This is a genomic window from Agromyces sp. H66, from assembly GCF_004959775.1.
Lineage (GTDB): Bacteria > Actinomycetota > Actinomycetes > Actinomycetales > Microbacteriaceae > Agromyces.
On sequence record NZ_SJZG01000016.1, the window covers coordinates 1 to 57,671 of the forward strand.

At 71.5% G+C, this 57,671-nt stretch carries 49 protein-coding genes; 11 read left to right on the forward strand and 38 right to left on the reverse strand.

Annotated elements, in window-relative coordinates; translation table 11 throughout:
* Positions 1–296 precede the first annotated feature (296 nt).
* Entirely contained in the window at positions 297–1,676 is a 1,380-nt protein-coding gene (locus EZM51_RS18750; protein WP_136709836.1) for a CoA transferase, read from the reverse strand.
* 10 nt (positions 1,677–1,686) lie between these two features.
* A complete protein-coding gene (gene tyrS / locus EZM51_RS18755) occupies positions 1,687–2,988 on the reverse strand; it encodes a tyrosine--tRNA ligase (protein ID WP_136709837.1) in 1,302 nt (433 codons plus the stop codon).
* A 150-nt stretch (positions 2,989–3,138) separates the two neighbouring features.
* Between tyrS and EZM51_RS18760 the strand changes: the two genes are divergently transcribed.
* Together EZM51_RS18760 and EZM51_RS18765 are read left to right on the forward strand one after the other, a co-directional pair.
* Positions 3,139–3,762: a DNA-binding protein gene (locus EZM51_RS18760; protein ID WP_136709838.1), complete on the forward strand. Its 624-nt coding sequence runs from the start codon at positions 3,139–3,141 to the stop codon at positions 3,760–3,762.
* A gap of 72 nt (positions 3,763–3,834) precedes the next feature.
* Positions 3,835–4,434 (forward strand): hypothetical protein, encoded by a 600-nt coding sequence (locus tag EZM51_RS18765; protein WP_136709839.1) that lies wholly within the window; start codon positions 3,835–3,837, stop codon positions 4,432–4,434.
* 23 nt (positions 4,435–4,457) lie between these two features.
* Here the strand turns inward: EZM51_RS18765 and EZM51_RS18770 are convergent, their stop codons facing one another.
* From EZM51_RS18770 to argC, 7 genes are read right to left on the reverse strand one after another with little or no spacing between them, the layout of a single operon-like run.
* Positions 4,458–5,078 (reverse strand): DNA-3-methyladenine glycosylase, encoded by a 621-nt coding sequence (locus EZM51_RS18770; RefSeq protein ID WP_136709840.1) that lies wholly within the window; start codon positions 5,076–5,078, stop codon positions 4,458–4,460.
* A gap of 8 nt (positions 5,079–5,086) precedes the next feature.
* Positions 5,087–6,565, reverse strand: coding sequence for an argininosuccinate lyase (gene argH, locus EZM51_RS18775; protein ID WP_136709841.1), 1,479 nt, complete (start codon positions 6,563–6,565; stop codon positions 5,087–5,089).
* A complete protein-coding gene (argF, locus tag EZM51_RS18780; RefSeq protein WP_136709842.1) occupies positions 6,565–7,494 on the reverse strand; it encodes an ornithine carbamoyltransferase in 930 nt (309 codons plus the stop codon). Before argF ends, argH begins: the two co-directional genes overlap by 1 nt.
* Positions 7,495–7,524: 30 nt before the next feature.
* Positions 7,525–8,742, reverse strand: a complete 1,218-nt coding sequence (locus EZM51_RS18785; protein WP_136709843.1) for an acetylornithine transaminase — start codon at positions 8,740–8,742, stop codon at positions 7,525–7,527.
* Positions 8,739–9,686 (reverse strand): acetylglutamate kinase, encoded by a 948-nt coding sequence (gene argB / locus EZM51_RS18790; RefSeq protein WP_136709844.1) that lies wholly within the window; start codon positions 9,684–9,686, stop codon positions 8,739–8,741. The genes EZM51_RS18785 and argB overlap by 4 nt, the downstream gene beginning before the upstream one ends.
* 1 nt (position 9,687) lies before the next feature.
* Complete coding sequence (gene argJ, locus EZM51_RS18795) at positions 9,688–10,839, reverse strand: bifunctional glutamate N-acetyltransferase/amino-acid acetyltransferase ArgJ (RefSeq protein WP_136709845.1); 1,152 nt, start codon at positions 10,837–10,839, stop codon at positions 9,688–9,690.
* Positions 10,836–11,879 (reverse strand): N-acetyl-gamma-glutamyl-phosphate reductase, encoded by a 1,044-nt coding sequence (argC, locus tag EZM51_RS18800; RefSeq protein WP_136709846.1) that lies wholly within the window; start codon positions 11,877–11,879, stop codon positions 10,836–10,838. Before argC ends, argJ begins: the two co-directional genes overlap by 4 nt.
* Positions 11,880–12,150: 271 nt before the next feature.
* On the opposite strand from argC, the gene EZM51_RS18805 reads away from it, so the two are divergent.
* Positions 12,151–13,137, forward strand: coding sequence for an NAD-dependent epimerase/dehydratase family protein (locus EZM51_RS18805; RefSeq protein WP_136709847.1), 987 nt, complete (start codon positions 12,151–12,153; stop codon positions 13,135–13,137).
* A gap of 94 nt (positions 13,138–13,231) precedes the next feature.
* On the opposite strand, the gene pheT is transcribed toward EZM51_RS18805, so the two are convergent.
* The 10 genes from pheT to infC all read right to left on the reverse strand — a co-directional run bounded on the left by pheT (position 13,232) and on the right by infC (position 22,451).
* Positions 13,232–15,790, reverse strand: a complete 2,559-nt coding sequence (gene pheT, locus EZM51_RS18810) for a phenylalanine--tRNA ligase subunit beta (protein ID WP_136709848.1) — start codon at positions 15,788–15,790, stop codon at positions 13,232–13,234.
* 3 nt (positions 15,791–15,793) lie between these two features.
* Entirely contained in the window at positions 15,794–16,834 is a 1,041-nt protein-coding gene (gene pheS, locus EZM51_RS18815) for a phenylalanine--tRNA ligase subunit alpha (RefSeq protein WP_136709849.1), read from the reverse strand.
* A 38-nt stretch (positions 16,835–16,872) separates the two neighbouring features.
* A complete protein-coding gene (locus EZM51_RS18820) occupies positions 16,873–17,787 on the reverse strand; it encodes an amino acid ABC transporter permease (protein ID WP_136709850.1) in 915 nt (304 codons plus the stop codon).
* On the reverse strand, positions 17,784–18,431 hold the full coding sequence (locus EZM51_RS18825) for an amino acid ABC transporter permease (RefSeq protein ID WP_136709851.1): 648 nt from the start codon (positions 18,429–18,431) through the stop codon (positions 17,784–17,786). Before EZM51_RS18825 ends, EZM51_RS18820 begins: the two co-directional genes overlap by 4 nt.
* A gap of 71 nt (positions 18,432–18,502) precedes the next feature.
* A complete protein-coding gene (locus EZM51_RS18830) occupies positions 18,503–19,369 on the reverse strand; it encodes a glutamate ABC transporter substrate-binding protein (protein WP_136709852.1) in 867 nt (288 codons plus the stop codon).
* A 53-nt stretch (positions 19,370–19,422) separates the two neighbouring features.
* The gene (locus EZM51_RS18835; protein ID WP_211195991.1) at positions 19,423–20,151 is read right to left on the reverse strand and encodes an amino acid ABC transporter ATP-binding protein; all 729 of its coding nucleotides are present in this window, start codon (positions 20,149–20,151) and stop codon (positions 19,423–19,425) included.
* 117 nt (positions 20,152–20,268) lie between these two features.
* The gene (locus EZM51_RS18840) at positions 20,269–21,081 is read right to left on the reverse strand and encodes an RNA methyltransferase (protein ID WP_136709854.1); all 813 of its coding nucleotides are present in this window, start codon (positions 21,079–21,081) and stop codon (positions 20,269–20,271) included.
* A gap of 85 nt (positions 21,082–21,166) precedes the next feature.
* Positions 21,167–21,553, reverse strand: a complete 387-nt coding sequence (rplT, locus tag EZM51_RS18845; RefSeq protein ID WP_136709855.1) for a 50S ribosomal protein L20 — start codon at positions 21,551–21,553, stop codon at positions 21,167–21,169.
* Between the two features lie 31 nt (positions 21,554–21,584).
* Positions 21,585–21,779 carry a 50S ribosomal protein L35 gene (gene rpmI, locus EZM51_RS18850; protein WP_136709856.1) on the reverse strand — a complete coding sequence of 65 codons (195 nt, stop codon included), beginning with the start codon at positions 21,777–21,779 and terminating at the stop codon, positions 21,585–21,587.
* A gap of 54 nt (positions 21,780–21,833) precedes the next feature.
* Positions 21,834–22,451, reverse strand: a complete 618-nt coding sequence (infC, locus tag EZM51_RS18855; protein WP_136709857.1) for a translation initiation factor IF-3 — start codon at positions 22,449–22,451, stop codon at positions 21,834–21,836.
* Positions 22,452–22,725: 274 nt separating this feature from the next.
* Here infC and EZM51_RS18860 point away from each other — a divergent pair, with 274 nt between their 5' ends.
* Positions 22,726–23,076 (forward strand): DUF1844 domain-containing protein, encoded by a 351-nt coding sequence (locus tag EZM51_RS18860; RefSeq protein WP_248305740.1) that lies wholly within the window; start codon positions 22,726–22,728, stop codon positions 23,074–23,076.
* A 66-nt stretch (positions 23,077–23,142) separates the two neighbouring features.
* Here EZM51_RS18860 and EZM51_RS18865 read toward each other — a convergent pair whose 3' ends face one another.
* From EZM51_RS18865 to EZM51_RS18885, 5 genes are all read right to left on the reverse strand, one after another.
* Positions 23,143–23,898 carry a glycosyltransferase family 2 protein gene (locus EZM51_RS18865; protein WP_136709859.1) on the reverse strand — a complete coding sequence of 252 codons (756 nt, stop codon included), beginning with the start codon at positions 23,896–23,898 and terminating at the stop codon, positions 23,143–23,145.
* Positions 23,899–23,938: 40 nt separating this feature from the next.
* On the reverse strand, positions 23,939–24,715 hold the full coding sequence (locus EZM51_RS18870) for a DNA-formamidopyrimidine glycosylase family protein (protein WP_136709860.1): 777 nt from the start codon (positions 24,713–24,715) through the stop codon (positions 23,939–23,941).
* Entirely contained in the window at positions 24,702–29,255 is a 4,554-nt protein-coding gene (locus tag EZM51_RS18875) for an ATP-dependent helicase (RefSeq protein WP_136709861.1), read from the reverse strand. Before EZM51_RS18875 ends, EZM51_RS18870 begins: the two co-directional genes overlap by 14 nt.
* Positions 29,256–29,306: 51 nt before the next feature.
* The gene (locus tag EZM51_RS18880) at positions 29,307–30,710 is read right to left on the reverse strand and encodes a pyridoxal-dependent decarboxylase (protein WP_136709862.1); all 1,404 of its coding nucleotides are present in this window, start codon (positions 30,708–30,710) and stop codon (positions 29,307–29,309) included.
* Positions 30,711–30,792: 82 nt separating this feature from the next.
* The gene (locus EZM51_RS18885; RefSeq protein ID WP_136709863.1) at positions 30,793–32,322 is read right to left on the reverse strand and encodes an alpha/beta hydrolase; all 1,530 of its coding nucleotides are present in this window, start codon (positions 32,320–32,322) and stop codon (positions 30,793–30,795) included.
* A gap of 173 nt (positions 32,323–32,495) precedes the next feature.
* On the opposite strand from EZM51_RS18885, the gene EZM51_RS18890 reads away from it, so the two are divergent.
* The 5 genes from EZM51_RS18890 to EZM51_RS18915 all read left to right on the forward strand — a co-directional run bounded on the left by EZM51_RS18890 (position 32,496) and on the right by EZM51_RS18915 (position 41,544).
* A complete protein-coding gene (locus EZM51_RS18890) occupies positions 32,496–34,256 on the forward strand; it encodes an Hsp70 family protein (RefSeq protein ID WP_211195989.1) in 1,761 nt (586 codons plus the stop codon).
* Entirely contained in the window at positions 34,253–36,793 is a 2,541-nt protein-coding gene (locus tag EZM51_RS18895; RefSeq protein WP_136709864.1) for a helix-turn-helix transcriptional regulator, read from the forward strand. The genes EZM51_RS18890 and EZM51_RS18895 overlap by 4 nt, the downstream gene beginning before the upstream one ends.
* Before the next feature lie 217 nt (positions 36,794–37,010).
* Positions 37,011–37,922, forward strand: coding sequence for an IniB N-terminal domain-containing protein (locus tag EZM51_RS20715; RefSeq protein WP_169053989.1), 912 nt, complete (start codon positions 37,011–37,013; stop codon positions 37,920–37,922).
* A 113-nt stretch (positions 37,923–38,035) separates the two neighbouring features.
* On the forward strand, positions 38,036–39,961 hold the full coding sequence (locus EZM51_RS18910; RefSeq protein ID WP_136709866.1) for a dynamin family protein: 1,926 nt from the start codon (positions 38,036–38,038) through the stop codon (positions 39,959–39,961).
* Complete coding sequence (locus tag EZM51_RS18915; protein WP_248305741.1) at positions 39,958–41,544, forward strand: dynamin family protein; 1,587 nt, start codon at positions 39,958–39,960, stop codon at positions 41,542–41,544. The genes EZM51_RS18910 and EZM51_RS18915 overlap by 4 nt, the downstream gene beginning before the upstream one ends.
* On the opposite strand, the gene EZM51_RS18920 is transcribed toward EZM51_RS18915, so the two are convergent.
* From EZM51_RS18920 to EZM51_RS18950, 7 genes are all read right to left on the reverse strand, one after another.
* Positions 41,428–42,075, reverse strand: coding sequence for a hypothetical protein (locus tag EZM51_RS18920; protein WP_136709867.1), 648 nt, complete (start codon positions 42,073–42,075; stop codon positions 41,428–41,430). The two genes, EZM51_RS18915 and EZM51_RS18920, sit on opposite strands and share 117 nt — an antisense overlap.
* Positions 42,076–42,098: 23 nt before the next feature.
* Positions 42,099–42,959 carry an SseB family protein gene (locus EZM51_RS18925; protein WP_136709868.1) on the reverse strand — a complete coding sequence of 287 codons (861 nt, stop codon included), beginning with the start codon at positions 42,957–42,959 and terminating at the stop codon, positions 42,099–42,101.
* A complete protein-coding gene (gene priA, locus EZM51_RS18930; RefSeq protein WP_136709869.1) occupies positions 42,943–43,689 on the reverse strand; it encodes a bifunctional 1-(5-phosphoribosyl)-5-((5-phosphoribosylamino)methylideneamino)imidazole-4-carboxamide isomerase/phosphoribosylanthranilate isomerase PriA in 747 nt (248 codons plus the stop codon). The genes EZM51_RS18925 and priA overlap by 17 nt, the downstream gene beginning before the upstream one ends.
* A 97-nt stretch (positions 43,690–43,786) precedes the next feature.
* Complete coding sequence (hisH, locus tag EZM51_RS18935; protein WP_136709870.1) at positions 43,787–44,425, reverse strand: imidazole glycerol phosphate synthase subunit HisH; 639 nt, start codon at positions 44,423–44,425, stop codon at positions 43,787–43,789.
* Positions 44,422–45,036 carry an imidazoleglycerol-phosphate dehydratase HisB gene (gene hisB / locus EZM51_RS18940; protein ID WP_136709871.1) on the reverse strand — a complete coding sequence of 205 codons (615 nt, stop codon included), beginning with the start codon at positions 45,034–45,036 and terminating at the stop codon, positions 44,422–44,424. Before hisB ends, hisH begins: the two co-directional genes overlap by 4 nt.
* A gap of 9 nt (positions 45,037–45,045) precedes the next feature.
* Positions 45,046–46,146 (reverse strand): histidinol-phosphate transaminase, encoded by a 1,101-nt coding sequence (locus tag EZM51_RS18945; RefSeq protein WP_136709872.1) that lies wholly within the window; start codon positions 46,144–46,146, stop codon positions 45,046–45,048.
* Positions 46,147–46,192: 46 nt separating this feature from the next.
* On the reverse strand, positions 46,193–46,588 hold the full coding sequence (locus EZM51_RS18950; RefSeq protein ID WP_136709873.1) for a LysM peptidoglycan-binding domain-containing protein: 396 nt from the start codon (positions 46,586–46,588) through the stop codon (positions 46,193–46,195).
* A gap of 267 nt (positions 46,589–46,855) precedes the next feature.
* On the opposite strand from EZM51_RS18950, the gene lexA reads away from it, so the two are divergent.
* Complete coding sequence (lexA, locus tag EZM51_RS18955) at positions 46,856–47,539, forward strand: transcriptional repressor LexA (protein WP_248305746.1); 684 nt, start codon at positions 46,856–46,858, stop codon at positions 47,537–47,539.
* A gap of 69 nt (positions 47,540–47,608) precedes the next feature.
* Here the strand turns inward: lexA and EZM51_RS18960 are convergent, their stop codons facing one another.
* The 4 genes from EZM51_RS18960 to hflX all read right to left on the reverse strand — a co-directional run bounded on the left by EZM51_RS18960 (position 47,609) and on the right by hflX (position 53,596).
* Positions 47,609–48,373 carry an alpha/beta hydrolase gene (locus EZM51_RS18960; RefSeq protein WP_136709875.1) on the reverse strand — a complete coding sequence of 255 codons (765 nt, stop codon included), beginning with the start codon at positions 48,371–48,373 and terminating at the stop codon, positions 47,609–47,611.
* A 140-nt stretch (positions 48,374–48,513) separates the two neighbouring features.
* Positions 48,514–50,859, reverse strand: a complete 2,346-nt coding sequence (gene metE / locus EZM51_RS18965) for a 5-methyltetrahydropteroyltriglutamate--homocysteine S-methyltransferase (RefSeq protein ID WP_136709876.1) — start codon at positions 50,857–50,859, stop codon at positions 48,514–48,516.
* Positions 50,856–51,842 carry a methylenetetrahydrofolate reductase gene (locus EZM51_RS18970; RefSeq protein ID WP_136709877.1) on the reverse strand — a complete coding sequence of 329 codons (987 nt, stop codon included), beginning with the start codon at positions 51,840–51,842 and terminating at the stop codon, positions 50,856–50,858. The genes metE and EZM51_RS18970 overlap by 4 nt, the downstream gene beginning before the upstream one ends.
* A 224-nt stretch (positions 51,843–52,066) precedes the next feature.
* On the reverse strand, positions 52,067–53,596 hold the full coding sequence (gene hflX / locus EZM51_RS18975; RefSeq protein ID WP_136709878.1) for a GTPase HflX: 1,530 nt from the start codon (positions 53,594–53,596) through the stop codon (positions 52,067–52,069).
* A gap of 42 nt (positions 53,597–53,638) precedes the next feature.
* Between hflX and EZM51_RS18980 the strand changes: the two genes are divergently transcribed.
* Positions 53,639–54,250 carry a methyltransferase gene (locus tag EZM51_RS18980; RefSeq protein WP_136709879.1) on the forward strand — a complete coding sequence of 204 codons (612 nt, stop codon included), beginning with the start codon at positions 53,639–53,641 and terminating at the stop codon, positions 54,248–54,250.
* Positions 54,251–54,265: 15 nt separating this feature from the next.
* Here the strand turns inward: EZM51_RS18980 and dapF are convergent, their stop codons facing one another.
* Genes dapF through miaB form a run of 3 tightly spaced genes read right to left on the reverse strand, consistent with a single transcriptional unit; the run spans position 54,266 to position 57,666 of the window.
* Positions 54,266–55,147, reverse strand: coding sequence for a diaminopimelate epimerase (dapF, locus tag EZM51_RS18985; protein WP_136709880.1), 882 nt, complete (start codon positions 55,145–55,147; stop codon positions 54,266–54,268).
* Between the two features lie 4 nt (positions 55,148–55,151).
* Positions 55,152–56,072, reverse strand: coding sequence for a tRNA (adenosine(37)-N6)-dimethylallyltransferase MiaA (gene miaA, locus EZM51_RS18990; RefSeq protein WP_136709881.1), 921 nt, complete (start codon positions 56,070–56,072; stop codon positions 55,152–55,154).
* A gap of 1 nt (position 56,073) precedes the next feature.
* On the reverse strand, positions 56,074–57,666 hold the full coding sequence (miaB, locus tag EZM51_RS18995; RefSeq protein ID WP_136709882.1) for a tRNA (N6-isopentenyl adenosine(37)-C2)-methylthiotransferase MiaB: 1,593 nt from the start codon (positions 57,664–57,666) through the stop codon (positions 56,074–56,076).
* Positions 57,667–57,671: the final 5 nt, after the last annotated feature.

Consider the following 57,671-nt stretch of genomic DNA (forward strand, 5'->3'; position numbering starts at 1 on the left):
AGTGCACGCTGTTGAGTTCTCAAGAAACGGACGCACCCGGTTCGGCGCCCGAAGAGGCACCTCATCCGAGGCGTGTTTCGTGTGTTTCCATCCGGTCATCCCGAGGGACGAGTCCGAACGCATCAAGCCGGTCGACCAATTGTCTGTTCGAGGCTTGGAATCGTTCCGCTTGAGGCCGATGAGCGGATGTTCGATGAACGCTCTCGCTCTTTCGCGCCTTTGGGGCAACGAGTGATTACTCTACGTGCAACCCGGGGGGCGTGCAACTTGATGTTGCATCCCGGGCGTGTCGCACGTCAGGCCGTCCAGTCGGGGCGGTCCGAGCCCCATCGATGCGGCGCGACCGGCCACTCGTCGAGCAGTGATCCGAGCACGATCGCGGGGCGGACGAGCCGCAGGTCCCCGACGGCTCCGCCCACCTGTTCGGCGTGCGCCAGGTGCTCCTGGTCGGAGAGCGCCGCGGCCGGTTCGAGCTCGCCCGTGCGAGGCATCGCGAGCAGTTCGGATGCCGTTCGGCGCAGCGACATCCGTGCCAGCCACGAACCGCCCTCGGAGCCCTGACGCTCGAGGAGCGTGATCACCGCGGCCGCGAGCAGGTATCCGGTCCCGTGGTCGAGCGCCTGCGCGGGCAGCGCGCCGGGCCGATCGGGCTCGCCTTCGACGAATGCGATGCCGCTCGCGGCCTGCACGAGACTGTCGAAGCCCGCGCGTTCGGCGTCGTCCCCATCGAACCCCCATGCCGACAGCTGTGCGATGACGAGCCCCGGGTGCCACGCCACGAGGCTCCACGGGTCGAGCCGGTGCCGGGCCAGCGAAGCCGACCGATAGCCGAGCACGACGACGTCGGCACTGCCGAGGAGCAGGTTGAACGTCGCTGCGTCGCTCGCTCGGCGCACGTCGAGGATCGTCGAGCGCTTCCCGGCACCCATCAGCACGTGCTGCCAGTCCAGCTCGGCGGGTTCGGGCGGATCGACTCGGAGCACGTCCGCGCCGAGCAACGCCAGGGTCCGGGTGGCCACGGGGCCGGCGATCACCCGCGTGAGGTCGAGCACGCGCACGCCCGCGAGTGGTGCTGCCGCGGCATCCGTCGGCCTCGGACGCCGGCGAGCGGATGCCGCGCCGAGGCTCGTCACCTCGATCAGGGGACGCTGCAGGAGGCCGGCGTCGACGGGCGGGTCCTCGGCGCGAACGACGACGCAGAGTCCACCGACGGCCGTCACCGCGGCCGAGAGTTCCTCGGCCCGGCGATCGCGGATCGCCGCGGCGACCTCGGCGCGCCCGGCCGACTCGGCGACGCCGAGCACGCCGCGCAGCGCTCGTGCGTGATGCGGGTAGTTGCCGTGCGTACGCACCCACGCGTCGGCGGCGCGCCAGAAGCCGGAGAGCGGCGCCCACACGTCGGGCCGCTCACCGTTCCAGCGGAACGCCCGGTCCTCCGTGAACGCGGCCGCGATCCGGTCGCCGTCGAGTCGGAGCCTCCCCGCCCCGACGCCGCCAGCCTTCGAGGCGGCGGCGAGACTCGCGGTCGCCACCGCGCCGACCGCCAGTCCCGAAACGTCCAGACGGGCCGGCAGCGGCGCCTCGGGCAACGCATCGAGGGCGTCCAGCTCAGCGGGGGCGCGTGACAACTCGGCCCACACACGACGCACGAGCCGTTCGGCCGAGCCGGTCGCCATCGAGCGTGCCCTACTCGACGAAGACGCCTGCGAGGGTCTTCTTGCCTCGCCGCAGCACCGCCATGCCGCCGCGGGGGACGCGGCCCTCGATGGTCGCCGTCTCGTCGACGACCTTCACGTTGTCGAGCGAGACCCCGCCCTGGGCGATGGCGCGCCGGCCCTCGCTCTGGCTCGACACCAGCCCGGTGTCGGCGAGCAGCTGGGCGATCGGCGTGTCGGGCGACGTGGTCGTGTTCGGCAGTTCGCGAAGCGCCGCCTCGAGCGTGTCGGGGTCGAGCGTCGAGAGGTCGCCTCGGCCGAAGAGCGCCTCGGACGCGGCGACGACCTTGGCGGTGGCCTCCTCGCCGTGCACGAGCGTCGTGACCTCGTGGGCGAGCACCCGCTGCGCCTCGCGACGGAACGGCTCGCGCTCCACGAGCTCGGCGAGCTCCTCGATGCGCGCGCGACTGAGGAACGTGAAGATCTTCAGCCGCGACACGACGTCGGCGTCGTCGGTGTTGAGCCAGAACTGGTAGAAGCGGTACGGACTGCACATCGCGGCATCCAGCCAGATGGCGTTGCCCTCGCTCTTGCCGAACTTGGTGCCGTCGGAGTTCGTGACGAGGGGCGTGCCGATGGCGTGCACGTGCGCGCCCTCGACCTTGTGGATGAGGTCGGTGCCGCTCGTGAGGTTGCCCCACTGGTCGCTGCCGCCGGTCTGCAGGACGCAGCCGTACTGGCGGTAGAGCTCGAGGTAGTCGAAGCCCTGCAGGATCTGGTAGCTGAACTCGGTGTAGCTGATACCGATGTCGGAGTTGAGGCGCGACGCCACCGCATCCTTCTTCAGCATGGTGCCGACGCGATAGTGCTTGCCGATGTCGCGCAGGAAGTCGATGGCCGAGAGGTCGGCCGTCCAATCGAGGTTGTTGACCATCCGCACGGCATTGTCGCCCTCGCCCGACAGGAATCGGCTCACCTGCCCGCGCAGGTACCCCACCCACTCGGCGACGGTCTCCTTCGTGTTCAGCGTCCGTTCCGCGGTGGGTCGCGGGTCGCCGATGAGTCCCGTCGAGCCGCCCACCAGTCCGAGGGGCTTGTGGCCGGCGAGCTGCAGCCGGCGCATGGTGAGGATCTGCACGAGGTTGCCGAGGTGCAGGCTGGGCGCGGTGGGGTCGAACCCGCAGTAATACGTGATCGGCTCGCCCGCGAGGAGCTCCTTCAGCGCGGCCCGGTCGGTCGACACGTGCACGAGGCCGCGCCAGTTCAGCTCCTCCCAGACGTCCTCGAAGGAGGCGTCGTTCTGCTGGGATGCGAGGATCACTGGGTCTGACACGCCAGCAAGGGTACCAGCGGGCCACGAAGGCTCGATTCATATCCCAGCATTGATCGAGATGATTCAAGCATCCATGCTTGTGTTAGTCGACTTCATTTTGTACACTTGATTCTGGTCGATCAAGGCCACAACACTCATCGAGGAGATCACGTGTTCGTCATCACCGCCGACCAGGTCGCGAGCCGCCGCGACGCCGACCGAACGGGCGACCTCGTCGAGCAGCTCACCGCGTCGTACGGCAGCGATCTCGCGCTGCCCGCCGATCAGACCGCCGGAGATGAGATCCAGCTCGTCACCACGTCGGCCGACGCTGCCCTCGGGATCGTGCTCGACGCAACGCGCACCGGATGGTGGAGCGTCGGGCTCGGAGTGGGCGGCGTCCGGATGCCCCTTCCCGACGCCGCCCGCAAGGCCACCGGCGCCGCCTTCGTCGCCGCCCGCGAGGCCGTCGGCGCCGCGAAGCGCTCAGACGGCCGCTTCGCGCTCCGCGCCGGCCCGCCCGAGCTGTCCACCGCGGCCGGCGACGCCGAAGCGCTCGTGCGACTGCTCGTGCTCCTCCGCGACCGCCGCTCGGAGCACGGCTGGGAGGCCGTCGAACTGGTGCGCGCGGGCCACCAGCAGAAGGAGGCGGCGGTGCTCCTCGACGTGAGCCCGGCCGCCGTCAGCGCACGGCTCAAGGCCGCCATGTGGAGTGCCGAGGAGGACGCTCGCCCGGCGCTGGTGCGGCTGCTCGAACGGCTCCACGCCGAATCCGAACGCACCGCGCCCGAGTGATCGCATCGCCGGGCGCCCGCTCGCTACACTGCTCGAAGCCGCGGCCGCCCCGCCCGCGCCGGAAGGAGCCCCGTGAACTTCGCCGACGTCGCCGAAGCCATCTCCTGGTCGGCACTGCTGTGCTCGCTCGCCGCGGCCGGCGTGCTCTCGGTCCTCGCGTTCCTGCGCCCCGCCTCGGCCTACGTCTGGTTCGCGGCCGGCACGCTCGGCATCGCGGTCATGGCCGCCGCGACGCTCGGCGATCCGGCGCGCATGAGCTTCGCCCCGCTCGTCACGATCCTCGGGTTCACGGTCGCCGTGTTCGGCGGGAGCCCGGCCGCGGCCACCGCACTGCGACTGGCGATGGGCGGCGTCGCGCCCGGCCTCCACGGCGGCATCATCATCACCGAACGGCCGACGGCCGACGAACAGCGCATGGGGGTGACCACGGGAGCCCGCCGCGAAGTGCTCCGCGGCGGGCTCACGATCGGCGTGCTCGAACGCATCGCATCGGCCGGCGCGATCATCGCGGGCTTCCCAGAGGCCCTCGCGATCGTCGTCGCGGTGAAGGGCGTCGGTCGGTTCACCGAGCTCGAAGCGCCGGAGGCACGCGAGCGGTTCATCATCGGCACCTTCGCGAGCCTCATCTGGGCGTGCGCCGCGGCGCTCGTCGTGCATCTCGCCCTGCGCTGATCGGTCGAGCCGGCTCAGCGACCCTAGTCGTGCGAGCGGGCGTGCCGGCGGTAGGGCGAGACACCCGGGTCGCCCGGGATCCAGAACCGCCACGGGAAGGCCGCTCCCCCGCCCGGACCGCCGATGCCCGTGCGCGGACCCTGCGCGAACGGCACGGGCTCGGCGGCGACCTCGAGCGAGAACGGCGGCGCGAGCAGGTCGGATCCGCCCGCCGCGAGCGGCACCCCCATGGCGACGGCGAGTCGCGCGGGCCCGCGAGCGAGGTCGCGGTCGGATGCCCCGGCCCGCCGCGCGCGGGCGAGCTCGATGCCCTCGACGATCGTGCCGCCGCGAAGCAGCACCCCGGCCGAGGTGCCCGGATGCCCCGCCACGATGTTGAGGCACGTGTGCATGCCGTAGGTGAAGTACGCGTACAGGTGCGCGGCCTCCCCGAACATGACGGAGTTGCGCCGCGTCTTGCCGCGGAACGCGTGGGACCCGGGATCTTCGCCGACGCCCCGGTACGCCTCGACCTCGGAGAGGCGCACGGCGACCCGGCCCTCGTCGCTCTCGTAGGCGAGCACCGCGCCGAGCAGGAGCGGGCCGAGCTCCACGGGGTCGCGCGCGAAGTAGTCGCGCCCGACGGTGATGAGCCCTGGCGTCATGCGTTCGGTCAGTGCCTCGACCCCGGAAGGCTCGCGACGAGGTGCCGTACCCGGTCGGTCAGGTGCGCGAACTGCTCGTCGACCCGCACCGGAGCGGTGCCGCCGATGCCGTCCCGGCTCGCGACCGAGCCCTCGATCGTGAGCACCTCGCGCACGTCGGGCGTGAGGTGCGGCGAGATCGAGGCGAGCGCACCATCGTCGACCTGGTCGAGTTCGAGACCGTGCTCCTCGGCGTACCGCACGAGCGCCCCGGTGATCTCGTGGGCGTCGCGGAACGGCACCCGGCGCTTCACCAGCCACTCCGCGACATCCGTCGCCAGCGAGAAGCCGGCCGGAGCGAGCTCGGCCATGCGATCGGTGTGGAACGTGAGGGTCGCGACCATGCCCGTGAACGCCGGCAGCAGCACCTCGAGCGTCTCGACGGAGTCGAAGACGGGCTCCTTGTCCTCCTGCAGGTCGCGGTTGTACGCGAGCGGCAGCGCCTTCAGGGTCGCGAGGAGGCCGGTGAGATTGCCGATGAGCCGGCCCGACTTGCCGCGAGCCAACTCGGCGATGTCGGGGTTCTTCTTCTGGGGCATGATCGACGAGCCGGTCGAGAAGGCGTCGTCGAGCGTGACGAAGCCGAACTCGCGCGTGTTCCAGAGGATGACCTCCTCGGCGATGCGGGAGAGGTCGATGCCGATCATCGCCGCCACGAACGCGAACTCGGCCACGACGTCGCGGCTCGCGGTGCCGTCGATGGAGTTCTCGGCCGGGTGGGCGAGGCCGAGGTCGCGGGCGACGGATGCCGCGTCGAGCCCGAGCGTTGACCCGGCGAGCGCTCCCCCGCCGTACGGCGAGACGTCCGCGCGCTTCAGCCAGTCCACGAGTCGTTCGAGATCCCGGGAGAGCGCCCAGGCGTGCGCGAGCAGGTGGTGCGCGAGCAGCACGGGCTGCGCGTGCTGCAGGTGCGTGCGCCCCGGCATGACGGCTGTGCGGTGGTCGTCGGCCTGCGCGGTGAGCGCGTCGATGAGGTGCACGAGCTGCTGGCCGATGACGGCAGCGTGGTCCTTGAGGTAGAGCCGAACGAGCGTGGCGATCTGGTCGTTGCGGCTCCGGCCGGCGCGGAGCTTGCCGCCGAGCTCGGGGCCGACGATGCCGATGAGTGCCGTCTCGAGCGCTCCGTGCACGTCCTCGTCGGACTCGGCCGCGGCGACCTCGCCCGACGACACGCGGGCCTCGAGCGTGTCGAGTCCGGCGAGCATGGTCGCGAGCTCGTCGTCGTCGAGGTAACCGGCGGCGGCGAGCGCCCGGGCGTGCGCGCGCGACCCGGCCAGGTCGTAGGGCGCGAGCTGCCAGTCGAAGTGGGTCGACTTCGACAGGCGGGCGAGTTCGGGCGAGGGACCGGAGGCGAACCGGGCGCCCCACAGCGCACCCTCGTTCGTGCCGTGCGCCGAGGCGGCTCCGCCCTCGGGGCCGGTTGCGCCGGTGCCGGGCTCGTCGGTCATCACGCGTCCTTCCGTTCGAGGAGCCACACGAGCAGCGCCTTCTGGGCGTGCAACCGGTTCTCGGCCTCGTCCCAGATGATCGACTGCTCGCCGTCGATCACGTCGGCCGTGACCTCGTAGCCCCGGTCGGCGGGCAGGCAGTGCATGAACACGGCGTCGGATGCCGCGAGCGACATGAGCTCGCGGTCGACCCGGTAGGCGCCGAACGTGGCGACCCGGTGCGCCTTCTCGTCCTCCTTGCCCATCGACACCCACGTGTCGGTGACCACGACGTCGGCGCCGGCGGTGGCCTCCGCGGCATCCGTGAAGAGCGTCACAGATCCGCCGGTCGAGGCGGCGATGCGGTCGGCGTCGTCGATGACGGATGCCGCGGGCGAGAACTCCTCGGGCGAGGCGACGCGCACGTGCATGCCGGCGGTCACGCCCGCGAGTACATACGACTGCGCCATGTTCGACGCGCCGTCGCCGAGGAAGGTCACGGTCAGCCCGGCGAGCCGGCCCTTGTGCTCGCGGATGGTGAGCAGGTCGGCGAGCAGCTGGCACGGATGGAAGTCGTCGGACAGGGCGTTCACGACGGGGACGGTGGTGCCGGCCGCCATCTCCTCGAGGCCGGCCTGGCCGTAGGTGCGCCACACGATCGCCGACACCATGCGCTCGAGCACACGGGCCGTGTCGCTCGGTGTCTCCTTGCCCCCCAGCTGGCTCGATGCGGTCGAGATGATGAGCGGGGAACCGCCGAGGTCGGCGATGCCGACCGCGAACGAGACGCGCGTGCGGGTCGACGACTTGTCGAAGATGACGGCGACGGTCTGCGGTCCGGCGAGCGGCTTCACCGACCAGCGATCGCGCTTCAGTCGCTCGGCCAGGTCGAGGATCTCGGCCTGCTCGGCGGGCGTGATGTCGTCGTCGCGGAGGAAGTGGCGGGTCATGCGATTCCGTTCGTGTGGATCGGTCCGTGGTCAGAGGGCGGCGGCGACGGCGTCGAGGGCACGAGCGAAGCGCTCGGCGAACTCGTCGACGTCGGCCTCGTCGATGATGAGCGGCGGCGCGATGCGGATCGTCGAGTCGTTCGCGGCGTTCACGATGAGCCCGGCCTGCATGGCCGCGTTCGAGACCAGGTGCGCCACGGGCTCCGTGAGCGCGACGCCGAGGAGCAGGCCGCGGCCGCGGACGCCGGCGACGAGCGGTGAGTCGAACCCCTCGACGCGGGCGCGGATCTGCCGCCCGCGCAGCGCGGCGTTGCCGACGAGGCCCGCCCGCTCGATCTCGCCGAGAACCGCGTTGGACACGTGCGTGGCGAGCGGGTTGCCGCCGAAGGTCGAGCCGTGCTGGCCCTTCGAGTAGAGCGACGACGCGTGGCCGAAGGTCACGAGGCCGCCGATGGGGAAGCCGCCGCCGATGCCCTTCGCGATCGTGATGGCGTCGGGCACGATGCCCTCGTGCTGGAACCCGAACCACTCGCCGGTGCGGCCGGCGCCGGTCTGGATCTCGTCCACGATGAGCAGTGCGCCGTGGCGCCGGGTGAGTTCGCGCGCCGCGGTGAGGAACCCGTCGGGCAGCTCGACCACGCCGGCCTCGCCCTGGATGGGCTCGACGAAGAGCGCGGCGACGCCGTCGTCGACGGCCGCCTCGAGGGCGGCGACGGTGGCGTCGATGTGCTCGACCCCGCCGGGCAGCGGCTCGAACGCCTCGCGCATCGGCGGCTTGCCCGTGAGCGCGAGCGATCCCATCGTGCGGCCGTGGAACGCGTCGACGAGCGCGAGCACCCGCGTGCGGGCGCCGCCAGAGTTGTTCAGGCGGGCGAGCTTGAACGCCGCCTCGTTCGCCTCGGCACCCGAGTTGCCGAACCACGCGCGCCCCTCGTCGCCCGCGCCCGCGAGGCGCGTCACGCGCTCGGCGAGCTCGAGCGCAGGCTCCGACGTGAAGTAGTTCGAGACATGCGCGAGCCGTGCCGCCTGCGTCGAGACCGCCTCGACGAACACGGGGTGCGCGTGGCCGAGCGAGTTCACGGCGATGCCGGCGAGGAAGTCGAGGTACTCGTTGCCGCCTGAGTCCCAGACGCGTGCGCCGCGGCCGTGGTCGAGCTTGGCGAGCGGCATGCCGAGCGAGCGCATGAAGCGCCGGTCGAACCGCTGCTGCCACTCGATGGTGCCGGCCGGTGTGGATGACCCGGTCATGCGGGGACGACCTCCGTTCCGATGCCCGATTGCGTGAACACCTCGAGGAGGATCGAGTGCGGGATCCGGCCGTCGATGATTGCGGCCTTCGCGACGCCGCCCTCCACGGCCTCGAGGCAGGCCGTCATCTTCGGGATCATGCCCGACTCGAGGTGCGGCAGCAGCTCGATGAGTTCGCGCACGTCGATGACCGAGACGAGCGAGTCGCGGTTCGGCCAGTCGCGGTAGAGGCCCGCGACGTCCGTGAGGATCACGAGCTTGGCGGCGCCGAGGGCGATCGCGAGGGCCGCCGCAGCGGAGTCGGCGTTGACGTTGAGCGACTGGCCCGGCGCATCCGCATCGGGCGCGATCGAGGACACCACGGGGATGCGTCCGGCGTCGAGCTCGGCGAGCACCGCGGCCGGATCGACCTCGACGACGTCGCCGACGAGCCCGAGGTCGACCTCGTCGCCGTCGACGAGCGCGCCGCGCCGTCGGCCCCTGAACAGGCCGGCGTCCTCGCCGGACACCCCAGACGCGAGCGGGCCGTGCCGGTTGATGAGCGAGACCAGCTCCCGGCTCACCTGGCCCGACAGCACCATGCGCACCACGTCCATGGCCTCGGGCGTGGTCACGCGGTAGCCGCCCCGGAACTCGCTCTCGATGCCGAGCCGTGCGAGCATCGCCGAGATCTGCGGTCCGCCACCGTGAACCACGACGGGCTTGATGCCCGCGTAGCGCAGGTAGACCATGTCCTCGGCGAACGCGCGCTGCAACTCGGGGCTCACCATGGCGTTGCCGCCGAACTTCACCACGATCGTCTCGCCGTGGAAGCGCTTCAGCCAGGGCAGGGAGTCGATGAGCACCTGCGCCTTGGCCGCCGCGGTCGCCGCGTCGCCGGCCGCGGCATCCGCCCCGTCGTCGTTCGAATCGTTCTCGTGCTCGTTCTCGTTCTCGTTCGTCATCTCAGCTCGCGTAGGCACTGTTCTCGTGCACGTAGTCGTGCGTGAGGTCGTTCGTGAAGATGGTGGCGGATGCCTCGCCGGCATGGAGCTCGATGAGCACGTGCGTCGCCCTCGGCTCGAGGTCGACGAGCTCGCGGGGCTGGTCGGGCCGACCCGCGTGGCACACGCGCACCCCGTTCATCGACACGTCGACGAGGTAGGGGTCGAACGGCGCCTGCGTCGTGCCGATGGCGGCGAGCACGCGACCCCAGTTCGGGTCGTTGCCGAAGATCGCGGCCTTGAAGAGATTGTTCCGGGCCACCGAGCGGCCGACCTCGACGGCGTCGTCCTCGGTGACGGCGCCGCGCACCTCGATCGCGATGTCGTGGCTCGCGCCCTCGGCGTCGGCCTGCAGCTGCAGCGCGAGGTCGCGGCACGCCGTGGTGAGCGCCTCGGTGAACGTCGCGGTGTCGGGCACCACGCCCGACGCCCCCGAGGCCATGAGCGTGACCTGGTCGTTGGTCGACATGCAGCCGTCGGAGTCGAGCCGGTCGAACGTGACCCGGGTTGCCTGCCGGAGCGCCGCGTCGAGCTCGGCCGCCGGCAGGTCTGCATCGGTCGTGAGCACGACGAGCATCGTCGCGAGCCCCGGTGCCAGCATGCCGGCGCCCTTGGCCATGCCGCCGATGCGCCATCCGTCGACCTGCAGCGCCACCGTCTTCGGCTTCGTATCGGTCGTCATGATGGCGCGCGCGGCATCCTCGCCACCGTCGGCGCCCAACCGGTCGACGGCCGACAGCACGCCCTCCTCGACGACCTCGGCGTCGAGCTGCTCGCCGATGAGTCCGGTCGAACAGACGAGCACGTCGCCGGCCGACACGCCCAACGCCGACGCGGCGGCCTCCGCCGTGTGGTGGGTGACCTGGAAGCCCTCGGGTCCGGTGAAGCAGTTCGCGCCACCGGAGTTGAGCACGATCGACGAGGCCACCCCGTCTTGGATGACCTGCTGCGACCAGATGATCGGATTCGCCTTCGCGCGGTTGGAGGTGAACACGGCCGCGGCGGCGTTCGACGGGCCGCGGTTCACGACGACGGCGAGGTCGAGCGCGCCCGAGCGCTTGAGGCCCGCGGCGATGCCGGCCGCCTCGAATCCGGCGGGGACGGTCACGGTCACGGTGCGACTCCGTTCACGGGCAGGCCGGTCGACTCGGCGAGGCCGAGCGCGATGTTCGCGGACTGGATGGCGGCACCCGCGGTGCCCTTCACGAGGTTGTCGACGGCCGTGACCACGACGACGCGGCCGGCGACCTCGTCGATCGCGAGGCCCATGAGCGCCGTGTTCGCGCCCAGCACGTCGGCGGTGCGAGGGAACTGGCCGGCCGGCAGGAGCTGCACGAACCGCTCCCCCGCGTACGCGTCCTCCCACGCCGCACGGACGGCCGCGGCATCCGTGCCGGGCACGATCCGCGCCGTCGAGGTCGCGAGGATGCCCCGCGACATCGGCACGATCACCGGCGTGAACGAGATGGTCGGGTCGGCGGCGCCCGCCCACCGCAGGGCCTGCGTGATCTCGGGGATGTGCCGGTGCACGCCACCCACCGAGTACGGGTTCGCCGAGCCCAGGATCTCGCTGCCGAGCAGGTTCGCCTTGAGGCTCCGGCCCGCGCCCGACGGTCCGACCGCGAGCACGGTGACGAGGTCGCGGCTCTCGATGACGCCCGCGCGGATGCCGGGGGCGAGCGACAGGGCGACGGTGGAGGCGTTGCATCCGGGCGCCGCGATGCGACGCGCGCCGGTGAGCCGCTCGCGTTGGGTGCCCTGGAGGCGGGGCAGTTCGGGTACGCCGTAGGCCCACGCACCGTGGTGGTCGCCGCCGTAGAACGCGGCCCAGTCCGCGGCATCCTCGAGGCGGTGGTCGGCCCCGCAGTCGATGACGAGCGTGCCGGGGTCGAGTTGGGCCGCCACGGCACCGGATGCCCCGTGCGGCAGCGCGAGGAAGACCACGTCGTGACCGCCGAGCGTCGCGGCGGAGGTCTCCTGCAGCGTGAGATGGGTATAGGTGCGCAGGTGCGGCTGCACGGCGACGAGCGGTTGCCCGGCGTTCGCGTGCGCCGTGACGGTGCGCACCTCGAAGTCGGGATGATCGGCGAGCAGGCGCAGGATCTCTCCCCCGGCATAGCCGGACGCGCCGGAAACGGCGACGGAGTACGTCATGGATCCACCTTAGGGTCTGAGCGGTCGTGGCGACGTTGCGGCGACGCCCGCACCGGCCCGACTAGGCCGCAGCAGGGGTCGCCGAGATTCGGCGAGCGCCACGACGTCGGTTGCCGAGCTCGACGACACGCGAGAGGCGTGCGGAGGAGGCGGACCGTGCGATGGACATGCGTCGACCCTATCGATCGGAACCGCCCCGGCAAAATCGGGTCCGGCCGGGCGGGCATAGGCTCGGGCTGTCGGCTCACCGATGCCGAACGAGGAGGATCCCATGGCCCTGCGCGTGCTGTTCATCGGCGGCAACGGCATCATCAGTTCCGCATCCAGCGCGCTCGCGATCCAGCGCGGCGTCGACCTCACGCTGCTGAACCGGGGTCGCAGCACCGTCCGGCCGCCGATCCAGGGCGTGCGGCACCTCGTGGGCGACGCGGACGATGCGGCATCCGTCGCCGCCGCCGTCGGCGACGAGACGTTCGACGTCGTGGCGGACTTCCGGGCCTTCACGCCCGAGCAGGTCGCCCGCGACATCGAGCTCTTCGAGGGCCGCTGTCGGCAGTACGTCTTCATCTCGTCGGCATCGGCGTACCAGAAGCCCGTGGCCACGCTGCCGATCACGGAATCAACGCCCCTGCGGAACCCGTTCTGGCGATACTCCCGCGACAAGATCGCGGGTGAGGACCTGCTCGTCGCCGCCTACCGCGAGCGCGGGTTCCCGGCGACCATCGTGCGCCCGTCGCACACGTACGACCGCACGAGCGTGCCGATCCTCGGCGGCTGGACGGCGGTCGACCGGATGCGCCGGGGCAAGCCGGTCGTCGTGCAGGGCGATGGCACGAGCCTCTGGACGCTCACGAACACGCGCGACTTCGCGGTGGCGTTCGTCGGGCTGCTCGGCAATGACCGCGCGATCGGCGAGGCGTTCCACATCACGAGCGACGAGGTGCTCACCTGGGACCGCATCACCGAGCAACTCGCCTGGGCGGCCGGGGCGGAGTTCCGACCCGTGCACGTCGCGAGCGAGGCGATCGCCCGAGAGCTCCCCGACCACGGGCCGGGCCTCGTGGGCGACAAGGCGCACTCGGTGATCTTCGACAACCGCAAGGTGAAGGCCCTCGTGCCCGAGTACCGGGCGATCATCCCGTTCTGGCGAGGCGCCGAGGAGATCGTCGAGTGGCACGACGAGGACGCGTCACGCCGCGCCGTCGACCAGGAGCTGGATGCCGCGTTCGACCGCCTCGTGGAGCGATACGGCGCCTGACGCCCCGCCCACAAGCTACGACAGGAGAATGGGCCCCATGCCTCCCGTGCGGGGGTGATGGGGCCCATCTTCCTGCAGTAGCGTGGCGGACGGGCTAGTCGCGGATCTTCGCGCCGAACCGCTCGGCCGCGACGCCCGCGCCGGCGAGCTTCGCCTCGCTCGCCTCGGCCGCCGTGAGCGTGCGGTCGGCCGCGCGGAACCGGAGCGCGAACGTGAGGCTCTTCGAGCCCTCGGGGATGCCCTGGCCACGGTAGTCGTCGACGAGGTGGAGGTCTTCGAGGAGCTCGCCCGCGCCCTCGCGCACCGCCGCGGCCACCGACGCCGCAGGGACGGCCCGGTCGACGAGGAGCGACAGGTCCTGCGTCGCGGCCGGGTACGTGCCGATGGCGCGCGCCTCCACGGCGGGATCGGTGAGCTCGATGACGGCGTCGAGATCGAGCTCGACGACCGCCACCACGCGGGGCAGGTCGGCCTCCTCCGCGAGCGCGGGCAGGAGTTCGCCGGCGTATCCGACCGGGCGACCCATGAGGCGCAGCTCCGCCGTGCGGCCCGGGTGCATCGCCTGGTGCGAACCCTGCACGAACTCGAACTCGGCGCCCGTCGCGAGCCCGATCTGCCGCACGGCGTCGAGCGCGTCGACGATGCCGGCCGGAACGGCGGGCTGCCCCGACTGCTTCGTGACGACGTCGCCGACGAGCAGCACGCCCACGTGGCGCGGCTGCGGCGGGATGCCCGCCTGGAGCTCGGCGAGCTCGTCGTCGCTCGGCCTCGCGTCGCCGATCGGCAACCCCGGGGTGCCGTAGGTGCGACCCGTCTCGGGCAGGAACACGAGCCCCACCTCGAAGAGCGACAGGTCGTTGAGGCCACGCGACCGGTTGCGCCTCGCGGCGCCGATGAGCCCCGGGAGCAGCGAACGGCGCAGGAGCGCGGTCGACGCGTCGAGCGCGTTCGCGAGGCGAACGGATGCCACGGGCTCGCCGTCGGCGCTGCCGTACGTTCCGTTCTCGGCCTCGGTCGAGAACGGGAACGAGAGCACCTCGGTGGCGCCAGCCGCCGCGAGCGTGTCCGCCACGCGGCGACGGACCCGCTGCGAGCGCGTGAGGCCCCGGCCGGGCGGGGCGACGGGCAGCACCGACGGGATGCGGTGGTACCCGGCGATGCGGGCCACCTCCTCGGCGAGGTCGGCCCTGCCGGTGAGGTCGGGGCGCCACGACGGCGGCACGACCTCGAAGCCCGTCTCGGTCGCCGTGATGATGCCGCCGATCTCGGCGAGGGCGTCGTGCACCTCGTCGTCGGTGTACTCGACGCCGATCAGCTCCGACACGTAGCCGGAGGGCAGCTCGATCGACTCGCGCCCGGCGGCCTCGTGGATGAGCGACCCGCCCACGTCGGCGGTGCCGCCCGCGAGGTCGACCATGAGCTGTGCGACCCGGGTCGCGGCGGCGGCGGCGATCTGCGGGTCGACGCCGCGCTCGTACCGCTTCGAGGCCTCGCTCGGGAGCTTGTGCCGACGCGCCGTGCGCGCGATCGAGACGGGGTCGAAGTTCGCGGCCTCGATGAGCACGTTCGTCGTGGCATCCGACATCTCGGTCTCGGCACCGCCCATGACGCCGGCCAAGCCGATCGGCCCGCGGTCGTCGGTGATGAGCAGGTCCTCGGGGTGGAGCGTGCGCACCTTGCCGTCGAGCGTCTCCATGGTCTCGCCGGGCGTGGCACGGCGCACCACGATGCCGCCGCGCAGGCGGTCGAGATCGTACCCGTGGATCGGCTGGCCGAGCTCGAGCATCACGTAGTTCGTGATGTCGACGAGCACCGAGATCGAACGGATGCCGGCGAGCTTCAGTCGCGCGACCATCCACGCCGGCGTGGGGCGCTTGGGGTCGACGCCGCGCACGATGCGGGTGGCGAACACCGAGGAGCCGACTCGGCCGCGGATCGGCGCCTCGTCGCGCACCTCGACGGGGAACGCGTCGGCGGTGGCCCCTTCGACGGGCTCAGGGACCGCCGCCGGGCTCGACTGCTCGACGGGGTCGCGGAAGCGCCCGCCGGTCGCGTGCGCGTACTCGCGCGCGACGCCGCGGATCGAGAACGCGTAGCCGCGGTCGGGCGTGACGTTGATCTCGACGGCGGCGTCGTCGAGCCCGAGCAGCGCGATGGCGTCGGTGCCGACCGGCGCGTCGATGCCGAGGGTCGCGAGCCGCAGGATGCCCTCGTGGTCGTCGCCGAGCCCGAGCTCGCGCGCCGAGGCGATCATCCCGTCGGACACGTGCCCGTACGTCTTGCGCGCGGCGATCGGGAACGGCCCGGGCAGCACGGCGCCGGGCAGGGTCACGACCACCTTGTCGCCCGGGAAGAAGTTGCGCGCCCCGCAGACGATGCCGCGAACCGCCGGGCCCTCGACATCGGTCCCCGAGCCCGTCGAAGGGCCGTCGGGCGCCACGCGAACCTGGCACCAGCGGATGGTCTTGCCGTTGGACTGCGGCTCCTCGACGAATTCGAGCACCTCGCCCACCACGATGGGACCCTGCACCTCGAAGGTGTGCACGTCCTCCTCTTCGAGGCCGACCTCGACGAGCGCGGCGTGCACCTCCTCGGGAGTCGTGCCCGGCACGAGTTCGACGTATTCGGCGAGCCAGCTGAGCGGCACTCGCATGGGTCAGACCACCATTCCGAACTGCTGGGAGAACCGGATGTCTCCCTCGACCATCTCGCGCATGTCCTGCACGTCGTTGCGGAGCATGAGCCCGCGCTCGATCCCCATGCCGAACGCGAAGCCCGTGTAGACCTCGGGGTCGATGCCCGCGGCCTTCAGCACGTTGGGGTGCACCATGCCGCAGCCGCCCCACTCGATCCAGCGTGCACCGTCCTTGAACGTCGGGTGCCAGAAGTCGAGCTCGGCGCTCGGCTCGGTGAAGGGGAAGAAGCTCGGGCGCAGGCGAACCTTCGCCTCGTCGCCGAAGATCGACTTCACGAAGTGGTCGAGGGTGCCCTTCAGGTGCGCCATCGTCAGGCCCCGGTCGACGGCCAGGCCCTCGAACTGCATGAAGACGGGCAGGTGGGTCGCGTCGAACTCGTCGGTGCGGTACACGCGGCCCGGCGCGAGCACGTAGATGGGCACCTCGCGCTCGAGCATCGACCGCACCTGCACCGGGCTGGTGTGCGTGCGCAGCACGAGGTGCGACTCGGGCGGGTCGACGAAGAAGGTGTCCTGCATCGCACGCGCCGGGTGGTCGGCGTCGAAGTTGAGTGCGTCGAAGTTGAACCACTCGCTCTCGACCTCGGGTCCCTCCGCGATCTCCCAGCCCATACCGGTGAACACGTCGCTCACCCGGTCCTGCAGCAGGGTGAGGGGATGCCGCGAGCCCGGCCGGTATCGCGAGGGCAGCGCCGTGACATCCACCGTCTCGGCCTCGAGCTGCGCGGCCGCCTCGGCCTCGAGGATCTCGGCCTCACGTGCGGCGAACGCCTGGTTCACGCGGCCGCGGGCGCCGCCGACGAGCTTGCCGAGGGCGGCCTTCTGGTCGTTGGGCACGTTGCGGAGTTGCGCGTTCAGTTGCGCAAGGGTCGACCTCTCGCCCGTGTGCTCGGCGCGGACGGTCTTCAGCGCGGCGGAGTCGGCGGCCGACGCGATCGCCGCGAGGGCGGCGTCGACGGCCGCTGCGACGGCGTGCTCGGTGATTTCGAGGGGCTCGGACACGAAGAACGAGTCTAGCGGTGCGGGGGCGGGGCCCCGTGTCAGAACTGGGGAGGCTGCTTCGCCGCCGCCGACGCCTGCGCCACGAGGATCGCCTGGGTCGCGTCGTCGGGCGGGAGCGCCTTGCCGCTCGACCTCGATGCGGTTCGCCGCGACAGCCATCGTGCGAACCACGAGAGCGAGAGGTTCATGATCAGGTAGAGCACGAGCGTCACGACGAACAGTGAGAACAGGTAGCGGTTGCCGTAGAAGCTCGCCAGGTTGTTCATGTTCACACGCAGCAGTTCGGCGTAGCCGACGATGTAGCCGAGCGAGGTGTCCTTCAGGAGCACCACCAGCTGCGCCACGATGATCGGCAGCATCTGCCGGAACGCCTGCGGGAATTCCACGAGCATCTTCGACTGCAGCGGCCGCATCCCGAGGCTGAGACCCGCCTCGCGCTGACCGCGCGGCAGTGCGGCGAGGCCGGCGCGGAGCGCCTCGCCGATGAGTGCGCCGTTGTAGACCGTGAGCGCCGAGACGACCGCCCAGAACGAGCCGGTGCTGAACACCAGCAGGATGAACAGCATCATCAGCAGCACGGGCATGCCGCGGAAGAACTCGAGGACGATCGCGACCGGGATCCTGATCCAGGCGATCTCCGAGCTGCGCAGCAGCGACAGGATCACGCCGAGCACGATCGCCAGCACCGATGCCGTGAGCGCGGCGCTGAGCGTGCCCCAGACCCCCTGGAAGATGATGAACGACCACACCTGGGGGTCGGCGAAGATGTCCCACCGGCTGGGGTCGAAGTAGCCGGGGAGCGTGATGCCGCCGCTCTCGCGCGGGGCGGCGAGGGTGAGGGCGATCCAGCCGAGCCCGGCGATGATCAGCACGCCGGCGACGATCGACGAGATGAGCGATGCGCGCCGGGCCTTGGGCCCCGGCGCATCGAAGAGGACGCTCGAGCTGCTCATCGTTGGACCACCCACTTGCGCTCGAGTTGACTCGCGATGACGCCGAGCGGGACGGTGATCACGAGGTAGAGGGTCGCGACGCCGAGGAGGATCGCGATCACGGCGTCGCCGTTCGCGTTCGCGAGCTGGCGTCCGGCCGCGAAGAGTTCGAAGACGAAGAAGCCGCCGGCGACCGACGTGTTCTTGGTGAGGGCGATGAACACGTTGATGAGCGGCGGGATCGTCATGCGGAACGCCTGCGGCAGCACCACGAGCCCCACCGTCTGGCCGAAGCCCAGGCCCACGCTGCGCGCCGCCTCCGCCTGGCCGACGGGGACGCCGTTGATGCCCGACCGCAGGGCCTCGGCCACGAACGGCGACGTGTAGACCGAAAGGCCGATCATCGCCGCCACCGAGTAGTCGAGTCGTGATCCGAGGTAGGGCAGGATGATGGCGGTGAAGAACAGCACGAGCGTGAGCGGGGTGTTCCGCACGAGCTCGGTGTAGACCGTCGCGAATCCGCGAAGCGACGCCACCGGTGAGATGCGCATGGAGGCGATGACCGTGCCGAGCACGAGTGCCGAGACGCCGCTCACGCCGAGCAGCAGCAGGGTCATGCTGAAGCCGCGCCAATACGTCGGCAGGTTCTCGATGACGGCGTCCACGCGCCTCCTTCCGGTTCAGGCTGGGCCGGGCCCGGGCGGTCTGCACCGCCCGGGCCCGGGCCCGGATCCGATCAGTAGCGGTCGGGTGTGGGCGGCTCGACGAACGGGAGGATCTCACCGGCGGTGGAGTTCCAGGCCTCCTCGTAGCGGCCGTCCTCGTAGGACGCCTCGAGCACGTCGTTGATCCAGTTGCGGAACTCGTCGTCCTCGAGCGCGAGCCCGATGCCGTACGGCTCGTCCGTGAACGGCTCGCCGACGACCTTGAACTCGCCCTCGTTCTGGGCGGCGAGGCCCGCGAGGATCACGTTGTCGGTCGACACCGCGACCACCTGGCCGCTGCGCAGCGGCTCGAGGCAGTTGGTGTACGTGTCGGTGAGCAGCGGCTCTGCGCCGATCTCGGCGAGCTTCTCGGCGGGCGTCGACCCCGTGACCGAGCAGACCGGCTGGCCGACCAGGTCGTCTTCGCTCTGGATGTCGTCGTTGTCGGCGAGCACGAGGATCGACTGGCCCGCCATGTAGTACGGGCCCGCGAAGGAGACGACCTCCTTGCGCGTGTCGTTGATCGTGTACGTCGCGACGACGATGTCGACATCGCCGTTCTCGATGAACGGCTCGCGGTTGGCCGACACGGTCTCGACCCACTCGATGTTGTCTTCCGAGATGCCGAGCTCGCTGGCGATGATCTTCGCGATCTCGACGTCGAAGCCTTCGGGAACGCCCGACGGCCCGACGAGCCCGAACAGGGGCTGGTCGAACTTGGTGCCGACGGTGATGCTGCCCGCCTCGGCCAGCTCGGCCATCGTGGTGCCCTCCTCGAACGTGGGGGCGGCCTCGTCCGTGGGCTCCTCGGTGCCATCCCCGCCGCCGCCGGCGCAGCCGGCGAGGACAAGCGCCGACGCCGCGGCGGCCGCGGCGAGTGCGATTCTCATGCGTGTCATGTCTCTGCCTCTTCTCATCTTGGTGTTTCCTCGCCGCTCGTGGCAGCGCAGGCCTAGTGCTCGAGGATCTTCGAGAGGAAGTCCTTCGCGCGATCGGATTTCGGGTGGTCGAAGAACTCGGCGGGCGTCGCCTCCTCGACGATGCGGCCACCGTCCATGAACAGGACGCGATCGGCGGCCTTGCGGGCGAAGCCCATCTCGTGGGTCACGACGATCATGGTCATGCCCTGCTCGGCGAGGCCGACCATGACGTCGAGCACCTCGTTGATCATCTCGGGGTCGAGTGCGCTCGTCGGCTCGTCCATGAGGATGAGCTTCGGGTTCATCGCGAGCGAGCGCGCGATCGCGACGCGCTGCTGCTGGCCGCCCGAGAGCTGCGCCGGCATCTTCTGCGCCTGGTTCGCGACGCCGACGCGCTCGAGCAGCTCCATGGCCTTCGCGTCGGCCTCCTTGCGGCGCACGCGTCGCACCCTGATCGGCGCGAGGGTCACGTTCTCGAGCACCGTCTTGTGGGCGAACAGGTTGAACGACTGGAAGACCATGCCGACGTCGGCGCGGAGCTTCGCCAACCCCGCGCCCTCCTCGGGAAGCCGCTCGCCGTCGATGGTGATGGTGCCGGAGTCGATCGTCTCCAGCCGGTTGATCGCCCGGCACAGCGTGGACTTGCCCGAGCCGCTCGGCCCGATCACCACGACGACCTCGCCGCGGTTGATGACCGTGTTGATGTCGTTCAGCACGTGCAGATCGCCGAAGTGCTTGTCGACGTGGTCGATCACGACCAGGGGTTCGCCGTGGCGCACCGAGATGTTCGACGTGCGGGGCGCCTGCTGGGTTGGCTCCATATCCCCAAAACTAGGGCGCATCGAGGCCCCGCGCCAAGACGAGGCGCGGTGGGTTACCTATTCGTGACCAGCGCTGCGCTGCGCGAACGCGCTCTCGTAGAGGCAGACGGATGCCGCGGTGGCGAGGTTCATCGACTCGGCATGGCCGTAGATCGGCACCGTGACGACACGGTCGGCCAGCGCGAGCTGTTCGTCGGTGAGCCCTCGTGCCTCGTTGCCGAACAGCCACGCCGTCGGACGGGCGAGCACGCCGTCGTTCCGCGCCGTCAGGAGGTCCTCGCCCTTGACGTCGGCGGCGAGCACCGTGAGGCCCGCGGCGCGGGCGCGCTCCAGGACGTCCTCGAGGCCGGCTCCCACCGCGACCGGCAGGTGGAAGATGGACCCGGTCGAGGAGCGCACCACCTTGGGGTTGTACAGGTCGACGGTTCGACCCGTGAAGATCACCGCGTCGGCGCCCGCGGCATCCGCTGCCCGCACGATCGTGCCCGCGTTGCCCGGGTCCCGCACCTCCTCCAGGATGGCGACGAGCTTCGGGGCGGCCGCGAAGACGTCCTTCACGGCGGTCGGGAACTGGTGGCACACCGCCACGAAGCCCTGCGGCGTGACGGTGTCGGCCATCGAGTCGAGCACCTCCTCGGTCACGAACTCGACGTCGACGCCCGCATCGACCGCGGTCTGCGCGATGTCGGTGTACCGGTCGAGCGCCGAGGGGGTGGCGTAGAGCTCGACCACGAGCTGAGGGCGGAACGTGAGCGCCTCGGCGACGGCCTGCGGGCCCTCGAGGAGGAACAGCCCGCTCTCGGCGCGCGCCGGCTTCTTCGCGAGTTTCGCGACCGCCCGGACGCGCGGGGACCTCGGGTTCTCGAGCATGCGGCCAGTCTATGGGCGAGACGACGAACGGCCCGGCACCCGTGCTGGTTCGATCAGCGGGTGCCGGGCCGTTCGGGGCGGGTGCTTACGCCGCGCTCTTGGGGGCCGACGTGTCGGCCGGAAGCGCCTGCTTCGCCGTCTCGACGAGCGCCGCGAAGGTGGCGGGCTCGTTCACGGCGAGCTCGGCGAGGATGCGACGGTCGACCTCGATGCCCGCGAGGCCGAGGCCCTGGATGAAGCGGTTGTAGGTGAGGCCGTTCTGACGGGATGCCGCGTTGATGCGCTGGATCCAGAGGCGACGGAAATCGCCCTTCTTCTGGCGACGGTCGCGGTACGCGTAGACGAGCGAGTGGGTGACCTGCTCCTTCGCCTTGCGGTAGAGACGCGAACGCTGGCCGCGGTAGCCCTCGGCGCGCTCGAGGATGACCCGGCGCTTCTTGTGGGCGTTGACCGCCCTCTTCACTCTTGCCATGACTCTGTTTCTTCCTAACGGATCTCGCGGCTCAGCGGCCGAGAAGCTTCTTGACGACCTTGGTGTCGGGAGCCGACAGCACCTTGTCCTGGTTCAGGCGGGCCTTGCGCTTCGAGGGCTTGCCCTCGAGGTTGTGGCGCATCCCGGCCTGCTGCTTCCGGATCTTGCCGCTGCCGGTGATCTTGAAGCGCTTCTTCGACCCGGAGTGGGTCTTCTGCTTCGGCATCTCGTGTCTCTCCTTGGTTCTGCCGCCACGGGGTGGCGGACGGGGGTGCCTGGCCTACGCCTCGTCGGTTTCGGCCGTCTGCGCGGGGCCGTCGGCGGCATCCGCCGCCGGTCGGGCCTTCGCCGCAGCACGCTGTGCATTCGCCTCGGCCTTGGCCTCGGACTTGTTCTTGAGGGGCGCGATGACCATGACCATGTTGCGGCCGTCGATGGTGGGGTTGTGTTCGACCGTGCCGAACTCCGCCACGTCCTCGGCGAAGCGCTGCAGGAGGCGGACACCCATCTCGGGACGCGACTGCTCGCGCCCGCGGAAGAGGATCATCGCCTTCACCTTGTCGCCGGACTTCAGGAAGCCGACGGCGCGCTTCATCTTGGTCTCGTAGTCGTGCTTGTCGATCTTGAGGCGGAACCGAACCTCCTTGAGGATCGTGTTCGCCTGGTTGCGCCGGGCCTCTTTCGCCTTCTGCGCAGCCTCGTACTTGTACTTGCCGTAGTCCATGATCTTGGCGACCGGCGGCTTCGAGTTGGGTGCGACCTCGACGAGGTCGAGATCGGCCTCCTGCGCGAGCCGCAGGGCCACCTCGATCTTCACGACGCCGACCTGCTCTCCGCCGGGGCCCACGAGGCGGACCTCGGGAACGCGGATACGGTCATTGGTACGGGGATCGCTGATGCGTGTACTCCTCTACTCAAGCTGTTGCTCGAACGGGAGGCGGATGCCGCCCGTCGACGAGAGCGGAGGATCCACGCAGGCTCGCACGGAATCGCACCGTGCGGCACTACGGCCCCCTGTCTACTCCCCCGCACTGTGCTGGCTGCTCAGTGGCGTGGAAGCGGAGGGCGATCGACCCGGTAACCTTGATGAAGCGGTATGCGCGGGTGGGAGGAACTCCACTTTCGTACCGGGGACTGGCCCCGGGCCCGCAGTAGTCTAACAGAGGATGTCTGTGAGCGACAGTTCAGACGAGTCCACCGTCGAGGGCGCGACCCGCGACATCGCCGAGGTCCCGGCCGTCGAGATCATCACGACGGCCGCCGTGCATCTCATGAGCGCCGCCGCCGTCAAGGTCGGCCTGGCCGACGATCCCGACGAGCAGCTCGACCTTGACGAGGCCCGCAAGCTCATCAACGCCCTCGCCGGGCTCATCACGGCGGGCGCGCCCGAGATCAGCGACGTGCACGCGCGATCGCTGCGCGACGGCCTGCGCTCGCTGCAGCTCGCGTTCCGCGAGGCATCCGTCATCGCCGACCCCGTCGGCAAGGGCCCGGGCGAGAAGTGGACGGGACCGGTCAGCTGACCACCCGCACAGGATTCAGGAACGCGGCAGCCGATACGCTCAGCGTGCGCAGCGTGGGTGCGTCGGTCAGCGCGGGGCGTCGGCGCGTTCGCGACGGCTCGCGACCCAGGCTCGCCGGCGCTCGAGGAACGGTTGCTCGCGCCGGTTGATGAGAGCGGTGTCGCGCGCCATCCGCACGGCCCGGTTGTTCCTCGCCCAGCTCTCGAACGGTCGCGCCGAGACGCCCACTTCGAGCGTCGGGTCGAATCGCACCCCCATGCCGGGCTGGAGGTTGATCGTGAGGTCGAGGTCGTCGGTCACGTCGGAGATGTCGCGATGCACGTGCTCACGGAGCACACGCCAGGCGGACGCCCGGATCGCGAGGTTCGACCCGTAGAGCACGTCGTGCCCGAGCACCCATGCGACGAACCGGTAGTACATCGGCATGTGCAGGCGTTCGGCGTACCAGCGGATGATCGCCGTGCCGCCGTAGAACCGGCCGGGACCCGAGAGCGCGTCGAGGCGGGGGGCGTCGGCGAACGCGCGCTCGACGCGTTCGACCCAGTCGGCGGGCGGGATCGAGTCGGCGTCGAGGCGACCGAGCACGTCTCCGACCGCGGCGTCGAAGCCGGCGGCGGTGGCGCCCGGAATGCCCCGGAGCGACTCGGTCACGACCCGCGCGCCGGTCGCGCGCGCGACCTCGACCGTGGCGTCGGTCGAACAGTTGTCGACGACGACGATCTCGTCGGCGGGCCGTGTCTGCCTGCCGAGCGCGTCGAGGCATTGCTCGAGCATGACGGCGTCGTTGTACGAGGGCACGACGACCGAGATCATGAGGGACATCGGAGCAAGGATACGGCCCATCGGGCGTCACCTCGGGATCTCACCGCTGGCATCTCGGGCACCAGTACGTCTCGCGCAGCTCGAGCTCGTTGCGGCCGAGGCGCCCGTGCTCGATGCGGGTGCCGCACCGCCGGCACGGCTCGCCGCCGCGACCGTAGACCCAGAGGCGCTCGCCACGACGATCGACGCCCGTCGTCGTGCGCGAGACGCGGTCGCGATTGGCCCGGATGACGCGGCTCGCGAGGTCGACGAGCGGCGGCAGGTCGACGGTCGACACCGGCCGCGTCGGCAGCACTCCGCGCAGGTAGCACAGCTCGTTGACGTACACGTTGCCGAGCCCGGCGAGATTCCGCTGTTCGCCGAGGGCGACCGCGATCGGCACGTCGGGCGACGCCGCGATGCGCCGCACGGCATCGTCGGCGTCCCAGTCGGGACCGAGGAGGTCGGGACCGAGATAGGCCATGCGGTCGGCCTCCTCGTCGGCCGGAAACACCTCGAGCACGCCGAGGTCGAAGCCGACGGCGACCGCGTCGGAGGTCTCGATGACGACTCTGGCCCGATGGGCGGGACGCCGCCACCGCTCCCCCGGCCGGAACACGCCCCACTCGCCCTCCATCTTCAGGTGCGAGTGCACCACCCGGTCGCCGACGCGCATGAGCAGGTGCTTGCCGCGAGCCGCAACGGAGTGCACGGTCTCGCCGGCCAGGTCGACGGTGGCGTACGCGGGCACCCGGAAGTCGCTCCGCGTCACGACCCGCCCGGCGAGGGCCTCGGCGAGCCGCCGCGCCGCCTGGTGGACGGTGTCACCTTCGGGCATCGAAGCGCAGCCCCCTGGGTGTCTCGCGGAACCCCGCCGCACGCAGCGGCTGCTCGAGCACCGAGCCGTACACGCCGCCGCCGTTGACAGTCTCGATGCGGAGCTTCGGCGACCCCGCACGGGCGAGCGCGTCCGCGAGCGCGGATGCCGCGGCCGCGAGCGTGTCGGCGTCGTCGGTGAACACGAGCGTGGTGCGCCCGCCCCGCTCCAGGTAGAAGGCCGCCTCGCCGTCGACGATCGTGACGAACGCGCCGGCCTTGCGGGCCGGCCGGTGCCCGCCGTCGGCCGTCTCGGGCCAGTCGAGCGCCGCGCCGAACGGATTCGCCGGGTCGGTCGCCGCGAGCGCGACGGCCGCCCCGCGTGGGGCGCCGCGCAACCGGTCGACCGCGGCGGTCGAGGCGAACTGGGCGCCGCCCTGCCCGTCGATGAAGTACCCGCGCCGCACGCGACCGGACTCCTCGAAGGTCGACAACGACCGGTAGGCGAGGGCGAATCCGCCGAGCACGCCCTCGGCCACGACCGATCCACGGGTCACGACGCCGTAGCGCTCGAGGAGCGTCTCGCCCAGCGCGTGCGCCCGGGGTGTCGCCTGCGAGCTCGCGAGCGGCAGGATCGCCCAGCGCCCGGCGGCGCGCGGCGGGTTCGCACGCGCGGCCGCGGCGCGTGACGACTGGACCTCGGCGGCGAGCGCGCGGCGCGTCAGCGACCGACCGCGCATTCGAGCCCGTGGCGTCGCGGGCGCGGTCTTGTGCGCGCCGCGACCCGCGACGAGGCCTCGTACCGGCGCGAACGTGTCGTTGGTCACGAGGCCCGCCCAGGCGAGCCGCCAGAGCGCGTCGACGACGGGCTCGACGTCGGTGGCCCCGATCGCCTCGACGAGTTGGCGGAAGAAGTAGCCGCCACCGCCGCCGAGCGTGGCGAGCAGCTCGGTCTCGAGCGGGTCGAGCGGCGCGGCCGCCGGTGCCGGCAGCGTGAACTCGGCGGTGTCGGCGAGGTGGAGGCTGATCCAGCCGTCGTCGCCCGGGAGCGATCCGGCACCGGCCCACAGCACCTCGCCCGAGGAGGTGAGCTCGTCGAGCATGTCGGGCCGATAGTCGCCGACGCGTGCGGGCAGCACGAACGACTCCCACGCCGACGCCGGGATGCGCGCGCCCTCGAGCTGCTCGATGACCGCTGCGACACCGTCGACGCCGCTGAGCCTGGCGCCGACGTGCTGCCATTCGGGCAGGAACCTCGCGAACTCGCGCGGCGGCACCGGCTCGATCTCGTTGCGGAGCGCGGCGAGCGAGCGACGGCGGATGCGCCGGAGCACCTCGCTGTCGCACCACTCGGTGCCGGCGCCGTGCGGGAGGAACTCCCCCTCGACCACCCGGCGCTCGGCCGCGAGTCGGCCGAGCGCCGATGCGGCGACGACCTGCCCGATGCCGAAGCGCTCGGCGACGGCCGCCGCCGTGAACGGTCCGTGCGTGCGCGCGTAGCGGCTCACGAGGTCGCCGAGCGGGTCGCGCACCGGCTCGCCGAACACCTCGGGCAGGCCCGGCGGAATCGGGACGCCGAGGGCGTCCCGGAGTCGGCTGAGGTCTTCCACGACGGTGAACCGGGTGTCGCCCGCGAATCGCACCTCGGCGATGCGCCGGGCGGCGACGAGCGCCGCGAGGGCGGCTGCGGCATCCGTCGCCTCGTCGGTGCGTTCGGCGACCTCGGCGGCCGTGAGCGGTCCGAGTTCGCGGAGCAGGTCGGCGACGCCCTCCTCGCCGCGCGCGGCGCGGTCGGGCACGAGCCGCTGCAGCATCCGCTCGGTCTCCTCGACGACCTCGGGATCGAGGAGCTCGCGCAGTTCGACGGTGCCGAGCAGTTCGGCGAGCAGGCCGGGGTCGAGCGAGAGCGCGGCCGCGCGACGCTCGGCGAGCGGTGCGTCGCCCTCGTACATGAACGCGCCCACGTAGCCGAACAGGAGGCTCGACGCGAACGGGCTCGCCGTCTCGGTGGTGACCTCGACGAAGCGCACCCGTCGTGAGGCGATGCGTTCGGCGAGGGCGGTGAGGGCCGGCAGGTCGTAGACGTCCTGGAGGCACTCGCGCACGGCCTCGAGGATGATCGGGAAGTCGGGGTAGTCGCGCGCCACCTCGAGGAGCTGCGACGCACGCTGCCGCTGCTGCCACAACGGCGAGCGACGGCCCGGGTTGAGCCGCGGCAGCAGCAGCGCCCGTGCCGCGCACTCGCGGAACCGGGACGCGAACAGCGCCGAGTCGCCCACGCGCTGCGTCACGAGCTCGGCGAGTTCGGCCGCCTCGAACGTGAAGAGCTCGGCGCCGGGTGGCTCGTCGGCGGTGTCGGGCATGCGCAGCACGATGCCGTCGTCGCTCGCGACGGCGTTGGCGTCGACGCCGAACCGCTCCTGCACCCGCGCCCCCGCGGCGAGTGCCCAGGGCGCGTGCACGCGCATGCCGTACGGCGAGTGCAGCACGATGCGCCAGTCGCCGAGCTCGTCGCGGAACCGCTCGACCACGAGGTTCGTCGCGTCGGGCACGACCCGGGTCGCGGTGCGCTGGTCGTCGACGAAGGCGACGAGATTGGATGCCGCGCGCTCGTCGAGACCGGCGGCGCGGGCGCGAGCGAGGCCCGTGTCGGGCGGCGCGCCGGCGATCTCGGCGATGAACCCGCCGATCGCCTCGCCGAGCTCCGCCGGACGCCCGATGCCGTCGCCCTTCCAGAACGGCAGGCGCCCGGGTTCCCCGATCGCGGGCGCCACGAGCACCCGGTCATGCGTGATCTCCTGGATGCGCCAGCTGGTGGCGCCGAGCGCGAAGACGTCGCCGACACGCGACTCGTAGACCATCTCCTCGTCGAGTTCGCCGACCCGGCGACCCGGTCCGGCCTCGCCGATCATGAAGACGCCGAAGAGCCCGCGGTCGGGGATGGTGCCGCCGCTCGTGACCGCGAGTCGCTGCGCGCCGCGGCGGCCGACGATGGTGCCGGCGTCGCGATCCCACACGAGGCGCGGGCGCAGCTCGCCGAAGCGGTCGGACGGGTAGCGGCCGGCGAGCATGTCGAGGGTCGCATCGAACGCCGAGCGCGGCAGCGTGGCATAGGGCGCCGCGCGGCGGACGAGCTCGAACCAGTGCTCGACGTCCCATTCGTCGATGGCGGCGGCGGCGATGGTCTGCTGCGCGAGCACGTCGAGCGGGTTCGTGGGCACGCGCATCGCCTCGATGGCGCCCGCGACCATGCGCTCGGCGACGACGGCGGAGTGGAGCAGGTCGGCACGGTGCTTCGGGAAGACGACGCCCTTCGAGATCTCGCCCACCTGGTGCCCGGCGCGTCCGATGCGCTGCAGGCCGCTCGCGACCGACGGCGGCGACTCGACCTGCATGACGAGGTCGACGGCGCCCATGTCGATGCCGAGCTCGAGGCTCGAGGTGGCGACGACGCAGCGCAGCCGTCCGGCCTTCAGGTCGGCCTCGACGATGGCGCGCTCCTCCTTGCTGACCGACCCGTGGTGGGAGCGGGCGAGCACGGGCTCGGCGCCGGTGGTGATGCCCGAGGCGCCCGGCAGTTCGGCGGGTGGGCGCGGTGCCGGCACGGCGTCGACGCGGGATGCCGCGACGGGCACCGCCTCCGCTGTGGACGCGGGCACGGCCTCCGCCACGCGTTCCGCCCAGAGCTCGTTGAGCCGCGCCGTGAGGCGCTCGGCGAGCCGTCGCGAGTTGGCGAACACGATGGTGGATCGGTGCGCGAGCACCTCGTCGAGGATCGCCGCCTCGACGTGCGGCCACACCGACCCCGAGCCCGACTCGGTCGCGAGGTCGGAGAAGTCCTCGACGGGAACCGTGACGCGGATGTCGAACCGCTTGCCGGCGGCCGGCGCCACGATGCGCACGGGCCGCGTGCCCGCGAGGAACCGGGCGACCTCCTCGTGCGGCCGCACGGTGGCCGACAGTCCGATGCGCTGCACGGGTGCGGCCGTGATCGCGTCGAGGCGTTCGAGCGACAGCGCGAGATGTGCGCCGCGCTTCGTTCCGGCGAGCGCGTGGATCTCGTCGACGATCACCGTCTCGACCCCGCGCAGCGTCTCGCGGGCGGCCGACGTGAGCATCAGGAACAGCGACTCGGGCGTCGTGATGAGGATCTCGGGCGGATGCGTCACGAGGGACCGGCGCTCGGCGGGCGGCGTGTCGCCCGATCGCACGCCGACGCTCACCTCGGGCACTTCGAGCCCGTGCGCCGCCGCGGTGCGGGCGATGCCGACGAGCGGCGCCCGCAGGTTGCGCTCCACGTCGACGCCCAACGCCTTGAGGGGCGACAGGTAGACGACCTTCGTGCCCGTGGTCGCGGCATCCGCGCCCGACGCGTGCAGTCGGTCGATCGCCCACAGGAATGCGGCGAGCGTCTTGCCCGAGCCGGTCGGTGCGACCACGAGCGCGTGCTCGCCGCGCGAGATGGCCTGCCACGCCTCGCGTTGCACGGCCGTGGGCTCGGCGAACGACTCGGTGAACCACGCCCGGGTCGCGGGCGAGAACGAGCTCAACGCCTCCGCCATGCCTCCATTCAAGCGGATGCCCCTGACGCGACGCCGTGAGCGGAGGAGGCCTCAGCCGGTGCGCAACGCGGCCAGCGCCCGCCCGACGGCGTCGACGGTGCGGCGCACCTCTGCGGCATCCGTCTGCCAGTTGCTCACCGAGAAGCGCACGACGGCCCGGTCGTGCCAGCGCGACGTCATCGCGAGCACCTCCCCGTCGTCCCACAGCCGCCGGCTCAGCGCCTCGGTCGCGGCGTCGTCGTCGAGGGCGATGCACACCTGCGTGAAGACCACCTCGTTGAGCACCTCGACCCCGGGCAGCGCCGCCACCCCGTCGGCGATGCCGCGCGCGGCATCCGCCAGTCGTTCGACGAGCGCGGCCACGCCCGAGCGACCGAGGGAACGCAGCACCGCCCAGGTCGGCAGGCCACGCGCGCGCCGGGACAGCTCGGGCACCTTCTCGTGCGGGTCGGCGCCCTCGTCGGTGGCCTGCAGGTAGCTGGCGTGCATGCTGAGTGCGCGATGCATCGCGTGCGCGTCGCGCACGATCGCGAGCCCGCAGTCGTACGGCACGCTGAGCGTCTTGTGCGCGTCGGTCGACCAGGAGTCCGCGGCATCCATGCCGGCGACGAGGTGCCGGAACCGAGGCGACGCGCCCGCCCACAGGCCGAATGCGCCGTCGACGTGCACCCATGCCCCCGCCTCGTGCGCGGCCTCGATGGCCGGACCGAAGTCGTCGAAGGCCCCCGAGTGGATGTTGCCCGCCTGCAGCAGCACGATCGCGGGCCCGCTGCCCGCCGCGAGCGTTGCGCGCAGCTCGTCGATGCGGATGCGGCCCTCGACATCACTGGGCACGACGATGGGCGAGCCGAGCCCGAGGTAGCGGCCCGCGAGGTCCACGGTGCCGTGCCGCTCCTCCCCCACGATGAACCGGATCGGGGGGCCGCCCGCCATGCCCTGCGTCTCGACGTCCCAGCCGGCGCGCCGCAGCACCTCGTCACGGGCGGCGGCCATGCACGTGAACTGCGCCATGGTCGCACCGGTGGTGAAGCCCACCTGGCTTCCGTCGGGCAGCCCGAGCAGGTCGACGAGCCACTCCTCGGCGAGTTCCTCCGCGGCGACGGCGGCGGGCGTGATGGTGCGCAGGCCCGTGTTCTGGTCCCACGCCGAGACGAGCCAGTCGGCGGCGAGCGCGGCCGGCTGGGTGCCGCCGATCACCCATCCGTAGAAGCGCGGCGACCCGATCGCGATGAGTCCCGGCTCGGCTCCCTCCGCCAGTCGCTCGATCACGTCGACCGCCGGCTCGCCCGTCTCGGGGAGCTCCCGGCCGAGGCGTTCCTTGAGGTCGTCGGTCCCGAGCCGCGGCGGGATCGGGCGATCGCGGATGCCCCGGAGCCACGCCTTCGCGTGTCGCTCGGCGATCTCGAGCACGTCGTCGTACGGGCGGTCCTGCCGCCCCTCCTGCCGGTCGGCCATGATGCACCTGTATCCTGCGCGTCGGGTGCGCCCTCCGATCATGCGCCCGCGCCCGGCGGCGGGTCAACGACCGGAAGGGGGGTCAGCAGACGACGTCGGCGGTCGGCACGACGCCGTCGAGCAGGTACTGTTCGACGGTCGTGTCGACGCACGCGTTCCCCTTGTTGAAGGCGGTGTGCCCGTCGCCCTGTCGCGTGACGAGGATGCCGCTCTCGAGTTGCGACGCCACATCGACGGCCCACTGGTACGGCGTCGAGGGATCGTTCGTGGTGCCGAGGACGAGGATCGGCGCCGCACCCGGCGCCGTGATCGGCGCCGGTACGTTCTCCGAGGCGAACGGCCACGACAGGCACGAGAGGTCGCTGAAGGCGAAGTACGCGCCGAGGTACGGGGCGGCATCGATCAGGGCCTTCCCCTGCTCCCTCATGACTGCGACGTTGTTCTGCGCAGGATAGTCGAGGCACTTGACCGCCCGGAGCGCCTCGAAGAGGTTGCCGGAGTACGAGCCGTCAGGGGTCCTACCGTAGTAGCCGTCGACCAGGGTGAGGGCGAACTCGGCCTGACCGGCGAGGACGGTGGAGAACAGCGTGTCGAGCGCCGGCCAGGTCTGGGCGTCGTAGAGCGGGGCCGCGATGGCGACGAGGAGGGTGTCCGCACCGACCGCCCGCCCGTCCGTCGACGGGATCGGATTCCTCGAGACGGCGTCGAGGATGTCGCGCACCATGGCCATCGCGTCATCGACGGTCCCCTGGAACGGGCAGGTCGCGGCCGGGATGCACGTGGCGAGGTACGAGCGGAGCGCCGCTTCGAAGCCCCGCGCCTGGGCGAGGGTCAGCTGGGGCTCGCCGAGGCTCGGGTCGATGGGTCCGTCCAGCACCATTCGCCCGACCTTGTCGGGATGCGCCCCGGCGTAGACGGTGCCGAGGTATGCGCCGTACGAGTACCCGAGGTAGTCGAGCCGTTCCTCGCCCAGGATGGCCCGCAGCATGTCGAGGTCTCGGGCCGCGCTCTCGGTGTCGACGTTCTCCAGCAGTGCGCCGGTCCGCGCGAGGCACGCCTGTCCGAAGGCGTGCGTGAGCTGGTTCTGGCCGGTGATCCACGCGTTGCTCCCACGTGCCCCGGGGGCGACGCCGTACACGAGGCTGTCGAGCTGGGCCGGCTCGAAGCACGACACCGCGGTGGACCGCCCGACGCCACGAGGATCGAAGCCGACGATGTCGTATCGGTCCTGGACCGCCTCGGGGACGGCGACGTCGAGGGATGACGCCACGAAGTCGTACCCCGATACACCGGGACCACCCGGATTCAACAGGAGTGAGCCGATCTTCTCCTCCTCCGCAGGCTGACGGATGAGGGCGAGTTCGATGTCGTCGGCCGAGGGGTCCGCCCAGTCGAGCGGCGCCTTCGCCGTCGAACAGAGGAACTCACCGCACTGGTCCCAGCGAAGCACCTGCGAGTAGAACGGTTCGAGGGGAGCGCCGACCTCCTCGGGCACCGGGGTGGACTCCTCGACGACAGGGAAGAACAACGACATCCCGCATCCACTGAGCGCCAGCGCAGTCAGCGCCGAGCCGACCACGACCGGCACGACCGCCCCCCGTGCGCGTTCCATGATCCACCCAGTATGACTGGCCGATGCCCGCGGTCTGTACCCCGAACGAGGCACCTGTACCCCAAACAAGGGCCAGCAAAAGGGTTGCCGCATTCCCGGTGCCGAGGAATACTCGCGAGTGATCGGTGCGCTGGGGGCGATGGGGCCGGCGTGCGATCGCGAGGGGGAACGAAGTGACGTCGTACGTGCTCGGGATCGATATCGGCACGAGCTTCACGGCCGCCGCGATCGGTCGGCGCCGAGCCGACGGGTCGATGGCCTACGAGCCGCTCGAACTCGGAACGCGGCGGGCCGCCGTGCCGAGCGTCGTGTACCTCGCCGAGGACGGCGGCGTCGTCGTCGGCGAGCAGGCAGAGCGGCGGGCGATGGACGAACCCGACCGAGTGGTGCGCGAATTCAAGCGTCGCATCGGCGACGAGACGCCCATCATCGTCGGCGGCCTCAGCGTGACGGCCGAGGACATCTTCTCCGTCGTCGCACAGTGGGTGGTCGAACGCGCCGAAGCGCACGAGGGCTGCGCACCCGCCGTCGTCGCGGTGTCGCACCCGGCGTCGTGGGGTGAGCATCGGATCGGGGTCATCCGGACCGCCCTGGCCGGCGTCGGACTGGCGAACGTCGAGTCGGTCAGCGAGCCCGAGGCGGCGGGTCTGCACTACCTGGACCGCGAGAAGGTCGAGACCGGCGAGACCATCGCGGTGTACGACCTCGGTGGCGGCACGTTCGACGTCGCCCTCATCCGGAAGGAGGAGGACGACGCATTCCAGGTCATCGGCAGGCCGGCGGGCATCGATCGACTCGGCGGGGCCGATTTCGACCAGCGGATCTTCGAGCACGTGAAGGCGCTCGCGCCCGCAGCGTTCGACGGCCTCGAAGAGGACGGGCCGGAGGCCGCACTCGCGCTCGCGCGGGTACGCCGCGAGTGCACCGACGCGAAGGAGGCGCTCTCGTTCGACACCGAGACGTCCGTACCGCTCCTCCTGCCCGGCAGCCACACGCGCATCCGGCTCGTGCGGCCCGAATTCGAGCAGATGGTCGACGAGGCGCTCAGGAGCACGATCGACACGCTCCGCCTGGCCATCGAGCGCGCTGCGCTCGAGGTCTCGGACGTCGCCACCGTGCTGCTCATCGGCGGCTCCTCGCGGATTCCCGCGGTCGCACAGCTCGTCTCCGCCGAACTCGAACTGCCGGTCGCCGTGGACGCCGACCCGAAGGCATCGATCAGCCTCGGAGCCGCCGTGGCCGCCGCGCGGAAGCTCGAACCGGCCGCGGCCGATACCGCGGGGGCGTTCGGAACACCACCCGACGAGGCGGCGGACGCCCCGGACGGAGCCCGCGCACCCGCCTCCGCACCGACCGCGATCCGCGAGTCCGCACGCACCTCGATCGGACTCAGGGCGACCGTGCTGGCGGGCATCGTCGCGGCCGTCGTCGCCGTGCTCATCCCGATCACGCCGCTCGCCGTCGGTACCCAGGAACGACCCGACGAGGACGACACCGGTGAACCCCAAGGGTTGACCGGAGTCCTCTTCGGCGATTACGCCATCGGCGGACTCCCCTTGACCCTCGACGGCGGATCGACGGCCCCGCCGCCGGACAGCGAGGACGATCAGTCCACGCCGGAAGACAGCGACACGGACGATCCCGTGAGTGCCCTCTCCCGTCCGATCTCATCGGCGAATGGCGGTACGGAGACGGCCGCGGCTCCGAGCGACTCCTCCGGAACGGCGGATGCCCCGGCCGACTCCACGACCGAGCCGGCCACCACGACCGACCCGACGACCGACCCCGCCACCGAGCCGGCACCGACGACCGACCCGACGACCGAGCCGGCACCGACGACCGACCCGACGACCGAGCCGGCACCGACGACCGAGCCCACCACCGCGCCCGAGCCCACCACCGACCCCACCGAGTCACCCGCGCCCACACCATGAGCCACCCGCATTCGCGGCTCGACGGGCCGGAGACCGGAGTGGCGGGGTGGGAGGAGGCCACGGCGCTCCTGCGCCAGGTCCGCGATGGTGTGGCGCCGGTCCACGCCGGCATCACGGGGCCCGGGGGGTCGGGCAAGTCCACGCTGCTCGCGGAGATCGCCTCGACCCTGCGAAGCGAGGGCATCCGCGTGGCCGAGGGCCTGGACGAGGTGGGTCGCATCGACTCGGGCCCGGAGCGGATCACGCTCATCGTCGACGACCTCGAGCGTCTCGGCGACGACGACATCGCGCGGCTCTCGGAGCTCGCGTGCCCCGACGGTCCGCACCTCGTCGCCGCGTTCCGCTCATGGCCGCGGTCTGACGCTGCTGCCGAACTCGTCGAGCGACTCGGCAGGCGGCGACCCCACATCGGCCTGCGTCCGCTCTCGCCGGTGGACGTCCGTGCACGTGCGGCCGAGTTGCTGGGCGACGCGCCGTCCCTCCCGCAACTCGAGCGTCTCACGACGCTCGCGGGCGGCAACCCGCGATTGGTCGATCTGCTCCTGGCCGCACTCCGCGACGAAGCGTGGGACCCCCGCACGTCGAGCCCGCTTCCCGTCACGCTGCTGGCGCAACTGCGCCATCGGCTGGATCGTCTCGACCGGGAATTCCTCGACTTCCTGGTCGCCCTGGCGGTCGGATTCTCGGGATCCGGCCCCGTTCTGGCGATGGCGCCCCGGTTCCGGAACTCGGACCTGCACGGACTGATGTCCGAAGCCCGGGCATCAGGCCTCGTCGCACCCGACGGGTCGCTCATCCCGATCGTGCGATTCGCCGTACTGCAGAGCGCCCCGGAACACGAGCTGTGGGCGGGGCGACGCGAGTTCGTCGATGCGATGGAAGCCGCCCGCCTTCCGCTCGGCGAGTCGGCCCTCGAGCTCGCCCGCGGTGGATATCGGGACGTGCGCGTGGCGGACGCATTGCAGGTCCGCGGTGACGCGCTCCTCCCGACCGAGCCGGCGGAGGCATGGGAGCAGTACACGGTGGCCATCGAGGCGGGCGCCGACGCTCCATCGCTCGCCGGCAGGCGGGCCCAAGCGGCGTGGTCGGCGGGCGACATCCACGCGGCCGAGCGGCTGGTCGACGGCCTGCTGGCCGCACACGAGCATCCGGATCTTCCCCGCGTGATGAACGTGGCTGCGGCGATCTGGGCACGCAGGGGGATGCCCGGGCGCGCCGCCGAAACCTACCTCGGGCTCGCGGAGGCGGATGCATGGGGCGCGGAACCGCTGGCGGCGGTGTGCCAGGCGGCGACCGGCGAGCTCGCCCAGGCACGGGCGACGCTCGCCGCCGCGTCGAACCACGGCGTCCCCGGTTCGTCGCAGGTCGCCGTGCTGCTGATGGCGGAGGGGATGATCGCGGCGCTCGAAGGCGCCTCCGACTGCGGGCTCTCGTCACTCCTCCAGGCTTCGAGCATCATGAACGAGTCGCGCGAGATCGTTCCGCTGCCCGAGGTGCCTGCCGTCCTCGCCGCTCACGTCGCCGTCAATGCCGGCGAGCTCGGCATCGCCGTCGAGGTGCTCCAGGCTGCCGGAGCCGCCGAGCAGGGCGGGCTCGCGTTCGAGAACCGCCTGCGTCTCACCGAGGCGCTGATCGAGCTCCGCGCCGACCACCCGGCGCGTGCGCGTGCGCTCCTGACCGGAGTCGACGAGTCGGAGCGTCCGCTCGGGCTGCGCTCGGACGTGCTCGCCCACGCGGTGCGCATCGGTCTCGCCCGCCGAACCGATGATCTCGCGGCCCTCGTCCGGGCATGGAGCGCCGCACGGCCCGTCATCGCTCGCATGCCGATCGATCTGATGGGACTCGCCTCCCTCGCCGAGCTCGCCATCGCGGCGGCCCGGCTCGGTGAGACGCACCTGCTCGAGGCACCGCTCGCCGCGGCCGAGGAGCTCCTCGAGCGAGCGGGCCGGCCGGCGGCGTGGTCGATGAACCTGCACTGGGCGGGCATCCAGTCGGCCATCCTTCGCGAGGACCGGCCGGAACTCGAGCGCCATGCGGCCGCGCTGCTCGAGATGGCGGCCGCCAATCGCGTGGCGGGCATGCTGGCCGAGGCCGGACGCGTCTGGGCGGCGGCCCTCGCCGGCCGGGCGGAGACGATCGCGGTGGAGCACGCCGTGCGCGACCTCGCGGCGGCCGGATACCGCTGGGATGCCGGGCGTCTTGCCGGGCACGCCGCCGGGCGGGCCGCCGAACACACGGACACGCTGCAGCTCATGGCCCTCGCCCGCAGCATGCACGCCGAAGACGGTCGGAGCGACACCGCCGACGGTGCCGGCGAGGACGGACGGCGCGACGAGGCGGGGCTGAGCGCCCGCGAACGCGAGGTGGCTCGCCTGGTGCTCGAGGGCAAGACGTATGCGGAGATCGGGAGCACGATCTTCATCTCCCCTCGCACCGCCGAGCATCACATCGCGCGGATCCGCCGTCGACTGGGCGTGACGACACGCTCCGAACTGCTGGCCCGGCTCCGACTCGTCCTCGCCGAGGAGGACGGCTGACGTTGACGTTCCGACGCCCGGCCCCCGCTCGGCCGCGGACCCGCTGCCGGAATCCCCCATCCCCCCTCTCCGCCCCCTACCCGACCCCCATCCGCAGGCCAGGAGGAATGGGGATCGGCACCGATGACGCATCCGGCGGAAGACGGGAGGCTTCTCGGTGGGGGCCGGCATCGGTGTCGGCCATCGACCTACACCTCGCAGAGGAGGGGAACTGATCATGGCAAACATCACCACGGCATTGCTCGACTTCCTGATGGGCCTGCTCAAGAGCCCGGAGGCGGCCGCGGAGTTCGCGAACGACCCCGACACGGCAATGGCGAACGCCGGGCTCCAGGGAGTCTGCGCTGCAGACGTCGACGCGGTGCTTCCCGTCGCGCTCGACTTCGGACCCGTCGGCAACCGCACCTACGACACGGGCGGCAACGCGATCGGCGGCAACACCACGGATGTCGACCAGAGCGCAGGCGGCGGAGGCGGCGGCTGGGGCGGCGGCGGCCACGGCGGCGGCGGCGACGGCTGGGGCGGCGGCGGCTGGGGCGGCGGCGGCGACGGCGGCGGCTGGGGCGGTCACGGCGGCGGCCACGGCGGCGGGTACGACGAGGCCGTCGCGAAGCTGATGAGCGTCGTGAACAACTACTCGTACATCGACGACCGCGACGTCATCAACGACCAGTCCGTGAACCAGAACATCCTGGCCAACGACTCCATCCTGCTCCAGAACTTCGAGAACGAATCGCTCACGATGGGCGACGGCAACATCGTCGCCACGAAGGGCGGGAGCGTCGAGACCGAGTCGATCAACGCCGACGACGGCGCCATCGTCGCCTCGAAGGGCGGCGAGGTCGACGCGATCGAGGCCGAGGACAGCATCGTCGCCACCACTGGCGGCGAAGTGAACGTCGCGGGCGACGACCTCGCCAACAAGGGCGGCGAAGTCGACAACGAGGTCGAGGACTCGTACAACGACAACTCGGTCAACGACTCGTTCGACGACAACAACATCGCCGTCGACTCGTTCGACGACAACGTCGTCGTGGAGGAATCGCTCAACGGCAACAACCTCGAGTCGGGTCCTGGCGACCTGACCGAGGTCGAGGTCGAGGTCGAGGTCGAGGACGTCACCCTGTAGCGATCACGATCATCGCATGAGACCGGCTCGGCCCGGCACGGAGGATTCCGCGTCGGGCCGAGCCCACGCCTGTTCTGCTTGAATTGGATCGGACTGCGAAGGGGAGGACGTCGATGGAGCGCCTCATCGAACTCGTCGACCAGGGCATCGCCCTCGCCGGCAGCGGCGACCGCGCGGATCTTCGCCGCCGCCTGGAGCAGGCGAAGGACCGCCTCCTCGACCCGAGCATCCGGGTCATCGTCGTCGGCGAGTTCAAGCAGGGCAAGAGCCAGCTGGTGAACGCGCTCGTCAACGCGCCGGTCTGCCCGGTCGATGACGACATCGCCACGGCCGTCCCGACCACCATCCGATTCGGTCCGGAACCGACGGCATTCGTCCTGTCGCAGCGATCCGTCGCCGGCACGGTCGAGTCCGGCACCGATGTCGACCGCACCGAAGTACCGATCGCCGAGCTCGACGGCTACGTCTCGGAACGCTCCGGCCGCGATGCCGATCACGTGGTCACGGGGGCCGAGGTCTTCCTGCCCCGGAAGATCCTCGAACGCGGTCTCACCCTCATCGACTCGCCGGGCGTCGGTGGCCTCTCCTCCGCGCACGCGCTCACCACGCTGGCCGCCCTGCCCTCCGCCCACGCGATACTGTTCGTCTCCGACGCGTCGCAGGAGTTCACCGCGCCCGAGATCACGTTCCTCCGTCATGCTATGCGCATCTCGCCGAACGTCGCGTGCGTGCTCAGCAAGACCGACCTGTATCCGCACTGGCGCCGGATCGAGGAGCTCGACCGAGCCCACCTCGACGCGATCGACCCCGGCATCCCGCTCTTCCCCGTCTCCTCGCAGCTGCGGTTGGCAGCCGTGGAGGCGGGAGACCAGGAACTTCATGCCGAGTCGGGATTCGGCGACCTCGCCGTCCATCTGCTGCGCGACGTGGTCGGTCAGGCGGAGCTCATCCAACGCAGGTCCGCGGCCAACGACCTGCTCTCCGCGAGCGAACACGTACGGCTGGCCATCGACTCCGAGCTGCAGGCGCTCCAGAACCCCGAGAAGACCCCCGAGATGATCGCCCGGCTCGAGGCCACGAAGGAGCGGGCCGACGAGCAGCGCCGTATCTCCGCGCGCTGGCAGATCACCCTGAACGACGGGGTGGCCGATCTCATCGCCGACATGGAGCACGACCTGCGCGATCGCATGCGCGCCATCCAACGCGAGGCCGAGAACTCGATCGACGAAGGGGATCCGGGGCCGGTCTGGGACCAGTTCGTCGACTGGTTCGAGGATCGCGTCTCGGCCGCGGTCAGCGACACGTTCGTATGGACGCAGGAGCGGTCGACGTGGCTCGCCGAACGGGTGGCTCGGCTCTTCACCGAGGACGAGGCGATCCTCCCCGACCTCCACGTGGACGACACCCGCGACGTGCTCGACCCCGTCGGCGAGATCGCGTCGCTCGATTCCGGCCGGCTCGGCCCGATGCAGAAGTTCTACATCGGCCTCAGAGGTTCGTACGGCGGAGTCCTCATGGTCGGCATCGTCACCGGCATCATCGGGATGAGCATCATCAATCCGCTGTCCCTCGCCGCAGGAGCAGTGATCGGCCGCAAGGTCTACAAGGACGACACGAAGGCTCGGCTGGAACGACGTCGCAACGAGGCCAAGAACCTCATCAGACGCCAGGTCGACGAGGTCATCTTCCAGGTCGGCAAGCAGTTGCGCGATCGCTTGCGGCTCGTGCAGCGCACCACTCGCGACCACTTCACCTCCATCGTCGACGAACTGCATCGCTCGCTCGCCGATTCGCTGCTCGCGGCGCAGAAGGCCGCATCGAGATACACCGAGGAGCGCGACGGGCGGATCGCCGCCCTCCGGCGCGACCTCCAGCGCGTCGACGCCCTCACCGAGAAGGCTCGCGCGATCGACACCGTTCAGGCGTCCGGCGGCGCCCCATCGTCGACGACCGACCGGCCGACACCGGCGAAACGGTCGACGCCGGTTGCGACGGCACCGGCGACCGCCGCCCCCTCGGCGGCGACGGACCCGGCGTGAGTGTCAGCGTGCTCGCCGAGGCGCGCCGGCTGCTCGCCGCCGCCGCCGCCGAGTACCGCGACGACCCCGAGGCCCGTCGGCAGGTCGAGGAGCACGCCAGGCGGCTCGACGAACCCCTTCGCGTCGCCATCGCCGGTATGGTCAAGGCCGGGAAATCGACGCTGCTGAACGCCATCATCGGCGAGGAGATCGCCCCGACCGACGCCGGTGAGTGCACGAAGGTCGTCACCTGGTATCGGCACGGGACGACGCCGAAGATCACGATCCACCTCCGCGATGGAGGCTCGCGGACGATTCCCATGCGCCGGAACGACGGAAGACTCGTCATCGACCTCGGGACGGCCACGGCCGAGGAGACCGACCGGATCGAGGTCGAGTGGCCGTCCAAGCGCCTCGAGGACGTCACGCTCATCGACACTCCCGGCATCGCGTCCCTGTCCAGCGACGTCTCGGCCCGCTCGGCCGCGTTCCTCACGCCGGACGAGGCGCCATCCGAAGCGGACGCCATCATCTACCTGATGCGTCACCTCCATTCGGCAGACCTCGGCTTCCTCTCCGCCTTCCACGACACCGTGGTCGGGGCATCCTCGACGGTCAACGCGATGGCCGTGCTCTCCCGGGCCGACGAGATCGGTGCGGGACGCATCGACGCCCTGCTCTCCGCCCGCACGATCGCCGAGCGCTATCGCGCCGATGCGACACTGCGATCACTCGCGCTCGACGTCGTCCCGATCGCCGGGCTGCTGGCGCAGTCGGCGCGCACGCTGCGCCAGCGAGAGTTCGAGGCGCTGCAGGTGATGGCCGGGCTCGGCCGCGACGAACGCGAGCGACTGCTCGTCTCGGCCGACCGATTCGTGCGAACCGACGTCGGGATCGACCTGCCGGTGGAGGATCGCAGCTCACTGCTCGACCGCTTCGGCATGTTCGGGGTCAGGATGGCCGCGGTGGTGATCCGCTCGGGATGCCGGGACGCGACCGACCTCGCCGACGAGTTGTACCGACGAAGCGGCATGGAGGAGCTGGTGCGGATCGTCTCCGACCAGTTCCGGTCCCGGGCCGACGCGCTCAAGACCCGCGTCGCCCTCGCCGCGCTCGGCGCCATCATCCGGCGCCGGCCGACCGCGCGCTCGTCCGAACTCGCCGGGATGATCGAACGACTCGAGGCGAACGCCCACGAACTGCGCGAACTCAGCCTGCTCGCCGCCGTACGCAGTACGAGCATCGGGCTGGCGCCGGCCGAGACCGAAGAGGCCGAACGCCTGGTCGGCGGCTCCGGAACCTCGCCTGCCCGGCGGCTCGGCCTTCCCGCGGACACCCCCGCCGAGGATGTGCGCGAGGCGGCCGCGGCCGCCCTCCGTCGATGGCGGGCGATGGTCGGAAGCCCGCTGCTCGACCAGGCAGCGACCGAGGCGTGCCAGGTGGTCACCCGGTCGTGCGAGGCGATGGTGATGGGGCTCGCACCCGAGTCAGTCGAGCGACGCCCGTTGCGACTCGTCCTTCATCCGGAACCACCGGTTGGCGGACGGGACGATGCAGATGAACCATCCGATGGCCGCGAGCGCGAGCCCCACCAGGAGCAGTAGCTCGATCAGCCCGGGCCAGTCGTCGAGCGCGAGGACCGCCGATGCGACGAACGCCGAGACGGCATGGAACGCGAGCACCGGTAGCATCACCCATCGCGCTCCCCCGCGGCGGCCGAGCATGAACCCGAGCAGGAGCGCCTCGGCGGCGATCACCAACCCGATCGTCGCGATGCTCATCCAGTAGAACACGTCGACCAGCCCACGCAGATCGGCTTCGACATAGCCCGGCGCGAGACGGCCGAGCGTCGTGGTCAACCGCTCGGTGAGTTGGTCGTACGTGATGAATGCGATGAACACCGCCGCGCCGTTGAGCACGAACCCGATGGTCCACAGCGATCGGGCGACCCTGACGGCCCGCGGCATCGGGATCGGGCGCAGGACCGGCGGTCTCGGCCCGATCGTGAGGGCGGGTCGTGCCGGCGGCGGGGCCCCCTCGTCATCGCTCGGCCGCGCGAGCGGAGACCGGTCGCCACCGGGCTGGACGGCCGCGTCGGCATCATCGACAGGTGAGCCGGAATCGCGTTCCCCCATGGCAGGCAATATACCGCAGTGGTTCAGCCGGACACCGGAACCAGGCGCACGGTGAGGGAGTCGACCAACGTCGCGATCGCGTCGTCCGCCGCCCATCGCGTCGCAAGTCGCTGCAACACCGCGTCGAGCTCGGCGCGGGTGAGTCCGTCGACGAGCGAGAGCCGCACGACGAGCTCCGGGCCCGCGAGTCGGGCATCGGGGTCTCCCGCTGCGATCTCGACGCCGAGCACCGCGAGCTCGGTGCCGATCGAGCGCTCGAATGCCGCACGCACCTCCGGCGCCTCGAACGACGGCTGCCACGGCTGCTGCTGTGCGACCGCCCAGACCGCGGGGCGGCGCAGGACGAACTCGCTGTCGGAGCCGGGGTCGAGCACCACCAGGTCGGTGCCGTCGTCGGCGGCGGCGAGCGCCACGCGCACGCCGTCGGCGGGGACCGGCCGCGCGATGGGATTCCACCTCGTCATCGCGTCGACCGAGGCGAACACCGGCAGCACTCGCCGCCCGTCGGGTCCCTCGACCGTGACGATCGACAACTCCTGGCTCTTGTCGATCGGAAGGCCGTGCGCACCGACCTCGGTGCCCCCGGGCCCCCCTGGGCCTGCCGAAGGGTCGCCGAGCTCGGCGAGGAGCGGGATCAGCAGGCGCGAGTGGGAGAACTCGGCGACGACCTCGGCCTGCCCGCCGTCGCCCGCACGGAAGCGCCGGATCGCGGCGGCGAGGGCCTCCGGGGCGCGGCCGTCGTCGGCGGCATGCGGATTCGGCTGGAACGAGCGGCCGGCCCACGGTACGCCCGCGGAGTCGGCGGCCGGGTGCTGCGGCACGTCGCTGCGGCCCGCGGCCGCGGCATCCGTCGCCCCGTCGTCGGGGTCAGTGTCCGGCGACATCCAGCGCCTCGGCCAGCGTGAACGCGCCGGCGTAGAGGGCCTTGCCCACGATCGCTCCCTCGAGGCCGAGCGGCACGAGCTCGCGCAGCGCCGCGATGTCGTCGAGGCTCGAGACGCCCCCCGACGCCACGACCGGCCGGCGCGTGCGTTCCATGATCTGTCGGAGCAGGTCGAGGTTCGGTCCCTGCAGGGTGCCGTCCTTGGTGACGTCGGTCACGACGTAGCGGGCGGCGCCGGCCTCTTCGAGGCGGTCCATCACCTGCCACAGGTCGCCGCCCTCCTTCGTCCAGCCGCGCGCGGCGAGAGTCGTGCCGCGCACGTCGAGGCCGACCGCGATCGCCTCGCCGTACTGCGCGATCACGGAGGCCGCCCACTCGGGGTTCTCGAGCGCCGCCGTGCCGAGGTTGATGCGCTTCGCGCCGATCTCGAGGGCGTGCTCGAGCGACGCGTCGTCGCGGATCCCGCCGGAGAGCTCGACGTTCACACCGCGAACCTGCCGGATGACCTTCTTCAGCACGCCCGCGTTGGAGCCGCGACCGAACGCGGCGTCGAGGTCCACGAGGTGGATCCACTCCGCACCCTGCGCGGCCCAGTCGGCCGCGGCGTCGACGGGGTCGCCGTAGTTCGTCTCGGTCCCCGCCTCGCCCTTCGTCAGGCGGACGGCCTTGCCGCCCGCGACGTCGACCGCCGGTAGCAGCACGAGGCGCGGGGTCTTGCTGAACTCACTCATCACTGTCCTTGTTCGTCGGCTGTGGAACGCCACGTCGGCACAGTCACAGCATCCTAGTCCGATGCGGACGCCGGCGTTCGCGCATGACGGCGTACGCTCAGCCGAGCGTTCCCAGCCAGTTGGCCAGGAGTCGGATGCCGGCATCCGACGACTTCTCGGGATGGAACTGCGTCGCCGACAACGGGCCGTTCTCGACCGCGGCGAGGAACGGCCCGCCGTGCTCGGCCCAGGTGAGCTTCGGCGTCGGGAACGGCGGCATCACGTCGAGCTGCCACTCCTGTGCGGCGAACGAGTGCACGAAGTAGAAGCGCTCCTGCTCGATGCCCTCGAAGAGCACGGATCCCTCGTCGGGCGTGACGGTGTTCCAGCCCATGTGCGGCAGCACGGGGGCGGGAAGCTCGGTGACCGTGCCCGGCCACTCGCCGAGGCCTTCGGTGTCGACGCCGCGCTCGACGCCGCGCTCGAAGAGCACCTGCATGCCCACGCAGATGCCGAGCACCGCCCGCCCGCCCGCGAGGCGTCGGTCGATGACCTCGTCGCCGCGGACGGCGCGGAGCTGATCCATGACGGCCTTGAACGCACCGACGCCGGGCACGACGAGCCCGTCGGCCTCGAGCGCGGCCGCGCGATCGGCCGTGACCTGCACGTCGGCACCGGCACGCTCGAGCGCCTTGGCCGCGGAATGCACGTTGCCCGAGCCGTAATCGAGCACGACCACGCGTCTCGTCGGGCTCACAGGGCACCCTTGGTGGAGGGGATCCCGGTGACGAGGGGGTCGAGCGACTTCGCCTGCCGGAACGCACGTGCGAAGGCCTTGAACTCGGCCTCGGCGATGTGGTGCGGATCGCGGCCCGCGAGCACGTTGACGTGCACCGTGAGGCCCGCGTTGAACGCGATGGCCTCGAACACATGCCTCACCATCGAGCCGGTGAAGTGACCGCCGATGAGGTGGTACTCGAAGCCGGCCGGCTCGCCCGTGTGCACGAGGAAGGGCCGTCCGGAGATGTCGACGACGGCCTGCGCGAGCGCCTCGTCGAGCGGCACGAGCGCGTCGCCGTACCGCGAGATGCCGCGCTTGTCGCCGAGCGCCTCGCGGATGGCCCGACCGAGCACGATCGCGACGTCCTCCACGGTGTGATGCACGTCGATCTCGATGTCGCCGCGCGCACGCACGGTGAGGTCGGTGAGCGAGTGCTTGGCGAACGCCGTGAGCATGTGGTCGTAGAACGGCACGGTCGTCTCGATGTCGCTCACGCCCGAGCCGTCGAGGTTCACCGACAGGTCGATGCTCGACTCGCTCGTCTCACGCTGCACGCGCGCGGTACGGGAGGAGCCGGGAGAGGTCATGCGACCATCCTATTCGCCGCGTCGCTCGGAGTTCGCCGGGGCGAACACGGCGATCGCCTCGAGGAACGCGGTCGTCTCGGCCTCGGTTCCCGCGGTCACCCGCAGGCTCCCCGGCAGCCCGATCTCGCGGATCAGGATGCCTCGCTCGAGGAGCTCCTCGAACACCGCGTGCGGGTCGTCGACGCCGCCGAAGAGCACGAAGTTCGCGCCGCTCCGGTACGGGCGGAAGCCCATTCGCGCGAGCTCGATCGAGATGCGGTCGCGCTGCGCGCGGATCTCGTCGACCATCGCGAGCATCTCGCCGGAGTGCGCGAGCGCGCCGAGGGCTGCCGCCTGGGTGAGCGCCGAGAGGTGGTACGGGAGCCGCACGAGGCGCAGCGCGTCGATCACCGCGGGGTCGGCGGCGAGGTAGCCCACCCGGGCGCCCGCGAACGCGAAGGCCTTGCTCATGGTGCGGGAGACGACGAGGCGTGGGCGACCCTCGAGGAGCGTGAGCGCACTGGGCGTGCCGGGATCGGCGAACTCGATGTACGCCTCGTCGACGACGACGATGCCGCGCGCGGCGTCGGCCACCGCGGCGACGGTGTCCAGCGAGAGCGGGGTGCCGGTCGGGTTGTTCGGTGCGCAGAGCAGCACGAGGTCGGGGTCGTGCTCGCGGACCGCGGCCACCGCGGTGTCGGCGCTGAGCTCGTAGTCGGCGTCGCGCTTCGCCGTGACCCACTCGGTGCCGGTGCCCGAGGCGAGGAGGCCGTACATCGAGTAGGTGGGCGCGAATCCGAGCGCGGTGCGACCCGGGCCGCCGAAGGCCTGCAGCAGGTGCTGCAGCACCTCGTTCGAGCCGTTCGCCGCCCAGATGCGGTCGGGCTCGAGGCCGTGGCCGAGGTAGCCCGCGAGCGCTGCGCGGAGCTCGGTGAACTCGCGGTCGGGATAGCGGTTGAGGCTCAGGATCGCCGCGGCCACGCGGGCGACGATGTCGTGCGCGACATCCTCGGGGATGGGGTGCGTGTTCTCATTGACATTCAGCGCGACGGGGACGGATTTCTGCGGAGCACCGTACGGGGTGCGGCCGCGCAGGTCGTCACGGAGAGGAAGGTCGTCGAGGCTCGTCACCCGTCCATGCTAGCCACGGGCACGAGGTCGCCCCGCCCGTGCGGCATCAGGGAACGACCGGCAGCGCGAGCCGCTGGCCCGGCTCGAGGGTCGCCTCGTCGAGGCCGTTGAGCCGCATGATCTCGTCGATCACGACGCGCGGGTCGCCCTGTGGCGCGATCGACTCGGCGATGGCCCAGAGCGAGTCGCCCTGGTGCACCGTCACGTAGTCGAACGTGCGCGCCCCGAACTGCGCACCGATGTCGGCGGCGGCCCCGCCCGAGCCCAGGATGGTCACGACGGCCCAGATCACGAGGGGCAGCGCGCCGAGTGCCGTGAACACGATGCGGCCGCGCCGAGTGAGACGGAGACGGGTCGCAGTGGGCACCGGAGACGCCGGCACCTCGGCGGCCCGCGGGCGAACCGAAGTACCGAACCCGCTGGGGGCGATCGCTGCGCTCATGTCACACCTCCGATGGGAGCCGTACCCGGCCCTCGGCCGGGAGGGCCGGATACGAAACTCTGTTCCGAATATATCTTCGAATCTTCGAACCCGCAAGCGACGCGCCCCGCTCGATTTCGCCGCGGATTCCGCGACACACTCGAACGAATGTTTGCCGCACCGACTCCAGCCGGATACAGTTTCGAATGTCCGATCACAGTCGAACAGAAACCACCGACATCCGGTCGCATACGGCCGCAACGAGGGGCGAAGACGTTGAGCACCGACATCGACGATGCGCGCGAGACCGGCCGGCAGCGCCGGCGCAAGAATCTCAGCGCCAAGCAGGTCGCGATCCTCGAGGTGATCCAGCGTTCCGTCTCCTCGCGGGGCTATCCGCCGAGCATGCGCGAGATCGGCGACGCCGTCGGCCTCTCCTCGCTCTCGAGCGTCACCCATCAGCTCAACCAGCTCGAGCTCGCGGGCTATCTCCGGCGCGACCCCAACCGCCCACGGGCCCTCGAGGTGCTCATCGAGCTGCCCGACACCGCCGATCGGTCCGCCGCCGCGGGAGAGGGCAGCGCCGCTCCCGTCGGGGACGCGGCCATGGTGCCGCTCGTCGGCCGCATCGCGGCGGGCATCCCGATCACCGCCGAGCAGCAGATCGACGAGGTCTTCCCGCTCCCCCGTCAGCTCGTCGGCAAGGGCGAGCTGTTCATCCTCAAGGTCGTCGGCGATTCGATGATCGACGCCGCCATCTGCGACGGCGACTGGGTCGTCGTGCGGTCGCAGCCCACGGCGGAGAACGGCGAGATCGTCGCCGCCATGCTCGATGGCGAGGCGACCGTCAAGGTCTTCCGCCAGCGCGACGGCCACACCTGGCTGCTCCCCCGCAATTCCGCGTTCGAGCCGATCCTCGGCGACCAGGCCGAGGTGCTCGGCAAGGTCGTCGCCGTCCTCCGCACCGTCTGAGGAACGAGTCTCCGAGGAGCGGGTCTCCGAGGAGCGGGTCCTCGGCGCGCGGCGCCCGGCGTGACGCCGCTACGCGGCGACCGCGAGCGGGGCCGGCGTGCGCTCCGCAACGCGCACGTGGTCGCACAGCCAGCCGCACACGGTGTCCATGAATCCGGCGTGATCGTCGCGGAACACCGTGTGCCCGGTGCCGGGGACGGTCGCCACCGTCATGCCCCTGCCGCGCAGCTGCGCCGCGACCCGCTCGGTGATGAGCAGGCTCTTCTCGGCGAGCACGACGAGGCTGGGCGCCACGAGGCGAGCCGGCGGCACGAGGCGGCGCGTGTCCGTGAAGCCGAGGATCGTGCGCTTGTCCCAGTCGCGAAGCGTCGCCACCTCGATGTCGACATCGGTGGCACTCCACTTCGGGTTCATCCGCACGAGCGCGGAACGCTTCGGCCGCGGGGCGATCGCGAAGAACAGCTTGAACGCGAACCCGCGGATCCCCGTCGGGAACGAGAACGCCGGGTCGATGTAGATCGCGGCACGCGGCGCCAGGCGATCGGCGACGAGGCTCGCGACGAGCCCGCCGAGCGAATGCCCCATGACCACCTCGGGCGGACCGTCGAGCAGAGGCTCGAGGGTCTCGACGACGTCGTCGGCCCAGGCGCTCGGCGAGTAGTTGCGCGCCCGAGGGCTGCGGCCGTGTCCGGCCAGGTCGACGGCGAGCACCCGGAACCCGTGCGTCTCGAGTTCGCGCGTGACCCGATGCCAGGCGCGCGAGTCCGACATGATGCCGTGGATGAGTACGGCGGTCTTGGTGCCCCCACCCGATTCGTGTACCGCGAGTCGCATACAGACGACGGTACGTCACGTCCCTGAACGATCGCCCGACGCGTCGGCGGGGGTTGCGTTCGGCGAGGCCGTGTGGCACGACCGGCGATGCGATGCCGGATGCCGCGGGCTCGCGACATCCGGCCCTCCAAATGTCTCGGCTACCTGGCCGGCACCGGCTCCCGGAGGCCGGCCCGCACCGCGCGCGTCGCCTCGATGATGTGCCGGAGCGACGCCACCGTCTCGTCGTAGCCGCGCGTCTTCAGGCCGCAGTCGGGGTTGACCCAGAGCCGCGAGGCCGGGATCTCGGCGACGGCGCGCTCGAGGAGCGCCTGCACCTCCGCGGCACCCGGCACGCGCGGCGAGTGGATGTCGTAGACGCCCGGGCCGATGCCGTGGTCGAAGCCGCTCGTCGCGAGGTCGTCGACCACCTCCATGCGGCTGCGCGCCGCCTCGATCGACGTGACGTCGGCGTCGAGGTTGCGGATCGCGTCGATGACGACGCCGAACTCCGAGTAGCAGAGGTGCGTGTGCACCTGCGTGGCGGGCGCGGCACCGCCCGTCGCGAGTCGGAATGCGCCGACCGACCAGTCGAGGTAGGCGGGCTGGTCGGCGCGCTTCAGGGGCAGCAGCTCCCGCAGCGCCGGCTCGTCGACCTGGATGATGCGGATGCCCGCGGACTCAAGGTCGGCGATCTCGTCGCGGAGCGCGAGCGCCACCTGACGGGCCGTGTCGCCGAGCGGCTGGTCGTCGCGCACGAACGACCACGCGAGGATCGTCACCGGTCCGGTGAGCATGCCCTTGACCGGCTTGTCGCTGAGCGACTGGGCGTACGCCGACCAGTCCACGGTCATCGGCGCGGGCCGCGACACGTCGCCCCAGAGGATCGACGGGCGCGTGCAGCGCGAGCCGTACGACTGCACCCAGCCGTGCTGCGTCACGGCGAAGCCGTCGAGCAGTTCGGCGAAGTACTGCACCATGTCGTTGCGCTCGGGCTCGCCGTGCACGAGCACATCGAGCCCGAGCTCCTCCTGCAACCGGATGACGCGGGCGATCTCCTCGTGCATGAGCTCGCGGTACCCGGCCTCGGTGAGCTCGCCCGTCTGGAGCCGGGCGCGGGCACGACGGATCTCGCCGGTCTGCGGGAACGAGCCGATCGTCGTGGTCGGCAGCTCGGGCAGGTCGAGGGTCGCCTGCGCCGCGACGCGCTCGTCGTAGGCGGCCCTGGTCACGTCGCGGTCGGTGAGCACGGCGAGCCGGTCGCGCACCCCGGGGACGCGCACGCCGGGCGCACCGGCGCGATCGACGAGGGCCGCGGATGCCGCGACGAGCTCGTCCTCGATCGACTCCCGCCCCGCGACGAGACCGCGCTCGAGGATCGCGACCTGTGCGACCTTCTGGTCGGCGAACGCGAGCCAACTCACGAGGCGCTCGTCGAGGGCGGTCTCGTCGCCGACGTCGTGCGGCACGTGCAGGAGCGAGGTCGACGTCGACACGGACACGTCGCCCGCGAGGGAGCGCAGCGCCTCGAGCCGGTCGAACGCCTGCGCGAGGTCGCCGCGCCAGATGTTGTGTCCGTCGATCACGCCTGCGACGAGCGTCTTCGCGGCGAGCGATTCGGCGGTCGCGGCGTCGAGGTGCTCGGGGACGCCGCCGCGCACGAGGTCGAGCCCGATGGCCTCGACCGGGGTGGCCGCGAGGGCGGGCAGGGCGTCGTCGAGGCCGCCGTACGGCGCCGCGACGAACAGCGACGGACGACGGTCGGCCGCGCCGAGCGCGTCGTACGCGACGCCGATCGCGTCGAGCACACGCCCGCGCGGTTCGTCGATGCTCTCGCTCACGAGCGCGGGCTCGTCGAGCTGCACCCACTCGACGCCCGCGGTGCAGAGCTCGGCGAGCAGCGCGGCGTACGCCGGCACGAGGTCGGCGAGCCGGTCGAGGGGCCGGAATCCCGCCGGAGCGCCGTCGGCGGGCTTGGCGAGCAGGAGGAACGTGACCGGACCGACGATGACCGGTCGCGTGAGGTATCCGGCCGCCTTCGCCTCGGCGAATCGGGCGACGATGCGCTCGGCGTGCGGGGTGAACGCGGTGTCGGGGCCGATCTCGGGCACGAGGTAGTGGTAGTTCGTGTCGAACCACTTCGTCATCTCGAGGGGCGCGTCGTCGCCCTCGCCGCGCGCGATCGTGAAGGTGCCCGCGAGGTCGACCGACCCGTGCTCGTCCTGCAGCCGGCGGAAGCGCTCGGGCACGGCGCCGACGGCGACCGCCGCGTCGAGGACCTGATCGTAGTAGGAGAACGACTCGGGGATCGATGAGTCGTCGCGGCCGAGTCCGAGCGCCACGAGGCGCTCACGGGTCGCCGCTCGGAGTTCGGCGGCGCGGGCCTCGAGCTCGCCCGCGTCGATGCGGCCGGCCCAGAACGCCTCGACGGCGTGCTTGAGCTCACGGCGGCGCCCGATGCGCGGATAGCCGAGGATGGTCCCGGTGGGGAAGGCGGGTACGTTCATGGTGTTCTCGTGTTCCTCTCGATGCCCGCGAATGCGGGGGTGCGGAGGCCGAGCCGGTCGAGCACGGCGAGCACGGCCTCGTGGCGGTTGAAGGTGTACAGGTGGAGTCCCGGAGCGCCGCCGTCGAGCACGTCGGCGGCGAGCCGTGCGGCGTGATCGACGCCGGTGGCGAACTGCCGATCGGGATCGGCGTCGGCCTCGAGCGCCCTGACGAGTCGGCTCGGCGCGGGCACCCCGGTGAGCTCGACGAGCCGCGCGAGGCGCGCGGGCGTGGTGACCGGCATGATGCCGGGCAGGATCGGCATCGTCACGCCGCCCGCACGGGCGCGTTCGATGAAGCCGAGGTAGTCGTCGGCGCCCCAGAAGAGCTGCGTGAGGGCGAGATTCGCCCCGGCGACCTCCTTCGCGAGCAGGGTGTCGATGTCTTGCTCGAGGTCGCGCGAACGCGGATGTCCGGTCGGGAACGCCGCCACGGCGACCCGCTCGGGGCGCGGCCGCTCCCGGATGCTCGTGGCGCCCGGGAGCCCGGGGATGCCGGCCTGCCCGAACGGTTCGCGCTCCTCCTGCACGCGGTGGATGAGCTGCACCAGCTCGGCGGCGCTCTGCAGGTCGCCGAGGCCCGCCTCGGGGTCGGCGCCCGCCGGCGGGTCGCCACGCAGCGCGAGGAAGCTCGTGATCCCGGCGTCGAGGAACTCGCGCACGAGGCGGTTCGCCTCGGCGTGGCTCGAGCCGACGCAGGTCAGGTGCGCCATCGGCTCGACGCGGGTGTGCTCGAGCATGTGGCGCAGCACCGTCAGCGACCGGTCGCGGGAGGATCCCCCCGCGCCGAACGTGACCGACATGAACGAGGGCCCGGTGTCGGCGAGCCGGTCGATCGTGCTGCCGAGCGCGAGCGCCGCGGCATCCGTTCGGGGCGGGAACAGCTCGAACGAGATCGGCGGCCTCGGCCGACAGTCGCCGCCATCGGGCGCGGTGCCTGTCATGGTGCTCCTGGTGGCGGATGCCGCACCGGGAGGTCGAGAACGCAGCACACGCCGCGTCCCGTCCAGCCGTCACGGCGGGTGGGTCTCGCGGGCGGGTGCCGGGCTCGGCGGTCGCTCCAGGCGGGCGGCATCCGGCCGCTCGCCACGATCAGGTGCGACGATACGCGAGGCCCGAACGCCGCGTCATCCGTGTGACATCACGTGACACCGGGAGACGCGGAATGTCACGCGGGCACGGATGCCGCGACGTACTCCGCCAGGTGCGCCGCCTGTTCGGGCGAGGCGAGCGCTCGGATCCGCGTGCCGTCCTCGACGTAGTCGACCGACAGCACCCGGCCGGTCTCGTGGAGGGTGGACACGATGTCGCCGCGGTCGTACGGCACGAGCAGGTCGATCTCCACCGCCGGGTCGGGCAGCATGCGCGCGATGGCCTCGAGCACGTCGGGCACGCCGGCTCCCGTGCGCGCCGAGGCGAAGACCGCGTTCGGCTCGAGGCCGCGCAGCACGAGGCGCTCCTCGGGCGTGATGAGGTCGGACTTGTTGAAGACGACGAGCTCGGGGATGTCGCGTGCGCCCACCTCGCCGATGACGTCGCGAACGGTGGCGATCTGCCCGGCCGGGTCGGGATGCGCCGCATCGACGACATGCACGATGAGATCGGCGTCGGCCACCTCCTCGAGCGTCGACCGGAATGCCTCGACGAGCTGGTGCGGAAGGTTGCGCACGAAGCCCACCGTGTCGGCGATCGTGTACACGCGCCCGTCGGCCGTCGTGTTGCGGCGCACGGTCGCGTCGAGGGTCGCGAACAGGGCGTTCTCGACGAGCACGCCGGCGCCCGTGATGCGGTTCAGCAGGCTCGACTTGCCGGCGTTCGTGTAGCCGGCGATGGCGACCGACGGCACGGCGTTGCGCCGGCGGTTCGCGCGCTTGGCCTCGCGGGCCGGCTTCATGCCGGCGATCTGCTTGCGGAGCTTCGCCATGCGCGAGTGGATGCGGCGGCGGTCGAGCTCGATCTTCGTCTCACCGGGTCCGCGCGAGCCCATGCCCGCGCCCGCGCCGCCCACCTGGCCACCGGCCTGGCGGGACATCGACTCACCCCAGCCGCGCAGGCGCGGGAGGAGGTACTCGAGCTGGGCGAGCTCGACCTGCGCCTTGCCCTCGCGGCTCTTGGCGTGCTGGCTGAAGATGTCGAGGATGACCGCGGTGCGATCGATGACCTTGACCTTGACGACGTCTTCGAGGGCGCGCCGCTGGCTGGGCGCGAGCTCGGTGTCGGCGATGACCGTGTCGGCGCCGAGTGCCGCCACGACGTGCCGGAGCTCCTCGGCCTTGCCACTGCCGAGGTACGTGCTCGGGTCGGGGTGCGGTCGGCGCTGCAGGAGCCCGTCGAGGACCCGCGCACCCGCCGTCTCGGCGAGGGCTGCGAGCTCGCGCAGCGAGTTCTCGGCCTCCTCCTGCGAACCCTGCGCGTACACACCGATGAGCACGACGTTCTCGAGACGGAGCTGCCGGTACTCGACCTCGGTGACGTCCTCGAGCTCGGTGGAGAGCCCGGTGACGCGCCGGAGCGCCGCGCGTTCCTCACGGTCGAACTGCTCGCCGTCGACCGAGGCCGCGTCTGGGGCATCCGCCTGCTGCCGCTGGATCGCGGCGGCGCCCGTCGTGCCGAACCGCGCAACCCCTGCCTTCGACTCGGCGCTGCGCAGCACCCGCTCGACGGCGTCGTCGGTCGGACGGTCTTCGGCTTCGTTCATCGTGTCAACCCTACTTCTCTTCGCGTGCGATAGCTTGCGTGTATGAGCTCCGACCACTACTTCTCGTCTTCGCCTCGGAGCGATCCCGGCACCCGCGCCATCCGCGTGCGCCTCGCCGGCCGAGAGGTCGAGCTCCTCACGGCGGCCGGCGTGTTCAGCCCCGAACATCTCGATCAGGGCACTCGCGTGCTGCTCGACACCGTGCCCGAACCCCCCTCGTCGGGCCACCTGCTCGACCTCGGCACCGGTTGGGGCCCCATCGCGCTGAGCCTCGCCATGCAGTCGCCCGATGCCACGGTCTGGGCCGTCGACGTCAACGAACGCGCCCTCGATCTCGTCCGTCGCAATTCCGCACGCCTCGGCATCACCAATGTCAACGCCGTGCTGCCCGACGATGTTCCCGCCGAGGTGCGGTTCGCCGCGATCTGGTCGAATCCGCCGATCCGCGTGGGCAAGCAGGCACTGCACGCCATGCTCGCGCACTGGCTTCCGCGGCTCGACGACGACGGTGTCGCGTGGCTCGTGGTGGCCAAGCACCTCGGTGCCGAATCGTTGCAGCGATGGCTCCGCGACGAGCTGCGCCTCGAGGTCGAGCGGGCGGCGAACTCCAAGGGATTCCGCGTGCTGGCCGCCCGGCGCACGGCCGGCTCCTGACCCGGCTCGCCGGCGTCAGGCGAGGCTGAGCACCCCGTCGAACACCAGCTCGGCCGGACCGGAGAGCAGCACGTGCTCGCCGTCGCCGTCCGCGACCACGCGAACGCCGAGCACGCCGCCCGGCACCTGCACGCGCCACACGTCGGGCGCGCCGGCGCCGGCCCAGTGGCGCACCGCCATGGCCGCGGCGACCGCACCCGTGCCGCACGAGAGGGTCTCGCCTGAGCCGCGCTCGTGCACGCGCATACGGATGCGGCCGACGCCCTCGTCGACGAGGGGCTCGGCGGGCACCACGAACTCGACGTTCGCGCCCGCCTCGGGCGCCGGGTCGAGGATCGGGACGTACGCGAGGTCGAGCCCGTCGAGCTCGTCGTCGTCGGCGAGGGCGACGACGACGTGGGGGTTGCCGACGTCGATGCCGAGACCGGGCCGGGCGACCGGCAGGTTCTTGGCGCGCACGAGCGGTTCGCCGCCGGCGAGCCGCCAGGCACCGAGGTCGGCCTGGAAGCCGTCGCCATTGCGGGTGACGGTTCGCACGCCGGCCCGCGTGCCGATCGCCATCGATCCGCCCGGGTGCAGTTCGGCGAGCCCCTGGTCGAGGAGGTACTTCGTGAACACGCGGATGCCGTTTCCGCACATCTCGGAGACGCTGCCGTCGGCGTTCCAGTAGTCCATGAACCACGTCGCCCGCGGATCCTCGGCGAGGGCGGCCGCGCCGGCGTCGAGGTTCGACGATCGCACGGCGCGGATGAGGCCGTCGGCACCGACGCCGAAGCGGCGGTCGCAGACGGCCGCGATCTGCGTGGGCGTGAGCTCGGTGTCGCCCTCGGGGTCGCTGAAGAGCACGAAGTCGTTGCCGGTGCCCTGCCCCTTGGTGAATCGCAGATCGAAGGACATCACCTCAGTCTAGGGCTGCCTGGCGGGCGAGCTCGGCGCCCCGGGCGACCACGTCGTCGGCGTCGATCGTGCTCGCGTCGCGGTAACGTGCGAACCAGCCGACCTGACGCCTCGCGTAGGTGCGGGTGAGCTGCCGGGTCTCGGCGATCGCGTCGTCCGGCGTCATCCGCCCGTGCAACTGCGCGAGCGCCTGGGCGTACCCGATGGCCTTGCGAGCGGTGATCCCGCGCTCGAGTCCGAGGGGCACGAGCGAGCGCACCTCGTCGACGAGGCCCCGCTCCCACATGCGCGCCACCCGGGCGTCCAGTCGCTCGACGAGGCGGGCGCGAACGCTCCGCAGATGCACGATGCGATGGTCGCGCCAGGGCACGGGCCGCTCGGGCAGGCGCGCCGCCTTCGACTCGCCGGTGAGTTCGATGACCTCGAGGGCGCGCACGATCCGGCGGCCGTTCTGCGGGTCGACGCTCGCGGCCGTCTCGGGGTCGATCCCCCTGAGCCGGGCGTGCAGGAGGCCCGGGCCGACCTCGGCGAGCTCGGCCTCGAGGCGCGCGCGGATCGCGGCATCCGTGCCCGGGAACCGGAAGTCGTGGATGACGCTCGACACGTACAGGCCCGAGCCGCCGACCAGCAGCGCGACGCCGTCGCGGGCGAGGATCTCATCGATTGCGGCACGGGCGTCGCGCTGGTACGCGGCCGCGGATGCCTCGTCGGTGACGTCGAGCACGTCGAGCAGGTGGTGCGGCACGCCGCGTCGCTCGGCGAGGGAGAGCTTCGCCGTGCCGATGTCCATGCCGCGGTACAGCTGCATGGCGTCGGCGTTGACGACCTCGGCGACCCGCCCTGCGCGCCCGAACGCCTCGGCGAGGTCGAGCGCGAAGTCGGACTTGCCGGTGCCCGTGGCGCCGACGATCGCGATGAGCGTCACGTCAGCGCTGGGCGTCGCTCGGGTCGTAGATCGGCATGGTGCCGACCCCGGGCGCCACGAGCGGCTGGGTGCCGCGTGCGCGGAGCGTCGGCAGGCCGAGCGAGACGCGACCGGCGGATGCCCCGGGCTCGGCCGGGACGGCGCAGCTCTCGGCCTCGGCGCGATCCCACGCGTCGCCCGCGCGGGTACGGCGGATCGTCAGTGGGGCGTCGTCGAGCGAGTCGGCCAGCAGGTGGAACGGTGCGGCCTGCGTGATCGTGACCGACACGATGTCGCCGGGCCGCGGCGACTCGGAGCCCGCCGGCACCTCGAAGTGCACGAGACGGCTGTCTTCGGCGCGGCCGCTGAGACGGTGGGTCTCGGCGTCCTTCTTGCCCTCGCCCGTGGAGACGAGCACCTCGACGGGCCGGCCGACGAGCTTCTGGTTCTCCTCCCAGGAGATGCGCTCCTGCAGGGCGATGAGGCGGTCGTAGCGGTCCTGCACGACCTCCTTCGGCACCTGGTCCTCCATCGTCGCCGCGGGCGTGCCCGGGCGGATCGAGTACTGGAACGTGAACGCGGACGCGAATCGTGCGGCCTCGACGACGCGGAGGGTCTCCTGGAAGTCCTCCTCGGTCTCGCCGGGGAACCCGACGATGATGTCGGTCGAGATCGCGGCGTTCGGGATGCGCGCGCGGACGCGGTCGAGGATGCCGAGGAACTTCTCGGAGCGGTACGAGCGGCGCATCGCACGCAGGATGCGGTCGGAGCCCGACTGGAGCGGCATGTGCAGTTGCGGCATGACGGCGGTCGTCTCGGCCATGGCGTCGATGACGTCGTCGGTGAACGCGGCGGGATGCGGGCTGGTGAAGCGGATGCGCTCGAGCCCCTCGATCTCGCCGGCGGCCCGCAGCAGCTTGCCGAACGCCTGTCGATCGCCGAACTCCACCCCGTAGGAGTTCACGTTCTGGCCGAGCAGGGTCACCTCGATCGCGCCGTCGTCGACGAGCGCCTGGATCTCGGCGAGGATCTCACCGGGGCGCCGGTCCTTCTCCTTGCCGCGCAGCGCCGGGACGATGCAGAAGGTGCAGGTGTTGTTGCAGCCGACGGAGATGGACACCCAGCCGCTGTAGGTCGAGTCGCGCTTGGTCGGGAGCGTCGACGGGAACACCTCGAGTGCGTCGAGGATCTCGAGCTGCGCCTCGTCGTTGTGGCGGGCGCGTTCGAGCAGGCTCGGCAACGAGCCCATGTTGTGGGTGCCGAACACGACGTCGACCCACGGCGCCTTCTCGAGGATGACGTTCTTGTCCTTCTGGGCGAGGCAGCCGCCCACGGCGATCTGCATGCCCTTGTGGCGACGCTTCACGCCGGCGAGGTGACCGAGGTTGCCGTACAGCTTGTTGTCGGCGTTCTCGCGCACGGCACACGTGTTGATGACGACGATGTCGGGCTCGGCGCCCTCGGCGGGCACGTAGCCGGCGGCCTCGAGCGAACCGCTCAGGCGCTCGGAGTCGTGCACGTTCATCTGGCACCCGAAGGTACGGACCTCGTAGGTCCGCGGCGCGGGCGCGATCTCGGTGGCCTCGACGGGCGAGACCTCGTGGAGGGTGCTCATGATCG

Excerpts from the sequence above, each read along its gene's own strand:
- EZM51_RS18750 (WP_136709836.1), bottom strand. The coding sequence starts at position 1,676 with ATGGCGACCGGCTCGGCCGAACGGCTCGTGCGTCGTGTGTGGGCCGAG.
- EZM51_RS18770 (WP_136709840.1), bottom strand. The coding sequence starts at position 5,078 with ATGACGCCAGGGCTCATCACCGTCGGGCGCGACTACTTCGCGCGCGAC.
- argH (WP_136709841.1), bottom strand. The coding sequence starts at position 6,565 with ATGACCGACGAGCCCGGCACCGGCGCAACCGGCCCCGAGGGCGGAGCC.
- argF (WP_136709842.1), bottom strand. The coding sequence starts at position 7,494 with ATGACCCGCCACTTCCTCCGCGACGACGACATCACGCCCGCCGAGCAG.
- EZM51_RS18785 (WP_136709843.1), bottom strand. The coding sequence starts at position 8,742 with ATGACCGGGTCATCCACACCGGCCGGCACCATCGAGTGGCAGCAGCGG.
- argB (WP_136709844.1), bottom strand. The coding sequence starts at position 9,686 with ATGACGAACGAGAACGAGAACGAGCACGAGAACGATTCGAACGACGAC.
- argC (WP_136709846.1), bottom strand. The coding sequence starts at position 11,879 with ATGACGTACTCCGTCGCCGTTTCCGGCGCGTCCGGCTATGCCGGGGGA.
- EZM51_RS18805 (WP_136709847.1), top strand. The coding sequence starts at position 12,151 with ATGGCCCTGCGCGTGCTGTTCATCGGCGGCAACGGCATCATCAGTTCC.
- pheT (WP_136709848.1), bottom strand. The coding sequence starts at position 15,790 with ATGCGAGTGCCGCTCAGCTGGCTCGCCGAATACGTCGAACTCGTGCCG.
- EZM51_RS18820 (WP_136709850.1), bottom strand. The coding sequence starts at position 17,787 with ATGAGCAGCTCGAGCGTCCTCTTCGATGCGCCGGGGCCCAAGGCCCGG.
- EZM51_RS18830 (WP_136709852.1), bottom strand. The coding sequence starts at position 19,369 with ATGACACGCATGAGAATCGCACTCGCCGCGGCCGCCGCGGCGTCGGCG.
- EZM51_RS18840 (WP_136709854.1), bottom strand. The coding sequence starts at position 21,081 with ATGCTCGAGAACCCGAGGTCCCCGCGCGTCCGGGCGGTCGCGAAACTC.
- rplT (WP_136709855.1), bottom strand. The coding sequence starts at position 21,553 with ATGGCAAGAGTGAAGAGGGCGGTCAACGCCCACAAGAAGCGCCGGGTC.
- rpmI (WP_136709856.1), bottom strand. The coding sequence starts at position 21,779 with ATGCCGAAGCAGAAGACCCACTCCGGGTCGAAGAAGCGCTTCAAGATC.
- EZM51_RS18865 (WP_136709859.1), bottom strand. The coding sequence starts at position 23,898 with ATGTCCCTCATGATCTCGGTCGTCGTGCCCTCGTACAACGACGCCGTC.
- EZM51_RS18870 (WP_136709860.1), bottom strand. The coding sequence starts at position 24,715 with ATGCCCGAAGGTGACACCGTCCACCAGGCGGCGCGGCGGCTCGCCGAG.
- EZM51_RS18875 (WP_136709861.1), bottom strand. The coding sequence starts at position 29,255 with ATGGCGGAGGCGTTGAGCTCGTTCTCGCCCGCGACCCGGGCGTGGTTC.
- EZM51_RS18880 (WP_136709862.1), bottom strand. The coding sequence starts at position 30,710 with ATGGCCGACCGGCAGGAGGGGCGGCAGGACCGCCCGTACGACGACGTG.
- EZM51_RS18885 (WP_136709863.1), bottom strand. The coding sequence starts at position 32,322 with ATGGAACGCGCACGGGGGGCGGTCGTGCCGGTCGTGGTCGGCTCGGCG.
- EZM51_RS18895 (WP_136709864.1), top strand. The coding sequence starts at position 34,253 with ATGAGCCACCCGCATTCGCGGCTCGACGGGCCGGAGACCGGAGTGGCG.
- EZM51_RS20715 (WP_169053989.1), top strand. The coding sequence starts at position 37,011 with ATGGCAAACATCACCACGGCATTGCTCGACTTCCTGATGGGCCTGCTC.
- EZM51_RS18910 (WP_136709866.1), top strand. The coding sequence starts at position 38,036 with ATGGAGCGCCTCATCGAACTCGTCGACCAGGGCATCGCCCTCGCCGGC.
- EZM51_RS18920 (WP_136709867.1), bottom strand. The coding sequence starts at position 42,075 with ATGGGGGAACGCGATTCCGGCTCACCTGTCGATGATGCCGACGCGGCC.
- EZM51_RS18925 (WP_136709868.1), bottom strand. The coding sequence starts at position 42,959 with ATGTCGCCGGACACTGACCCCGACGACGGGGCGACGGATGCCGCGGCC.
- priA (WP_136709869.1), bottom strand. The coding sequence starts at position 43,689 with ATGAGTGAGTTCAGCAAGACCCCGCGCCTCGTGCTGCTACCGGCGGTC.
- hisB (WP_136709871.1), bottom strand. The coding sequence starts at position 45,036 with ATGACCTCTCCCGGCTCCTCCCGTACCGCGCGCGTGCAGCGTGAGACG.
- EZM51_RS18950 (WP_136709873.1), bottom strand. The coding sequence starts at position 46,588 with ATGAGCGCAGCGATCGCCCCCAGCGGGTTCGGTACTTCGGTTCGCCCG.
- EZM51_RS18960 (WP_136709875.1), bottom strand. The coding sequence starts at position 48,373 with ATGCGACTCGCGGTACACGAATCGGGTGGGGGCACCAAGACCGCCGTA.
- metE (WP_136709876.1), bottom strand. The coding sequence starts at position 50,859 with ATGAACGTACCCGCCTTCCCCACCGGGACCATCCTCGGCTATCCGCGC.
- EZM51_RS18970 (WP_136709877.1), bottom strand. The coding sequence starts at position 51,842 with ATGACAGGCACCGCGCCCGATGGCGGCGACTGTCGGCCGAGGCCGCCG.
- hflX (WP_136709878.1), bottom strand. The coding sequence starts at position 53,596 with ATGAACGAAGCCGAAGACCGTCCGACCGACGACGCCGTCGAGCGGGTG.
- EZM51_RS18980 (WP_136709879.1), top strand. The coding sequence starts at position 53,639 with ATGAGCTCCGACCACTACTTCTCGTCTTCGCCTCGGAGCGATCCCGGC.
- dapF (WP_136709880.1), bottom strand. The coding sequence starts at position 55,147 with ATGTCCTTCGATCTGCGATTCACCAAGGGGCAGGGCACCGGCAACGAC.
- miaB (WP_136709882.1), bottom strand. The coding sequence starts at position 57,666 with ATGAGCACCCTCCACGAGGTCTCGCCCGTCGAGGCCACCGAGATCGCG.